At 41.9% G+C, this 57,671-nt stretch carries 44 protein-coding genes (1 of these 44 cut by a window edge); 24 read left to right on the top strand and 20 right to left on the bottom strand.

Going from position 1 to position 57,671, the window contains the following annotated elements; translation table 11 throughout:
* The first annotated feature begins 27 nt into the window (after positions 1 to 27).
* The 5 genes from I6E84_RS14155 to I6E84_RS02170 all read left to right on the top strand — a co-directional run bounded on the left by I6E84_RS14155 (position 28) and on the right by I6E84_RS02170 (position 5,946).
* Complete coding sequence (locus I6E84_RS14155; RefSeq protein WP_197099794.1) at positions 28 to 807, top strand: ribonuclease domain-containing protein; 780 nt, start codon at positions 28 to 30, stop codon at positions 805 to 807.
* 1 nt (position 808) lies between these two features.
* The gene (locus tag I6E84_RS02185; RefSeq protein WP_110921795.1) at positions 809 to 1,165 is read left to right on the top strand and encodes a barstar family protein; all 357 of its coding nucleotides are present in this window, start codon (positions 809 to 811) and stop codon (positions 1,163 to 1,165) included.
* Between the two features lie 90 nt (positions 1,166 to 1,255).
* A complete protein-coding gene (locus I6E84_RS02180) occupies positions 1,256 to 2,530 on the top strand; it encodes a sodium/glutamate symporter (RefSeq protein ID WP_197215820.1) in 1,275 nt (424 codons plus the stop codon).
* 309 nt (positions 2,531 to 2,839) lie between these two features.
* A complete protein-coding gene (locus I6E84_RS02175) occupies positions 2,840 to 4,888 on the top strand; it encodes a WG repeat-containing protein (protein WP_197215818.1) in 2,049 nt (682 codons plus the stop codon).
* Positions 4,889 to 4,989: 101 nt separating this feature from the next.
* Complete coding sequence (locus tag I6E84_RS02170; RefSeq protein ID WP_197215816.1) at positions 4,990 to 5,946, top strand: WG repeat-containing protein; 957 nt, start codon at positions 4,990 to 4,992, stop codon at positions 5,944 to 5,946.
* Between the two features lie 319 nt (positions 5,947 to 6,265).
* On the opposite strand, the gene I6E84_RS02165 is transcribed toward I6E84_RS02170, so the two are convergent.
* From I6E84_RS02165 to I6E84_RS02145, 5 genes are all read right to left on the bottom strand, one after another.
* The gene (locus I6E84_RS02165) at positions 6,266 to 7,801 is read right to left on the bottom strand and encodes an alanine/glycine:cation symporter family protein (protein WP_197215814.1); all 1,536 of its coding nucleotides are present in this window, start codon (positions 7,799 to 7,801) and stop codon (positions 6,266 to 6,268) included.
* 383 nt (positions 7,802 to 8,184) lie between these two features.
* Positions 8,185 to 8,931, bottom strand: coding sequence for a type 1 glutamine amidotransferase (locus I6E84_RS02160; protein ID WP_197215812.1), 747 nt, complete (start codon positions 8,929 to 8,931; stop codon positions 8,185 to 8,187).
* A 105-nt stretch (positions 8,932 to 9,036) separates the two neighbouring features.
* The gene (gene glyA, locus I6E84_RS02155; protein ID WP_197215810.1) at positions 9,037 to 10,293 is read right to left on the bottom strand and encodes a serine hydroxymethyltransferase; all 1,257 of its coding nucleotides are present in this window, start codon (positions 10,291 to 10,293) and stop codon (positions 9,037 to 9,039) included.
* Positions 10,294 to 10,760: 467 nt separating this feature from the next.
* Positions 10,761 to 11,264, bottom strand: a complete 504-nt coding sequence (locus I6E84_RS02150; protein WP_197215808.1) for a chorismate--pyruvate lyase family protein — start codon at positions 11,262 to 11,264, stop codon at positions 10,761 to 10,763.
* Between the two features lie 43 nt (positions 11,265 to 11,307).
* Complete coding sequence (locus I6E84_RS02145) at positions 11,308 to 12,687, bottom strand: GNAT family N-acetyltransferase (protein WP_197215806.1); 1,380 nt, start codon at positions 12,685 to 12,687, stop codon at positions 11,308 to 11,310.
* Between the two features lie 626 nt (positions 12,688 to 13,313).
* On the opposite strand from I6E84_RS02145, the gene I6E84_RS02140 reads away from it, so the two are divergent.
* The 4 genes from I6E84_RS02140 (at position 13,314) to I6E84_RS02125 (ending at position 18,618) form a co-directional block, all read left to right on the top strand.
* Positions 13,314 to 15,533, top strand: coding sequence for an NADP-dependent isocitrate dehydrogenase (locus I6E84_RS02140; protein ID WP_197215805.1), 2,220 nt, complete (start codon positions 13,314 to 13,316; stop codon positions 15,531 to 15,533).
* 493 nt (positions 15,534 to 16,026) lie between these two features.
* Positions 16,027 to 16,638, top strand: a complete 612-nt coding sequence (locus I6E84_RS02135; RefSeq protein WP_110921804.1) for a pseudouridine synthase — start codon at positions 16,027 to 16,029, stop codon at positions 16,636 to 16,638.
* A 155-nt stretch (positions 16,639 to 16,793) separates the two neighbouring features.
* Positions 16,794 to 17,669 carry a hypothetical protein gene (locus I6E84_RS02130; protein WP_110921805.1) on the top strand — a complete coding sequence of 292 codons (876 nt, stop codon included), beginning with the start codon at positions 16,794 to 16,796 and terminating at the stop codon, positions 17,667 to 17,669.
* Between the two features lie 139 nt (positions 17,670 to 17,808).
* Entirely contained in the window at positions 17,809 to 18,618 is an 810-nt protein-coding gene (locus I6E84_RS02125; protein ID WP_110921806.1) for a DUF305 domain-containing protein, read from the top strand.
* 184 nt (positions 18,619 to 18,802) lie between these two features.
* Here I6E84_RS02125 and I6E84_RS02120 read toward each other — a convergent pair whose 3' ends face one another.
* Positions 18,803 to 20,851 carry a M61 family metallopeptidase gene (locus I6E84_RS02120; protein ID WP_197215804.1) on the bottom strand — a complete coding sequence of 683 codons (2,049 nt, stop codon included), beginning with the start codon at positions 20,849 to 20,851 and terminating at the stop codon, positions 18,803 to 18,805.
* Between the two features lie 334 nt (positions 20,852 to 21,185).
* Between I6E84_RS02120 and I6E84_RS02115 the strand changes: the two genes are divergently transcribed.
* A complete protein-coding gene (locus I6E84_RS02115) occupies positions 21,186 to 21,671 on the top strand; it encodes an FKBP-type peptidyl-prolyl cis-trans isomerase (RefSeq protein WP_194195977.1) in 486 nt (161 codons plus the stop codon).
* Between the two features lie 520 nt (positions 21,672 to 22,191).
* On the opposite strand, the gene I6E84_RS02110 is transcribed toward I6E84_RS02115, so the two are convergent.
* A complete protein-coding gene (locus tag I6E84_RS02110; RefSeq protein ID WP_197215803.1) occupies positions 22,192 to 24,402 on the bottom strand; it encodes a carboxy terminal-processing peptidase in 2,211 nt (736 codons plus the stop codon).
* Positions 24,403 to 24,922: 520 nt separating this feature from the next.
* On the opposite strand from I6E84_RS02110, the gene nagZ reads away from it, so the two are divergent.
* The gene (nagZ, locus tag I6E84_RS02105; protein WP_197215802.1) at positions 24,923 to 26,008 is read left to right on the top strand and encodes a beta-N-acetylhexosaminidase; all 1,086 of its coding nucleotides are present in this window, start codon (positions 24,923 to 24,925) and stop codon (positions 26,006 to 26,008) included.
* Positions 26,009 to 26,105: 97 nt separating this feature from the next.
* Here the strand turns inward: nagZ and I6E84_RS02100 are convergent, their stop codons facing one another.
* Together I6E84_RS02100 and I6E84_RS02095 are read right to left on the bottom strand one after the other, a co-directional pair.
* The gene (locus I6E84_RS02100) at positions 26,106 to 27,677 is read right to left on the bottom strand and encodes an OmpA family protein (protein WP_197215801.1); all 1,572 of its coding nucleotides are present in this window, start codon (positions 27,675 to 27,677) and stop codon (positions 26,106 to 26,108) included.
* 363 nt (positions 27,678 to 28,040) lie between these two features.
* Positions 28,041 to 29,636 (bottom strand): hypothetical protein, encoded by a 1,596-nt coding sequence (locus tag I6E84_RS02095; protein ID WP_197215800.1) that lies wholly within the window; start codon positions 29,634 to 29,636, stop codon positions 28,041 to 28,043.
* A gap of 450 nt (positions 29,637 to 30,086) precedes the next feature.
* On the opposite strand from I6E84_RS02095, the gene I6E84_RS02090 reads away from it, so the two are divergent.
* From I6E84_RS02090 to I6E84_RS02065, 6 genes are all read left to right on the top strand, one after another.
* Positions 30,087 to 30,695: a rhomboid family intramembrane serine protease gene (locus tag I6E84_RS02090; protein WP_110921813.1), complete on the top strand. Its 609-nt coding sequence runs from the start codon at positions 30,087 to 30,089 to the stop codon at positions 30,693 to 30,695.
* Positions 30,696 to 30,899: 204 nt separating this feature from the next.
* The gene (locus I6E84_RS02085) at positions 30,900 to 31,865 is read left to right on the top strand and encodes a metallophosphoesterase (RefSeq protein ID WP_197215798.1); all 966 of its coding nucleotides are present in this window, start codon (positions 30,900 to 30,902) and stop codon (positions 31,863 to 31,865) included.
* A gap of 99 nt (positions 31,866 to 31,964) precedes the next feature.
* Positions 31,965 to 32,525 (top strand): 5-(carboxyamino)imidazole ribonucleotide mutase, encoded by a 561-nt coding sequence (purE, locus tag I6E84_RS02080; RefSeq protein ID WP_110921815.1) that lies wholly within the window; start codon positions 31,965 to 31,967, stop codon positions 32,523 to 32,525.
* A gap of 193 nt (positions 32,526 to 32,718) precedes the next feature.
* Complete coding sequence (locus I6E84_RS02075; RefSeq protein ID WP_197215796.1) at positions 32,719 to 34,071, top strand: 5-(carboxyamino)imidazole ribonucleotide synthase; 1,353 nt, start codon at positions 32,719 to 32,721, stop codon at positions 34,069 to 34,071.
* Positions 34,071 to 34,520, top strand: a complete 450-nt coding sequence (locus tag I6E84_RS02070; RefSeq protein WP_197099776.1) for a YaiI/YqxD family protein — start codon at positions 34,071 to 34,073, stop codon at positions 34,518 to 34,520. The genes I6E84_RS02075 and I6E84_RS02070 overlap by 1 nt, the downstream gene beginning before the upstream one ends.
* A 216-nt stretch (positions 34,521 to 34,736) precedes the next feature.
* Positions 34,737 to 35,369 carry an NAD(P)H-binding protein gene (locus I6E84_RS02065; RefSeq protein ID WP_197215794.1) on the top strand — a complete coding sequence of 211 codons (633 nt, stop codon included), beginning with the start codon at positions 34,737 to 34,739 and terminating at the stop codon, positions 35,367 to 35,369.
* A gap of 109 nt (positions 35,370 to 35,478) precedes the next feature.
* On the opposite strand, the gene epmA is transcribed toward I6E84_RS02065, so the two are convergent.
* The 3 genes from epmA to I6E84_RS02050 all read right to left on the bottom strand — a co-directional run bounded on the left by epmA (position 35,479) and on the right by I6E84_RS02050 (position 38,897).
* Positions 35,479 to 36,534 (bottom strand): EF-P lysine aminoacylase EpmA, encoded by a 1,056-nt coding sequence (gene epmA, locus I6E84_RS02060; RefSeq protein ID WP_197215792.1) that lies wholly within the window; start codon positions 36,532 to 36,534, stop codon positions 35,479 to 35,481.
* A 56-nt stretch (positions 36,535 to 36,590) separates the two neighbouring features.
* Positions 36,591 to 37,694, bottom strand: coding sequence for a 4-phosphoerythronate dehydrogenase (locus I6E84_RS02055; protein ID WP_197215985.1), 1,104 nt, complete (start codon positions 37,692 to 37,694; stop codon positions 36,591 to 36,593).
* Between the two features lie 75 nt (positions 37,695 to 37,769).
* A complete protein-coding gene (locus I6E84_RS02050; protein ID WP_197215790.1) occupies positions 37,770 to 38,897 on the bottom strand; it encodes an AI-2E family transporter in 1,128 nt (375 codons plus the stop codon).
* An 854-nt stretch (positions 38,898 to 39,751) separates the two neighbouring features.
* Between I6E84_RS02050 and I6E84_RS02045 the strand changes: the two genes are divergently transcribed.
* Positions 39,752 to 41,443 carry an NAD+ synthase gene (locus I6E84_RS02045; protein ID WP_197215788.1) on the top strand — a complete coding sequence of 564 codons (1,692 nt, stop codon included), beginning with the start codon at positions 39,752 to 39,754 and terminating at the stop codon, positions 41,441 to 41,443.
* 257 nt (positions 41,444 to 41,700) lie between these two features.
* Entirely contained in the window at positions 41,701 to 42,975 is a 1,275-nt protein-coding gene (locus I6E84_RS02040; RefSeq protein WP_197215786.1) for a hemolysin family protein, read from the top strand.
* Between the two features lie 129 nt (positions 42,976 to 43,104).
* Here I6E84_RS02040 and I6E84_RS02035 read toward each other — a convergent pair whose 3' ends face one another.
* Positions 43,105 to 43,821, bottom strand: a complete 717-nt coding sequence (locus I6E84_RS02035) for a YggS family pyridoxal phosphate-dependent enzyme (RefSeq protein ID WP_197215784.1) — start codon at positions 43,819 to 43,821, stop codon at positions 43,105 to 43,107.
* A 477-nt stretch (positions 43,822 to 44,298) separates the two neighbouring features.
* Between I6E84_RS02035 and I6E84_RS02030 the strand changes: the two genes are divergently transcribed.
* Positions 44,299 to 45,354: a type IV pilus twitching motility protein PilT gene (locus I6E84_RS02030; protein ID WP_110921823.1), complete on the top strand. Its 1,056-nt coding sequence runs from the start codon at positions 44,299 to 44,301 to the stop codon at positions 45,352 to 45,354.
* A gap of 87 nt (positions 45,355 to 45,441) precedes the next feature.
* A complete protein-coding gene (locus tag I6E84_RS02025; protein ID WP_110921824.1) occupies positions 45,442 to 46,563 on the top strand; it encodes a PilT/PilU family type 4a pilus ATPase in 1,122 nt (373 codons plus the stop codon).
* Between the two features lie 166 nt (positions 46,564 to 46,729).
* On the opposite strand, the gene fur is transcribed toward I6E84_RS02025, so the two are convergent.
* Positions 46,730 to 47,164 (bottom strand): ferric iron uptake transcriptional regulator, encoded by a 435-nt coding sequence (gene fur, locus I6E84_RS02020; RefSeq protein WP_110921825.1) that lies wholly within the window; start codon positions 47,162 to 47,164, stop codon positions 46,730 to 46,732.
* 326 nt (positions 47,165 to 47,490) lie between these two features.
* Between fur and I6E84_RS02015 the strand changes: the two genes are divergently transcribed.
* Positions 47,491 to 47,910, top strand: coding sequence for an outer membrane protein assembly factor BamE (locus tag I6E84_RS02015; protein WP_194195994.1), 420 nt, complete (start codon positions 47,491 to 47,493; stop codon positions 47,908 to 47,910).
* 11 nt (positions 47,911 to 47,921) lie between these two features.
* On the opposite strand, the gene I6E84_RS02010 is transcribed toward I6E84_RS02015, so the two are convergent.
* From I6E84_RS02010 to I6E84_RS01995, 4 genes are all read right to left on the bottom strand, one after another.
* Positions 47,922 to 48,305: an RnfH family protein gene (locus I6E84_RS02010; protein ID WP_320158617.1), complete on the bottom strand. Its 384-nt coding sequence runs from the start codon at positions 48,303 to 48,305 to the stop codon at positions 47,922 to 47,924.
* Positions 48,293 to 49,435, bottom strand: a complete 1,143-nt coding sequence (locus I6E84_RS02005; protein ID WP_197215782.1) for a hypothetical protein — start codon at positions 49,433 to 49,435, stop codon at positions 48,293 to 48,295. Before I6E84_RS02005 ends, I6E84_RS02010 begins: the two co-directional genes overlap by 13 nt.
* A 330-nt stretch (positions 49,436 to 49,765) precedes the next feature.
* Positions 49,766 to 50,434, bottom strand: coding sequence for a c-type cytochrome (locus I6E84_RS02000; RefSeq protein WP_110921827.1), 669 nt, complete (start codon positions 50,432 to 50,434; stop codon positions 49,766 to 49,768).
* A gap of 321 nt (positions 50,435 to 50,755) precedes the next feature.
* A complete protein-coding gene (locus I6E84_RS01995; protein ID WP_197099768.1) occupies positions 50,756 to 51,091 on the bottom strand; it encodes a c-type cytochrome in 336 nt (111 codons plus the stop codon).
* A gap of 381 nt (positions 51,092 to 51,472) precedes the next feature.
* On the opposite strand from I6E84_RS01995, the gene yihA reads away from it, so the two are divergent.
* Positions 51,473 to 52,228: a ribosome biogenesis GTP-binding protein YihA/YsxC gene (yihA, locus tag I6E84_RS01990; RefSeq protein ID WP_197215780.1), complete on the top strand. Its 756-nt coding sequence runs from the start codon at positions 51,473 to 51,475 to the stop codon at positions 52,226 to 52,228.
* Between the two features lie 117 nt (positions 52,229 to 52,345).
* On the opposite strand, the gene I6E84_RS01985 is transcribed toward yihA, so the two are convergent.
* Positions 52,346 to 53,059, bottom strand: coding sequence for an HAD family hydrolase (locus I6E84_RS01985; protein WP_197215778.1), 714 nt, complete (start codon positions 53,057 to 53,059; stop codon positions 52,346 to 52,348).
* A 127-nt stretch (positions 53,060 to 53,186) separates the two neighbouring features.
* Positions 53,187 to 54,197, bottom strand: a complete 1,011-nt coding sequence (locus I6E84_RS01980) for an RluA family pseudouridine synthase (protein WP_197099765.1) — start codon at positions 54,195 to 54,197, stop codon at positions 53,187 to 53,189.
* A gap of 1,160 nt (positions 54,198 to 55,357) precedes the next feature.
* Here I6E84_RS01980 and I6E84_RS01975 point away from each other — a divergent pair.
* Positions 55,358 to 57,671: the 5' portion of an Rne/Rng family ribonuclease gene (locus tag I6E84_RS01975; protein ID WP_197215776.1), read on the top strand. It continues 1,952 nt past the right edge of the window; the window shows 2,314 of its 4,266 coding nt (coding positions 1-2,314); the start codon lies at positions 55,358 to 55,360; the stop codon falls past the right edge of the window.

Raw genomic sequence — 57,671 nt, 5'->3', positions numbered from 1 at the left:
ACAAACATGCGATAGGAAAGTAGGCTCATGCAAAGTGGTGAAATCAAACACTGGAATTCAGATAAAGGCTATGGCTTTATTGATGTCGATGATCAAAGTGAAGACGTATTTTTTCATATTAGCAAAGCGCGAATGCCACAGCCGATAACGGTCGGACAAAGAGTCTACTTCAATAGTGCACGTAATGACAAAAATCAGTTGAGAGCAACCGAAGTAACCCCTGCTTCGCTCAGTATTCAAGAAAGTGGAAATACAGATACCGCTAAAAGCACGTCATACAATGCTAATCAGAACGATTCTAGGCAGAACAACTCCAATAATAACAATGCTAGCCGAAAAAACACTGGTCGCAATACTAGAAACCAGTATCAAAATAAAAAAAGCCCCCTGTCTACGCTATTCAGTCTCATCGCCATTATCGCGGTCGCCTTTTACTTCTTTGATGATCTACAGTCCACCTTTTTTGCTAGTAGCACAGAACCTACAACGATACCTCAAACGTACTCTGACAACTCAGATCCAGTATCTAACTCTGCGGTAACAGGCGATGCGCAAATAGATCAGACCATCATGCTGATCAAGCAAGGTGGACCATTCCCTTATCCTCATAAAGATGGCACGACGTTCTATAACCGTGAGGGACAGCTACCAACACAGTCGAAAGGCTACTATCGTGAATATACCGTGCCAACCCCTGGCATATCGCATCGCGGTGCAAGACGTATCGTCACGGGTGGCAATCCGCCAACTGTCTATTATTTAACCGTTGACCACTATGATAGCTTTCGCAGACTGGACGTAAAATAATATGAGCCAAGCCATACATTATATAGACAAGAATAGTAACCAAAACGCTACAGCACTAAGTGCTGGCATCCCGACACAGGCTGTTACCATAGCAGCGGACGAAGTACTAAATAAAAATACGTTATTAACAAATTTAGCCAATGCCTGTGATTTTCCCAGTTATTTTTCACACAATTGGGATAGTGCGTGGGATTGCTTAACAGATAGCGACGTGACACACCTAATGTTAGATCTCACATCGGTGAAAAAAATAGACACGGAAGATTTTAATGTCTTCAAAAGCATCATAGAAGATGCCTACACAGATTTTGGCAAGCCGCAATTGTGGGTGATCATGCCGTCTACGGATGACGCCTAGCCGATAAATCATCAAACAAGCCTGAATTCGAGATAAAGCCATATTTATCCCAAATTCAGGTTAATTTAGTTTTATAGAAAGGATTAACCTATGGAAATTACTTTAAATGGCTATTACACCCTAATCTTTGCCACCTTGGTACTATTGCTTGGACGATTTTTGGTCAAAAAAGTCAAGTTTTTAGAAGATTTTAATATTCCAGAACCAGTAGCAGGTGGTTTGATTGCTGCGGTCATTGTGTATGCTCTTAACTTTATTTGGGGCTACAGTTTTAATTTTCATCAAGGGTTACAAACAGCCACTATGCTGATGTTTTTTGCCTCTATCGGTCTGAGTGCTGATTTTGGTCGATTGAAAGCAGGTGGTACACCGTTACTGATTTTCACTATCGTGGTGTCGGTATTTATTATATTGCAAGACGTGGTTGGCGTGACAATGGCAAGCGCTCTAGGGCTGGATCCATTGCTCGGACTCGTCACAGGCTCTATCGCACTGACGGGCGGTCACGGTACGGCAGGTGCATGGGGCGCTGTATTAGAGCAAGAGTATGGTGTGGTTGGTGCAACGACCCTCGGCATTGCCGTGGCTACTTATGGATTGGTAGCAGGTGGTATCGTTGGTGGTCCTGTGGCACGTCGATTGATTAATAAACTTGGCTTAAAACCGACACCAGCCAATGCAAACCCAAGCGACGTTGAAAAAGTGGCAGGTGCACAGTCCTTATACAGTACCAAACACAGCGAAAACGATGATGATGGTACGCAGGAAATGTTTGAAAAGCCCGATAACATTCGCCTGATTACCGCATCATCAACCATTGAAACCTTGGCGCTATTTGCGGGTGCATTGGCATTTGCTGATTTGATGACGATAGTTGCTGAAGGTACCTCATTTGAGCTACCTACCTTTGTATGGGCACTGGCAGGCGGTGTGATTCTGCGTAATTCATTAACGATGATTTTTAACTTTGATATGTTTGACCGTGCCATTGATGTGATTGGTAATGCGTCATTGAGCCTATTTTTAGCCATGGCGTTGCTATCATTAAAGCTATGGGAATTAACAGATTTGGCAGGCCCTGTACTGATTATATTGCTGGTACAGACGTTTGTGATGATTCTATACGTTTACTTCGTTACCTTTAAAGTGATGGGTAAAAACTACGACGCAGCTGTACTATCGGCAGGTCATTGCGGTTTTGGTATGGGTGCAACGCCAACTGCGATTGCCAATATGCAGGCCGTCACTGATCGCTATCTGCCCTCGCCTAAGGCATTTTTGATTGTACCGATGGTTGGTGCTTTCTTTGTCGATATCGTTAATGCGACGGTATTGCAGATATTTACGAAGTTGCCATTTATGTAGGCTACTTGGTAAAACATTAGACTGAGTTGATGTGAATAAGCCCCGATTATATTTTTATAATCGGGGCTTTTACTTTCTGTATTTTGACGTTACTTATTGGAGCCAATACCAAGCCCAAATTTTTAACCTTTCCTCAATACCAAAATCCCCCTACAAAAATTAATCTAGATGGCATCTCTTCATTTAAAAATGGTGATAAGTTGTAGTAAAGCCAAACATGCAACTGACTTAGATACGCCTATATATTTCTCTGGACTTAATTTAGTCGTCCACTTATTATCAAACTAATGACGACTATTGCAGATTCTTATGAATTCAAACCTTATTCTATCTAAATTACCTATCGTCCTCGCTCTAGCGACAGTGTTCTGCGCAGTGCCAACGTGGGCAGATGACTCATCTATAGGGATATGTCAGAAACCTCCTGTAGCAGGCTACGATAGTGTTGATTGCTTAAGCGAAGGACTTGCTGTCGTTATACGCTCTACCTTTGAACATCCATATTTTTATCACAAACATGGTTATATTGATACCTCAGGTCAAATCGTGGTGCCACTACAATATGATAAGGCTAGATCTTTTCAAGAAGGACTCGCAGCTGTTGCGACGTCTCGTCCATTGACAAATATAGCCATGCTATATAAATGGGGGTTTATCAATAAAAATGGTGAACTTATTGCTCCACTACAATATGAAAATGTTAAATCTTTTTCTGAAGGTTTAGCCATGGTTGAGAAAAACAGTAGTAGCGGGTTTATCAATAAAACTGGAGAGGAAGTCATCTCACTACAATATAGTCAAGCTAGCTCTTTTTCTGAAGGCGTGGCAAGCGTTCAAAAAGGTGATAAATGGGGTTTTATTAATAGAGCTGGAGAGATTGTTATCCCTATCCAGTATGACTATGCAAACTCTTTTTCTGAAGAATTAGCCCTCGTCGAAAAAGACGGCAAGTATGGTTTTATCAATAGGCAGGGTGATGAAGTTATCCCTCTACAATATGGCTATGCAACCTCTTTTAATGAGGGTTTAGCCAGCGTATCAATGACAGAATACTATCCATCATCAGAGTATAATTATGGATTTATTGATAAGAAAGGAGATTTTGTCATTCCAGAGCAGTATGATCATGCTTATGCCTTTGATAACGGTGTAGCTCGGGTGGTCAAAGGAGACAAATGGAGTCTAATCGACCCAAGTGGCAATAGAGTCACTTCTACAAAATATAGTGCTATTGAAAATTTTAATGAAGGGCTAGCACGCGTTGAGAAGGATGATAGATTTGGCTTTATTAATAGATCAGGATATGAGGTTATACCTACAGAATACGATTATATGGAGAGCTTCGATCAAGGATTAGTCATCGTCACTAGAGAAGAAAAAGAAGGTGTTATAAATAATGTAGGAAAAGTCATTGTGCCCGTGCAGTTTGACCATATCTCCTACACTGCCGACGGTATCATACATGTCTCTCAAGCAGATAAACATGGATTCATCGATAGATCAGGTACTGTTATTTCACCCCTACAGTACGATGAGGCCAGTGTCTTTATTGATGGTTTAGCACGGGTTAAAAAAGACGGCAAATATGGCTTTATTGATAGAACTGGCAACGCTGTTATTCCTTTGCAATACGAGGCTGCCTTAGACTTTAATGAAGGCCTTGCTGCAGTTACCAAAAACGGTAAATCAGGTTTTATAGATAATACAGGAGCTATCATAATCCCTCTACAGTACGATGATGCTTGGCATTTTGATAAAGGCTTATTGGCAGTTGATACAGAAGATATGATGGGAATCATCGACAAAACTGGACAAGTCGTCATTCCCTTAGAATACGATAACATTGATACATTCAAAGAAGGTTTAGCTTCGGCCCAAAAAGAAGGATTATGGGGCTTTATTGATACTGAAAATAAAACCGTTGTTCCCTTCAAATACGATAAGGTCGAGCCTTTTGTTAGTGATATGGCTCTCGTTACCAAGAGCAATAAGGTAGGTTTAGTAAATAAGTCAGGCCAAGAGATAGTGCCAGTACAATTTAATGATCTTAAGTTTTTAGATTTAACGTATATTAATTTTTTGGATGAAGCTCTGAAAGGTGCTACGACCTTTGAATTAGAAGATGAGCAAGGTAACCCTATAGCTGTAGCAGACAACAAAACGCATTTTTCAGAAGATAGTCTATGGTACTTTGAAGGAGACATCACTAGTGTGAAACAAGACGCGCAGTTAGGATATCTCGATAATGATATCGCCATTATTCCGCAGAACCAAGGCGCTATAAAGCCTTTCAATAAAGGCATCATACTTGTCAAAAAAGAAGGTAGTATATTTTATATCAAAGCAGAAGTGAGCTGATTAAAGCGTAAGATGTTTAGGCTTTGTTCGATAACTCTGGTACTAACATCGATTCAATAACTAAATAAGCTCTCTTCTTTCTCGAAATAAATGGGATACCAATGACTAGATCTCTCTCACTTTTTAAGTTAAGCATAATTTTTGTATTACTTACCACTCTATTCGCCAATAGTGCTTGGTCAGATGAACTGTGTGAAAAACCACAAAATAAAAGTTACGAATATACGCAATGCTTGAATGAAGGTTTAGCCATTGTCAGTAAAGATGGTAAGTACGGTTTTATAGACAACACAGGCTCAACTATTATTGAAATGCATTACGATGATGTATCGTCATTTAATGATGGTTTGGCTCAAGTAACGAAGGGCAATAAAAGTGGATTCATCAATAAAAAAGGAAATATTATAATTCCTCTTGAATATAATTATGCCGACTCTTTCAAGGAGGGCTTAGCAAGTGTCAGTAACAGCACTAAATATGGTTTCATTAATAAAAATGGCAAAGTCATCATTCCATTTGAATATGACCAAGCATGGTCGTTTAACAATGGTTTAGCTCGAGTTAAGAGCAATAATAAATATGGTTTTTTAGATACCAGCGGAAAAGAAGTGATACCAGTTCAATACCTCGAAACATATTATTTTGAACAAGGTTTAGTACTGCTTAGAAAAGGTGATAAACGAGGTTTTGCTAATAAAAATGGAGATATTATCGTCCCATTAAAGTATGACTATGCAGAGTCATTTACTAAAGAAGGTTTAGCTGTCGTGCAAGAAGAAGATAAAAGTGGTTTTATCGATACAATGGGGCATGTAGTTATACCATTAAAATACGATGATGCCTCATCTTTTCGAGATGGACTAGCGCTTGTTAGAAGTGGTAAGAAATATGGCTTTATCGATAATGTTGGCACAATGGTCATTCCTTTTCAATATAATGCTGCACAATCATTTAATAAAGGATTCGCGTTTGTAGCAATAGACGATGAATGGATTGAAATCGATAAATCAGGTAAAACTATAAGAAATGTTATTTTTATAGGGTGTTGTACTAAATAAGTTATAAGTATAAAAATAATATACAAACGTATGGCTGTCATAGCTAAAAAACTAAACCAGACAACCACAAAAAAAACTGCCTAGCACAAGCTAAGCGATTTTTCGTTTAACCAGCACTTAATCAGAGCTAACCAAATCAGTACAGGGTTAAGCTTACTGGTTTTTTTCGTAAACTGGCAATTCTGCGTAAATCGCCTCTACCTAAAGTCTAATAGCTATCTAGCAAATAACAAATACTAGCCATCGAAAAGCCCGCCAAGACTAATCTTGGCGGGCTTTTTTAATTATCAAGTTATAATAAAGTGTTCAATCAAACTCATTATTTATACTTTTTAATTTCACCACTTTTCACACGAGCTATGAAAGAATTAACCTCTTTTTTCACAATTGGCATCAAGAAGTATAGACCGATGATGTTAAAGATCGCCATAGCGAACAGAGCCGCATCTGAGAAGTCGATAACAAAGCTAAACTGTACGATGGTACCGATAACAACGAAGACTAAGAAGATAAGTTTGTATATCATCTCGCCGCCTTTACCTTCACCAAAGAGGTAAGTCCAAGCTTTTAGACCATAATATGACCATGAAATCATCGTTGAAAAAGCAAACAATAATACCGCGACAGCTAGGAAATACTGGAAGATAGGCGCCGTTTCCATAAAGGCAGCACGGGTTAGATCCACACCAGTGAGCGCTTGGGTTTGCAAGTTTGCGACAGTGTTCACCCCAGAGATAGTAATAACGAGCGCCGTCATAGTACAGATAACAACCGTATCAATGAAAGGCTCTAACAGCGCTACTAAACCTTCAGTAGCAGGCTCTTTGGTTTTTACCGCTGAGTGAGCAATAGCAGCTGAACCAACACCTGCTTCGTTAGAGAAAGTCGCACGTTTTAAACCTTGAATTAACGCGCCAATAAAGCCACCAGCCACGCCAGCACCAGTGAAGGCACCCGTGAAAATCTCGCCAAATGCGGCGCCGATATGATTAAAGTTTGCAACCAGTACGATGACACTCATTGTGATATACAATAAAGCCATAAAGGGTACGACTTTTTCGGTAACGGTTGCAATGCGCGGCATACCACCAATGATAACCATACCGACCAAAAACGCTAAACCAATACCAAAGAATATACTGTAATCCGTTGGAATGCTAAAAGTAGAGCTCATGACTGCAAAGGCTTGGTTACCCTGAAACATGTTACCAGCACCAAAAGTGGCCAATATACACATAAGGGCAAAACCGACGGCTAACACCTTACCAAATCCACCCATACCACGTTCAGCCATACCGCGGCTTAGGTAATACATAGGTCCACCTGATACGGCACCAGAAGGCAGGATCGTACGGTATTTAACACCTAACGTACACTCTACAAACTTGGTCGCCATACCGAACAGACCAACCATGATCATCCAAAAGGTAGCACCAGGTCCACCAATGGCGAGTGCTGCACCGACACCAGCAATATTACCAAGACCAACTGTACCTGACAAAGCAGTAGCTAGTGCTTGAAAATGGCTAACCTCGCCTTCTTCTTTGACAGCAGGGTTTGGATCAGTATATTTGCCTCTGACAATATCTAAAGACAGGCCTATATGGCGAAACTGAATAAAGCCAAAATAAAAGGTAAAGACTAATGCGGCAACTAACAACCAGCCTACAATTAGCGGAAAGCTTACTTCACCAAGAGGTACTGAAAAGAAAATAAGATCAACGAACCAGCCAAATATATTGGCCATAAAGCCATCGAGGCCAGCACCAAATGCTGCTAAACCTGATTGTTCTTCTGCTTGCGCAATAGTAGTACTAAGTAATAGGATCGTTGCGACTAAATATTGTTTTTTCATATAAATTCCTTTAGTGAAAATAATATTCATATAATCATTTACAGCGATACTGATACAAAGTGTAATTATTTATTATACTTTGTATCAGTATTATTACTAAATGTTCAATGTCGACTATATACTAATAATTTTATATAAACAAAAACATTTGCATATTTTTCTCAATTAAACATCAACTTAGCGCTTTAAAGCTGACAGCCATGATCAATCAAACTCACTATAATTATCGAAAAATGTCGGTAGCTATTCTTAGTATAAACAACAGACCTAAATATCATTGAAAGGGCGACATGACAATCTCAACACAGATTTGCATTACATGATCTAATTTTCTGAAATTTTAATCCTTTCATTTATAGCGGACTTTTATCGTCTACAAACCCTTAACCATACTTTACTAGGTTATCCAGCATTATAGAAAGCCATGCATTGTTATCTGCAATATACGTGTCCCCTAGCTCTAGGATTTCATCACCCGCTTGAACTGTGTGAGGATAGTCAGTCATGGCGTCTTGTATATAATCCTGCCCATGCATCACCATATCCACCATACTATTTTTAGTCACTTCGAAATGACATTGCCAACCAAGCACCCACGTACCTAACTCTTTATGTTTTGGCGTTTGATAGATAAAACCTTGATTGTCCCAAGCGTTTGATTTTGCAATTGCAGTCGCACCTTGAGGACACTCAAAACCATCGCCATGCCAATGAAAAACCGTAAACTCTTGCTTTGGTAAATCTTTTAGTAACTGATGCTCTAAGCCTTTTTTGGTTAATTGAATTGGCATCCAACCAACCTCTTTTATACCTGACGGAGCAACTTTTGCCCCCAAAATATCCGCTATTAACTGCGCCCCTAAGCAAACACCAACTACTGTTTTTCCTTCTTTGATACTTTGCTGAATAAAGGCCTTCTCATCCGCTAGCCATTGAAAGTCAGCTTCATCATGAATGCTCATTGGCCCGCCCATAATAACCAACCAATCAAAACTGTCTTGAGAAGGCAATGAGTCATTTTCGTAAAAACGAGTGACAGTAATGCTATGACCTTGATTATCTGCCCACTGTTTAATATAGCTGAGTTCTTCAAAATCAACATGGTATAGAGCATGAATACGTAGCGTCATTGAATTATCCTTTTATTAAAAAAGAAAAACCGCCTAGCAAAAGCTAAGCGGTTTTTTATTGTACAACTCTGAATCAGAGCTGGCTAAATCAGTATAGATTTGAGCTTACTGGTTTTTTTCGTAAACTGGCAATTCTGCACAAATCGCTTCTACTTTACCGCGTACTTCAGTAGCGACCGCTTCGTCACCACGGCTGTCTAGTACGTCACAGATCCAACCTGCCAACTCGCCCGCTTGTGCTTCGTTGAAGCCGCGAGTAGTAATGGCTGGTGTACCGATACGGATACCAGACGTTACGAACGGAGATTTTGGATCGTTTGGTACAGCGTTTTTGTTCACAGTGATGTGAGCTTCGCCAAGCCATTTGTCCGCTTCTTTACCCGTCATTTCTTGCTTAACTAGGCTGATCAGCATTAGATGGTTTTCAGTACCGCCAGAGATGACTTCATAGCCGCGCTCTTGAACGACTTTTGCCATCGCTTGTGCATTTTTAACCACTTGCTGCTGATACGTAGAGAAGCTGTCTTCTAACGCTTCTTTGAAGCAAACCGCTTTAGCAGCGATAACATGCATCAACGGGCCACCTTGGTTGCCTGGGAATACAGCAGAGTTTAGCTTCTTCGCAAGCACTTCGTCACGAGACAAAATCATACCTGAGCGTGGGCCACGTAGGGTTTTGTGCGTAGTAGTAGTGACCACATCAGCGAATGGTACTGGGCTTGGATAAACGCCACCAGCCACTAGGCCTGCAACGTGAGCCATATCTACTAACAGATAAGCGCCTACTTCGTCCGCGATGTCACGGAAACGCTGCCAATCGACTACTTGTGAGTATGCTGAAAAACCAGCAATAATCATTTTAGGCTTGTGCTCACGTGCTAGAGCATCTACTTGGTCATAATCGATAAGACCAGTACCATCTACCAAACCATACTGTACGGCATTGTAGTTCAAGCCTGAAAAGTTGATGTGCGCGCCATGCGTCAAGTGACCACCAGCGTCTAGGCTCATGCCCAATACCGTGTCATTGGCTTCTAGCAATGCTAAAAATACCGCTGAGTTTGCTTGGCTACCAGAATGTGGTTGAACGTTCACATACTCTGCACCGAACAACTCTTTAGCACGGTCAATGGCCAATTGCTCTACGACGTCTACATGCTCACAACCACCGTAATAACGCTTACCAGGATAGCCTTCAGCGTATTTGTTGGTTAGGTCAGTACCTTGTGCTTCCATCACTGCTTGTGAGCAGTAGTTTTCAGAAGCGATAAGCTCGATGTGGTTTTCTTGACGAACGCTTTCTGCGGCCATCGCTTCAGCAAGTACTGGATCAAAACTTTGAAGAGAGATATTTTTAAACATATTTAATGTCCTAAGTAGTGACTGTCATTGAAAAAATGTCGTTTAAAAGAAGCTTATAGCCTGCCCACAATAAAACAACTACTGCATCAACGTCGCTAGAAGTACGCGTGATACCTCTGCACTTTTTTTCAGCAATCTATTGTTTTTCGGCAATCTGTTTTATGGTATGACCATTATTGTGAATGGGGTCTATTAGCAGAGATTAAAACAAGAATAAATGCAAGCGAGTGGCCCGCCATGAAGTTGTCCAATTCGGCAATAAATTCGATACACGTATGTACCGATATCATCGCTAAAGATTAAGTGTAACATGAAAATTTGTGCTGCGAACGCAAAAAAACCTCACCTTAAGATGAGGGAATTAAATGACCATATAACACAGATAAATAGCCAATAAAATAAAGGATTTACCTGCTATGAATTCTTGGCGATATGCTGTTTTACACGTATATAGGCATAAAATATTTTTAAGCGTGGCTAGATAAAAATGCAGGGAGGAACGTTTCACTGATCATTAGCGTGCGGCCATACCAATCATAACGGGTTTGCCGTTGCCAACCTGTGGCAGTTTGCTGAATAAATCGCTGATTAGGTAGTGTTCGGCTGCGCTTGAATAGCACATAACCGATGGGTGTGCCTTTGAGCTGTTGTAGACGGCGGGCGCGGCCTTTTAGGCTTGATAGCGGAAAGATACTTTGTGCATCTACCCATGGTAATTCATCATTGCCATAAAGCTGCACCTCACGCACCCAAGCCAACATCGGACGATTAAGCGCAGCACCCTGCAGACCCAATTGCTGCTTTTGTATCAGAGACAGCTGCCGATAGCCCTCAAAACTGCGCTCTACACGCAATGGCTGCCCTGCTTTTACTTCCAACATGGCAGTGAGAGAGCCTTTAGCATTGAGCCACGGTAGTAGCTCACTAGGAGGTGACAGATTATTAAAACAGGACGTTTGAGTACTGGACATAGTTAACGGCTAATTGTGAAGTATTAAATAGGAAAGGCTGATACTAATGGTTCGTATCAAACTCTGGCATATTGTCCGCATTAAATGGCAAGGCCTCAAATGCCTGCTGACGATATTGCGCCATATGCTCACGGTCTTTGCGACAAAAATCTGCAATCGCGGGTACAAAACGTGGATCATAGATACGGTGCAGCGAGTGCGTCGTGGTCGGAATAAAACCACGAATCAGTTTATGCTCCCCTTGCGTACCTGGGTCAAAATACGTCAGACCTTGCTCAATGGCAAACTCGATACCCTGATAGTAGCACAGCTCAAAATGCAAACTGTCGTACTCGCCCAGCGCACCCCAATAGCGCCCATATAAGGTCGCATTATTATCAACATCACCATCAACCTTGTCGCTATCAGGTTTATCGTATAAGAACAGACTGCTAGCAATAATTTCGCCATTATCATTGAGTGCTTGGGCGAGCATCAGATGCTCAGGCATGCTCTGTGCTAATGCCATAAAAAAATCTATCGTCAGATAAGGCTGTTGACCACGCACTGCATACGTCATCACATAGCAGTGATAAAACGCTTTCCAATCAGCATCGGTAATATCCGCCCCACACTTACGCTGACAGCTGATATTTTGCTCAGCAACTTTGCGACGCTCAGCACGGATGGTTTTACGTTTTTTGGCTTTTAGTGTCATTAGAAATGCATCAAAATCTGCGAACGGCTGACTCTCTTGCAGCAAGTCTTTATTTTGCCACAAGAATTGACACCCTTGACGCTCCAATATGGGCATCTCAATAGCAGTTGGCTCTAGGCCATTATCTTGGGCAGCTAATGCCTGCTCTACATCGATATCGGTCGGCAGTACTGCGGTCGCGACAGAGGCGAGCTCAGGCGTGACATACAATCCATGCCAGCTGGATGCGCCTACTTGTTGAGCAATATCATCAACACCTGCGATAGCCGTCTTTATTACTTCTTCACTTAAGGTTTCGCCTGTGGCCAACCACAAGCGCTGACCCGTAATCGGTGTATAAGGAACGCTGCTGACCAATCGCGGATAATAATCAATGCCATAGCGTGCATAGGCTTCTGCCCATGCATGATCAAACACGAACTCACCGCGATGATGACCCTTTATGAATACGGGTAATACCGCAACAGGATGCAATGCACTTCCTTCTACACCGTCTATTGCATTGCCATTGCTGTCTTTTTTGTCGTTGCTGTCGCCACTATCAGCATAATCGGCGACACGGTGCACCAAAATAAATATTGGCAACCAACCTGCCTGCTCACCTATCGCACCCGTGTCTGCCAGCGCCTGCCAAAAGGCAAATGACATAAAAGGCGTATCTGGTGTTTGCCAGTCTGCTTGGCTCTGCCAACTGGTATCATTAATCAGCGCATACTCTAAACTCATACTGTTTGTCATTATTATAGTCGCTATATATTTATCGATAACCGATTGGTTAGTGGCCTAGCCTAGCAAATTTTTGATAGTTTGCTGTCACAATTTGCAAAAATTCATCTATATGCAATAAAAAACCACCTACTATAATAGAGGTGGCTGTGTTTTATAATGATGCTTATATCCTACTCTCCATCTCGTTATAAATGCCAATGAAAAGACAGTAGTTGCATGGAAAAGATGATATCGAAGCTGATGACTGGTAGAATAAGGTTGTTATTAGCTTAATATAATTCAGATACATAGGATATGAGCGAAAACAGTATACTTAGTTCATTATACAAGATTGACATCATAGCCGATTTATAGTGGATTAACTATAATATGAAGTCAGCAGTTCACCTTCAAGCCCTTTTGTATAGGCAGTCAAAGCATCGTACTGTTTTAAGAGGCCTGTTTGATGAACGCTAATAGACGTGCGTAAAAGAAAAATTTAAATGGTCTCCAATATTTCTGAGACCACATATGATGTACTTGATCTAACCACATAGTTCGTTGTTGCATAGTATCATCCGACGATATTCGAATTTATGTGTACGTATTATTTTTAACGACAACTAAAGGGATACCCGATTACAATGTCAAAAATTATCTATACAAAAACTGATGAGGCCCCTGCTCTAGCAACCCTTTCATTCTTGCCTATTGTTGAAGCGTTTACCAAAACGGCAGGGATTGCTGTTGAGACAACTGATATTTCTGTTGCAGCGCGAGTATTGGCTGAATTCCCAGAATATTTGACGGAAGAGCAACGCGTACCAAACAATTTGGCTGAGCTTGGTCGTCTGACACAAGATCCAAACACCAATATCATTAAACTGCCAAACATCAGTGCTTCTGTGCAGCAGCTTAAAGCCTGTATCAAAGAGTTGCAAAGCAAAGGCTTTGCATTACCTGATTTCCCAGAAGATCCAAAAACTGACGAAGAAATAGAACTTCGTAAGCGCTATGGCAAAAGCTTAGGCAGCTCGGTTAACCCTGTATTGCGTGAAGGCAACTCAGATCGCCGCGCCCCTAAAGCCGTTAAAAACTATGCTCGCAAGCATCCGCACTCTATGGGTGAGTGGAAGCAGTGGTCAAGCACGCACGTGTCACACATGCATGGTGGTGATTTTTATGATGGCGAGCAATCTATCACTTTAGACAAAGCTCGTACCGTACGTATGGAGTTGTTACTTGATGACGGTACCAATAAAGTCTTGAAACCTAAGATTGCTTTGCTCGATAAAGAAGTGATTGACTTAATGGTTATGAGCAAACAGGCATTGCTAGACTTTTATGAGCGTGAAATGGAAGATTGCCGCGAAGCCGGTATTCTATTCTCACTACACGTAAAAGCCACGATGATGAAGGTGTCACACCCTATCGTATTTGGTCACGCGGTTCGTATCTACTACAAAGAAGCCTTTGCAAAACATGGCGCGACGTTTGACGAGCTAGGCATTAACGTCAATAACGGCATGGCTGATTTGTTTGACAAAATTGCAACTTTGCCAGCCTCAAAGCGCGAAGAGATTGAGCAAGACTTGCATGCTTGTCAAGAGCATCGCCCACGTCTGGCCATGGTTGATTCTTCAAAAGGCATCACCAACTTCCATTCTCCAAGCGATATTATCGTAGATGCATCAATGCCTGCTATGATTCGTAATGGCGGTAAAATGTGGGGTGCTGATGGCAAACTATATGATTGCAAAGCCGTTATGCCTGAGTCCACCTTTGCCCGTATTTATCAAGAAATGATCAATTTCTGCAAATGGCATGGTAACTTTGATCCAACGACAATGGGTACGGTTCCTAACGTTGGCTTGATGGCGCAAAAAGCAGAAGAGTACGGCTCACACGACAAGACTTTTGAGTCGAGCAACGCTGGTATTGCACGTATTGTTGACGTAGATACTGATGAAGTATTACTCGAAAAACGTGTTGAAAAAGGCGATATCTGGCGCATGTGTCAGGTTAAAGATGATCCTATCCAAGATTGGGTGAAACTGGCTGTTCGCCGTGCGCGCGAATCAGACACGCCTGTTATTTTCTGGTTAGACCCATATCGTCCACATGAGAATGAGCTGATCAAAAAAGTTCAGACATACTTGAAGGATCATGACACTACAGGTCTACACATTGAAATCATGTCACAAGTTCGTGCCATGCGTTATACCCTAGAGCGCGTTGCTCGTGGTCTGGATACCATCTCTGCTACTGGTAACATCTTGCGTGATTACCTAACTGACTTGTTCCCAATTCTAGAGCTAGGCACCAGTGCCAAGATGCTATCAGTCGTACCACTAATGAAAGGTGGTGGTCTGTTCGAAACAGGTGCAGGTGGTTCAGCGCCGAAACACGTTGAGCAGCTCGTAGAAGAAAACCATTTACGTTGGGATTCATTGGGTGAGTTTTTAGCCTTGACCGTATCTTTGGAGCATTTAGCCGAGAACGATAATAATGCTAAAGCCAAAATATTGGCTGACACGCTAGATACAGCGACCGAAAAACTGCTGTTAAATGACAAATCACCATCACGCAAAACAGGTGAATTAGACAACCGTGGTAGTCACTTCTATCTGGCCATGTACTGGGCTGAAGAGCTGGCAGCGCAAGACCAAGATAGCGAGCTAAAAGCACAATTTACACCATTTGCGAAAAAGCTTAAAGACAGCGAAGATGCTATCATCAAAGAGCTTAACCAAGCTCAAGGCAAGCCTGTGGACATCAAAGGCTACTACTATGCCGATGAAGAATTGGCTAAGAAAGCCATGCGTCCAAGTGCTTTGTTTAACGAAACACTGGCATCGCTATAATTTTAAGCGATTGCACTTAGACCATTAAGCTTAATCGCTGTTGGGGTTTATATCCAAAAGCGATTAAGCAAGTTTAAGTCTTAGTAAATCAAACACCTCAACCGTCTTAGGGCGTTGAGGTGTTTTTTATGGTCTTTCACAGCATATCCAAGTTGTATTGGAACGATTATATTGTAGAGCCTTTTTCTGGGTGCCGTCGTACAGCCGATGCCCTCTTATCATCTCAGCAAAAAACATGAGTGGCCCTGTGAACAATAGAAAAACCCTTTATAATAGACGCTTATCTTAATTAGAAAAATATATAGTATCCAAAAAACATGACAAGCCTATCAAAATACGGATGAAATGGAAGCTCCTAGCTCGTACCGTCTTATTTTTTAGCAGGACACGTTATACTCAGGGTGTGTGCTCATTTTTATTTTGAATGTTAGGGTGTATCATCATTTGGATAGTAAGTAATACTGACTCATTTATATTTAGGAAATAGCTGTTTATGTCGACCTCTAGTCTCGTACTATTCAATAAGCCTTATGGCGTGCAAAGTCAGTTCAGAGATGACAGTAATAACAACCACACCACGCTATCGGAGTATTTTACGGACAAATCATTGCGCGTGGCTGGCAGACTTGATGCGACCTCAGAAGGTTTGCTGATTCTGACTGATGATGGTCGAGTAAATAAAGCAATTACCCATCCACCCAAAGCCAATGCTGGGCGGAAACAAGGCAAGACGTATTTAGTACAAGTTGAAGGTATCCCTACGCCTGAGCAGCTTAGTAAGCTCCAAAAAGGTGTGATTCTCAAAGATGGCAAAACCCTGCCTGCTGAGATTAAGCATGTCAGTGAAGATGAATTGCCAATGCCACTCTGGCAACGTGACCCACCGATACGTGAGCGTAAAAGTGTGCCAGACTCATGGTTGATGTTGACTATTTATGAAGGTAAAAATCGCCAAGTAAGGCGCATGACTGCACATGTGGGGCTGCCTTGCTTACGTTTGATACGTTGGTCAGTTGCAGGTTTTGAGCTGGGCGAATTAGCGGTTGGCGAGTCTATACGAGTTCATTTGGATAGTGAGCGCTGTAAGCAGTTGAGTATTACTTGATAGCTGGTTTGCTAGATTACTATTTATTAAAATCATAATTGTCAGAAGTAAATAGCTTAACTACTTATTGTTTGATCTGAATATAGTCAATCTTTGGATTTTAGAAAAATATACATGCTCGCTATCAAAATTTTAAAATTAATGAGGATTTTATTTTGGAAGAAATATTGAACCACCTACAGCTAGGGGTTAATGCTTTTGCATTATTGGTTGCAGGTTGGATATATAGTGCCTATATCAAAAAATTGAAATCAACCATTACCTCAAAAGATGAGCAAATTAAAACTGTAGAAAAAAATATTTTTTTCTTAAAGGATAAAAACTCTGAACTTGAGAAGAAAAGCCCAGAGAACATAGAGAAGATTCTTAACGAAAGGATAAAGATCAGAGAGGAAGAGGTTTTAAGGCTGAATCATGACAAGCAAAAGCATACTGACGAACTAAAATTGAAAACTCAAGAGATAAACCGATTGAGAAGTGAAGTCGAAAAATCTAGAGATATTCGAAAAACAATGGAGCTTCTAGATCTTGACCTCGAAGAAGAAGATGTTGAGTTTAGATTATTTTCATCTGACGCTAAATATGAAATTGAAGAAATGGGAGTTGTTGCAGTTGATAGTGGTCAGTTGATGATAACAGATCCATGCTATATCGATTCAGAATGGCAAGATACTCAATTCGAGGATATCCGCTTGCTAAAGGACAAGGAAACTGCTTCCATTTATCAATTCAGAAAAGATTTCTCTAATTATGAAGACAAAATTGATGGTTTTAGCGAAACGGTTAATGAGCTCATAGCTTCTGGAAGGTTAGAGGAAATAGAGATTGACTACTCTGATAGAGTTGACTTCTCATATGCAGGCGCTTGTTACTCAACGCTATCAGAAAAAGGTTATGGCGCATTGCCTTTCAAACTAGGACATGAAGGTGCAGGAATAGCTGTAAAAACAGTCTTAGGAGATGGTATGTATCCCGTTTATGCAGAGAAATATGATGGAAAAATTATCAGAGTTTACTTTAACCTGATATAAAATCTCCTAGATATATTACGACCTATTAAACATAGCGTCTCGAACGGGTAAGGTTTATCTGCTAAGCTTCGAAACATGAGTGGTTGTCTGCAATAGGTTTCATTCATTTATTATTAAATTTTTATTCTAGGAATACATCATGATTGCTTCTCATCGTTTTTTATTGTTGGCCACCAGTATTTCTGCTGCGCTCATACTGAGTGCCTGTCAGCCGACAACAGAAAACAATGAAGCGACCACTGACGAAGAAGTCACCACGCCAGTGACTGATATAGCAGAGACTCAAGATAAAGCCGAAGCTAATGATTTAGCGGAAAATGAAGACATCATTGACGAAAGCCAAATGACTGATGTGCTCAAAGACTATACAAAATCAATGACTAGAATGCATGATGAAATGATGATCGGCATGGGTTACAACGACCCTGACACTGCCTTCGCTAAAAGCATGCTTGGGCACCACCGTGGCGCGATAGATATGGCAAAAATTCAGCTGAAATATGGTACTGATGAAAAAGTACGTCAGCTTGCCCAAGAGATTATTGACGCTCAACAAGTTGAAATCGATATTTTGAATAAATGGCTTGCCAGCCACCCTGATACAGCCAAACCTAAACCCAATACCGAAGCTATGCAACAAGCCTATGCTAGAAGTATGGATGTCTTGAATGGTGAGATGGTATTAGGTATTGCCGATCCTGTCCCTGACATGGCATTCACGCGCGGCATGCTACCGCATCATCTGGGCGCAGTAGAAATGGCCACTATCCAGCTGAAATATGGTACTGACGAAGAGATGCGTCAACTGGCACAAGATATCATCGACACTCAGCAACCCGAAATCAAACGGATGCAAAATTGGATTGCAGACTCTCAAACAGATGAAAGTACAGAAGATAAGCTTGATGAAGGTGAAGTAGACGCAAAAACTGAAACACCTGACTCTTAGAGACTGAGTTACTTCTGATGTTTTAAGAAAACCCCAAAATATACCGATAGCGTATAACGCAAAACCCCTGTCAAATATGATCATTTAACAGGGGTTTTTATTTTGTATGAATATCCAAACAGAATACTTAGGCAAAGTGACTAAAATAAATAATACTTAAATTAATGCACTCAACTCAATGCCCTTAATTATGATAACGCTCTATCGCATTAAGCCATGGTTGCCAGCCCGCATTACCTGAAGAATTCTCATCACTGGCTCTTGACGCTATATCCTCTTTTGCTAAGTGCAGACTTACTTTATGCGGGAATGCCGTTTCATTAACATCATTCGTACTACCATTAGCACTGGCTGACTGTTGTAATTCCATAGCTGCTTTCGGCAGTACATTGACACATATTAACTCATCGCGGCGAAACAAGTAACATTCAACATTATGTGCTGCATTGCTAAGCGAAGCCAACTGTTTACTATCCGCTTTAATGCCGTCAATCGCCATAATGACATCATGTGCTGAAATCCCAGATCTGGCAGCCGCACTATCACGCTGTACTCGATTAACCTTTAGTCCGGCAGGCGTTTCAGTACAACGCATACCCCACGGCACATGCTTATCAGCGGTCTCTTTGGTATTGGTACGCATGTTAGTACCATTGGCAGCCAACAGCGCCTCAATTGGTAATTCTTCAACACCGTTGACATAACGATGCTCAAAATCTTCCCAATCCTCTAATGGTATAAACTGCCCAATGACCGCACCCATATCAGCACTGCTGATGCCGACACGTTTGTTATCGTTTTGCTTGGCTTGAGTATAAAAGGCCTTGACCACATCAAACAGACGATAGCGACCAGCGCTCTTTTGTAGCAGCGTCAAATCCAAACATAACGCAACCAGCGCCCCTTTATTGTAATAGCTAATACCCGCATTACCCGTATTTTCGTCATTGCGGTATAACTTAATCCAAGCATCAAAGCTCGACTCTGCGACACTTTGATACGCACGCCCAGCGGTTTGATAGTAGCGATTTATTTGCTCAGCCAATAGTTTTAGATAGCTTGATTTGTCAATCACACCTGACGCTTGCAACATAAAGTCATCGATATAAGACGTAAAACCCTCAAACACCCAAAGTAATGGCGTAAAAGCCTCACGGCGCAAATCAACCTCTAGCATGACATCAGGGCGTACTGTTTTGACCCACCATGAATGAAAATACTCATGGCTGCATAAACCTAAAAACCGCTGATAATCTGTGCTTGGTATTTTTGGTTCATCAACACTTGGCAAGTCACGGCGCGGGGTAATCAAGCTGGTAGAATTGATATGCTCAAGGCCACCGTAGTCTTGACCACTGGCAAACGTCATAAACGTGTAATCATGGAAAGGTGCATCACCTAGCCAGCCTAAATACGTCTGGCAAATCTGAGTAATATCCTGCTGCAATCTGCCCATATTGGCATTGTGCTTACCAGCGAGGTAAAAACTATGGTGTAGCGTTTGATGTTCGTTATCTTGAATAATAAAATCAAATTTATCTTGTTCTGCGATTTCAAAAGGATAATCAATCAGCTCGTGATAGCTATCTGCTTGTAGTCCGTAAGCATGCTGACCATCGAGTTTCAAATGGGTAGATTTTAAACCAGATGCCAGAACAACACGCGCTTCTTCTTTGTCTGTAAAAAACGCGGCCGGAATGATTAAGCTCACATTGACAGATGTATGCTCTTGCCCCTCAACCGCTAAGGCAAGCGAGGTGAAATTCCCATATAAGCGTTGCTGATCCACGTAAGCAGTACGCACAGATAGGTCATAACAGTACACTTCATAGTGAACCTCTACTGTCTGCCCTGTCTCTACTTGAGGTAGCTGCCAAGTATGTTTGTCTATTTTCTGCGCACGATAAGTCTCAAGTGGTGTACCACTATCCGTTGTTTGGCTAGTTGTTTTGCTATCTGTTGCTTGACTATCTAACACCTGATAGTGCACGGCGGTGATGTTGCGGGCAAACTCACGCATCAGATAACTACCCGGTATCCATGCTGGCAACCAAAGCTGAGGAGAACTGGCCGTTGCCGTAAAGCTCAGCGACACATCGATCAAATGCTCAAAGAAACGATCAAAATTGAAACGATAACTGATATCAGCGATTACGTTGGCATCGTTAGCACTATCATTGTTGGTATTGCTATCTATGAGTTTATTATTCGCAGTATTGGTAGCGGAAGTCATTGTCTTTTTCATCCTTGTTTTTATCATTATGTTAGAAGCCCTTACTCAAAAACGCAACCGCCAAACCACGAATACCCAATAGCTCACCCTAAACTGCTTAAAACAGCGTTTATTTCGATAAAATGTGATATTTATTAAGATTAAATGGCATTTTTTCTTGTTTTTACCTTGAAAGTTATATGCGCCATCTCAATTAAAGATGCTAACTGCTAAAGTTACTTTAATAAACTGATGATAATTGACTCATGACGTGGCTATTTGGCCTGCTAATTGGATTTTTTAGGTTTATTGCAACCGTATTTAATTTTTTACACAGATATATTTAGGATAATTTATGACTACTATCGCAAAAGATACCGCCGTCAAATTCAATTACACACTAAAAGACGACGAAGGCAACATTCTTGACCAATCACCAGAAGGTCAACCACTTGCTTATTTGCATGGCCATAGCAACATCATCCCAGGCCTAGAGCAACAGCTAGAAGGTAAATCTGCTGGCGAACAAGTCAATGCAGTTGTTGAACCTGCTGATGGCTACGGCGAGTATCAAGAGCAAGCAGTACAACACGTACCACGTGACAACTTCCAAGGCGTTGAAGACATCCAACCTGGTATGCAGTTTCAGTCAGAAGCTGGTGGCCAAGTAATGCTAGTTACCGTTACTGCTGTAAACGATGAAGAAGTAACCGTTGATGCAAACCATCCATTGGCTGGTAAGCGTTTGACGTTTGACGTTGAAATCCAAGAAGTACGTGCAGCAACTGAAGACGAGCTAAACCATGGCCATGTACATGGTGCTGGTGGCGTTGAGCACTAATCTCTTCTAGAGAATAGTAAGAAAGGATGAGGCGGTAAGTCACCAATGTGGCTGTCTTTTCATCTAAAAAGGGTCAGTAGCCATCGCTACTGACCCTTTTTTGCGCCTACAGTTTATAAAAAATACTGCTGAGACGATATTGCGTCAGATAAGCTTGCAGCCAAAAAATCTATCAATTGCAGTGGCTTTCCTTCAGACGTAACAAAGCCGCATAACGACAAGCGTTATGCGGCTTTTATCACTAACCATCCATGTCATCGCTATAAGATACCTAATCCCGGGGCATCTTATAACTATTCGGGCATCCAGCCCTATCATCCCTAACCAGCAAACCACCTATCCTTGATGCGACCTGTAAGATACCAATCCCTAGTACCAATGAACCTTTTCGTTCAGCCGTGCCGTACAGTTATAATCGCAGATTGCCCCATGGTTAGTAAGAGGTATAAACGTCAATCCATGTAAGCATATGCTTACATGGATTTGAATAATACATTTTTGCTATTCACAGCACTGTTGCTTATAGCTTCTCTTGAGGACTAAGCAACGCTTTCGGTTCAGCGCTCAGCATGACATAAGCGGCTTCATTGATGAAGGCTTCGTCTTCAGGTAACTCTGGACGTTCACTAGCCTTCATGCGACTGCGTTCTTCAAATTTTGCATCCATTGCCGCTTGATAAGTATTCCAGTTGGCATAAGGACGCTCACCAGTTGCGATAAGACGTTTGTTCTCAGCTTCCAACGAACGTTTTTCAATCAGTTGCATTTTGGCTCGGCGACTATTGATATCGAGTTGGATAGGTTTTTTCTCATCTTCCATATCACGAATATCATTTAGCGCTGATAAATAGACAAACTGTGGATTTTGCTCTTGACGGATTTTGGATTGCTGATTGAGTGTCGCTAATGTATCGTTAGTAAACTTGCCTTCAGGCTTATAAGGGGCTGTTTTGATGGTATCCCACGGTAAGGCTTTTTTCTGTGCACGCTCACCAAAGGTAGCATCATCATAGATATTGACCAGTTCAACATCAGGCACCACGCCTTTATTCTGCGTACTACCGCCAGTAATACGATAGAATTTACGCTGCGTTAAAGTGGCTGAGCCTAGCGCTAAACTATCCAATTGAATTTGGGCAGAGCCTTTACCTGTCGTCGTACTACCGACGACCAGACCGCGACCATAATCTTGAATAGCAGCCGCAAATATCTCACTGGCTGACGCAGATGCTAAGTTGGTAATGACCGTCATGTTGCCACTATAAAGTTGCTCGCCGCCATCATCATCACGGTAGACTTGAATATTGCCACGATTGTCACGAATTTGCACCATCGGCCCGCTCTTAATAAAGAAGCCAAGCATTCTGGCGACTTCATCTAACGAGCCACCTGGGTTATTACGTAGATCGACAACCAAACCATCAATGTTTTCTTTATTGAGCTCTTTTAGTGCTTTTTCGGTATCGATACTGACGCTACGGTAGTCTTCACCGTTGCGGCGGGCTTGATAATTCAGATAAAAACTTGGAATCTCAAGAACACCGATACGTTTTGGTGTTTTATCAATATTAGGACGCTGTACTTCTACAACACGATGGGTAACACCTGATTCTTCTTGTTTAATAATATCACGGACGACCGTGACGTTACGGGCGCTAGCATCAGGAGTATTAGGCTGACGTACTTTGATGGTCACTGAGGTTCCGCGCTTACCACGAATCAAACTCACAATCTCACGCGTTGACCAGCCAACCACATCGGTCATGGTTTCACCGTCTTTTGCGATACCAACGATCAAATCATTTGGCTTGATTTGTCCAGATTTAGCCGCTGGACCACCATCTACTAAAGTGACAATTCGAGTATAATCTGGGTTTTTACGGTCTGGACGGATAGAAACGCCAATCCCTTCTAGTTGTAGACTAGATTGAATTTGCAGCTCAGTCGCCTGAATCGGTGCATAGTAATTGCTGTGTGGATCGTAAGTCAGCATTGCTGTATTTAGGACCGTTTCCATGATCTCATCATTGGTAAGGCGTTTTGACTGCTCTTGCTGACGCGATAAACGGTTTTGTAAAATCTCGCTCGGGGTACGCTGATCATTGCGAACCAAATCTTGTCCACGCGTAATATCTGGATTACTTAAAAACACTTCTTCTTTAGCTTTTTCGTCTTCTTGACCCAGTGTGATACTCATTAAACTAAATTTTAACTGACGCGCCCAATAATCACGCTGCTCTTTTTTGGTTTTGAAATGATTGAGTTTTTCACGGTCGAGTACGATGGTGTCTTTGCCAGTCAAATCGATCTTCGTTTTTAGCATTTTACTTGCCATCGCAAAATACTCATTTGAACGTTTGCGATATCGCTCGAAAACATATACGCCTGCAGATAAATCACCCTGTTTGAGACGAGCACCGAAGTCATCGGCATATTTTTTCTTAAACTCATCGACATCGGACTGCAAAAACAAAGTATGGTTTGGATCAAGGCTATCAATATACATAGACAGAATCTCGCTACCCGTTTTGCTGTCGAGCGGCTGATTCAGATAATGACTACGGTCCAGCAATGCCGCTACTTGGCGAGTGGTAACTTTTTGTTCGGGAGTTTGCACGAAGCTTTCAGTGTTGGTATCGGCGACTGCCGTTCCATAGCTCTGGGTAAGAATAATACCGGCGATGCCCACTGACGCTGCACTGAGTAACCACTGTGCTGGTTGTTTTTTCATCATATATCCCTAGTTATTTTGCGTTAATAATATTATTTGTTTTATAAAGATCAAAAGTGCTTAAATATCTCGCTACCTATAAATTTCATTTCTTCTGTACGTTTAAATATTTGTTGCTGATCGTGTTTGTCACTAATAATGCCTGTTGGATATTTTTCGATTACAGCGTCCTAATAATAGCCTCTAAATTTCGTTAAAAACTGCCAATATAATGTTCAAATAGTGTTCAAAATCAATCAATATTATCATGAGCATTATGGTTCGACTGTCTCAAACTGTATAAGCAATATTACACGCTACACCTGCACATACCAAACTTTCTATGATATTTGTTTTGCATCATTATTTGGACATGTTGGTGCTGCTCTAATGGCTATCCAAAAATTGATTTGAGTCGATACCTGTGCCACATTATGCTCAGTTAATAATAGCTGTCATAATAAGACAGTTCTGATTCATCACTTGCTACTTTTAGCGCTACCCATCATATAACAATATATAACACCATAAGGATTACGCAATGTACGGCGTCTTAATGATTGATATCGATAGTACCGCACTGACTGCTGAAGATGTTAGTTTACTCAAACAGGCACAAGTTGGCGGGGTAATTTTATTTGCTAGAAATGTAGCAGATGCTGCGCAAGTGCGAGCCTTGTGCGATGACATACGCTATCACAACCCTGATATATTAATCGGCGTCGACCAAGAAGGCGGTCGGGTCGCGCGTCTGCGCAATGGCTTCACCCCTTTGCCAGCGATGGGCAAGCTCGGTGAATTATTCAACCAAGACCCTAGCCTTGCGCTGAGCCTTGCTTATGATTGTGGCTATCTAATGGCGACAGAAGTATTGGCCGTGGGTATTGACCTCAGTTTTGCACCAGTGCTTGATAGAGACGGCATCAGTCAAGTCATTGGTGATCGCAGCTTTCATAATGAACCACAGGCGATCACTGCCCTAGCGACACAGTTTATGCGCGGCATGAAAACGGCAGGCATGGCAACCACAGGCAAGCATTTCCCAGGACACGGTGCAGTTGCGCCTGATTCACATGTGGCTGAAGCCATCGATACACGTAGTTTTGATGAGATTATGAATAGCGATATGCAGCCGTTTGCGCAAACGCTCACATCGCTTGATGCGTTAATGCCTGCCCATGTTATCTTTTCGCAAGTCGATGATAAGCCAGCAGGATTTTCTAAAATTTGGCTAAAAGACATTATTCGTAATCAGCTTGATTTTGATGGTGTCTTATTTTCTGATGACCTATGCATGGCAGGTGCCAAAGCAGCGGGCGATGTCAGCGCACGTGTAAAAGCGGCGATTGAGGCAGGGTGTGACATTGCACTGGTTTGTAATGATCGAGTCGCCGCACATGAAGCGGCTCAGGCAGCGCAAGACCTCCCTTATCCCAATCAAAATCGCATCAAAACGATGTGTGGCGACATACCAGTATGGCAAGGGGATCTGGAATCTACTTGCCAGCAGTTTGAGTATTGGCAACAGGCCAAGCAAAATGTGACTCAGGCCTTTTTTAGTCCTCAAGCTGATGGGCAAACACCTAATAGTACCAATGAGTCAAAAGACCCTACTGACTATAAATAGCCCTGTATCATTTATAAATAACAAATTAAAAAACCGCATCTTAATCAAGGTGCGGTTTTTTAATTTATTAATAGTACTTCAATCGAAATGATAACGATTAATTGGCTGGATCTACTGCCGTACTCTGAGTTGCATCATCACCATCAGGTAATACATCATCGTTATCACTGTCCAGTGGGTTCAAGTCTGGGTCAAGCGCATCATTACCAATAATCATTCCATCGTTTGCACCAGTGGGCTGATCGTCAACGACAAACTCAATACGGCGGTTATGGAAACGACCCTGTTCGGTTGAGTTATCAGCGATAGGCTCTGATTCGCCCATGCCTTTCACCGTCAGTTTATTGGCTTCAACACCTTTAGAAACCAAGTACTGTTTGACAGATTCAGCACGCTCAAGAGACAACTTGTTATTATATTCGTCCGATGCTTGACCATCTGTATGACCTACAATCATCAGTTTTATATCCGGTGCTTCGCTAATAATTTTTGCAGCACGGTCAAGCAACTCTTTATTGACCTCAGGAAGTGTCGCATCATCTACAGTAAAATTGATAACCTGAATACTTAGCGCGCGAGCCACATCACTTGGATCAGGATTGTCACCAAGATTTTTCATAGCATTGTTTGCAGCGAATAGACTACTCTCTATCTCATTTTTTAAGTCTAACGGTCTTTCCGCTTGTACCTTCATGGCTGGAGCAGCGGCTTTTAAGTCAGCGATTAGCTGGTCCAGTGCTAGTACATCAGACGTATTAACGGTGATAGTATCGCCTTCGATCAGCATACTCGCATTTGGTACATTTTTGAGAATAGGCAAAATGGTCGTCAGCTGAGCTGTGGCCGGCATATCTATCGCAAATTTATCATCGACATCAGCACGGCATTTATTGGCTTCATCACCAAATGCAGCCGTGAGTGCATTCATCATGTTGGTCTGCAACGTCTCATCACCCACGCTCATCCGGCAAGCGTACAATTCGCTGTTTTCATCAGTAGCAATACGCAATGAAGCAAGCTCTACATTGCTGACACCAGCAACTTGCTGCGCCATCGCTGGTGTAGCGACAGGCTCGGGGTTTTCTTGGCAACCACGTAGTAAGGCCCAAGCCAATGCACCCAAAATAATCAAGCCAATAATTGGTAGTAGCGCTTTCAAAAAGCTGTCTTTTGGCTCGTCTTCACGTGGCAATGGTTCTGTAGTCGCTGTCTGAGAAATAGGCACTTCAGTTGCAGGCTCAGCTGCTAAGGTACTGACTGGTAAGACAGCGCTTGCCCATGTAGGAATGTGGTGCTGATAGCTGTCTAGATTATCATGTAAAAATTGTGGTACAGGCGTTGTACCTGCCAAGCTTTTTATTTCATGAAAGGCAAGTGGCGCGGCCATAGCAATGAGTCCGCGAGAGGCTGTTGCATCGACATTGTGCTTACCTGCTAGCTCACGAGCGATTTGATCACGTTGCGAGCTGTCTGTCCACACACGATCATAGAACTCTTGATCATCACGAGTAATATTCTCATTGGCAAAACGGTCATAGGTAGCACTATCCGCTAGGCGGGCAGCAAAAATAGCGTAGAACTGCTCAAGTAGATTTTTTTTAGCTGGGCTACGATCATCCTCCAATACTGCTGGACTTACTGTTCGGGTCAAATGACTGGTAATATCCATAATATAACTCCCTATTTATTAATACCTGATTATAGGCTTAAAATACTTAAAAATATTGTTAGATAAGATTTTGATGACAGATAAAAGCTATAACGGTCGGTGTCATTATTGCTGTATTCAGTTTTTTATTATTATAAAAGTATTAAATCAGCTTTAACAATCAACACGTTGTTGTGCGAATGATACGTTAGGTAATGTCGCCACTGTCACATATAAACCTATCACACACAATATCCTATATCACACAGCACCTTAAATAAAAAAGTGGCGGTACGAGAAACTCATACCACCACCCCATACTGCTTATCTATCTGAATAGTTAATCCTAAAGTAAAAACAATCAAACAACTCTTATCAAACCCGTTAGTTTCTGACTTGGGCAGGCTCAGCTATAAAAGAGGTACCCGCCAAATCATCTAATTCTGATTCTGAAATAGGGCCTGATGGGCGGTTATTCGTCGGTGCATTGTTGGGAATATTGCGAGTATTATTAACAGGCTCGTTCATAGCATTATTGTTCATGCCATTATTAGGGGCTGGCACCATACGATCGCCTGTGTTGTCATCTGCTGCTTGGAACTCTCCAGACCCACCGTTGCTATCACCGTTACCATACTGGTTATTTAAAGCAGCCTCATCGTTTGCAAACTGACCGCCCATCTCATTCATTCCTGACATACCGTTCACATTATCATTGTTGCCATTATTGCTATTGTCAGGTAATGGCAGTGGCTCTTTGCTATCTACTATCATCGCTGGCGCCAACATACGGATATCCGTGACCAGTCGTTGCAATAAATTACTATCTGGCGCTGCTAACGTGAGACGATCATTCTGCAATTCTAGACGTGCAAATGGCACCGCTCTAAGCATGTTTAAAATATTAGGCAACACCTCTGTCGGTAGATTTACCATACTATTGGCGACGCCTGCCCGCACTGTCAACTCACAAGTGCTTGATTGCTGACCAAAACTGGTATTGAACGCTTGTTGCAATGCACTCTGTAGCGCTTCATCACCCACGACAGCGCTACAGCTAGTGAGTCCTCCGCTGTTATCCATTCCCACGATGAGCTCGACTGGCGTCAATACTTCTACAGGTGGCGTAGGCGCAACGACAACAGGTACTGTCGCAATGGGCTCCACAGGTGGTACATTGTTTGGCTTGATTAGTAGCGCCCAAGCAGCCAGTGCCATAGCAGCAATCGCGAGGACTAATAAAAACACCTTTACCAATAAATCATTGCGTTGATTACGAGTGCGTACTTTTGCTCGCTTGATGCTACTGTTTTCTGACAGATGATGTGCTGATGGGTTGACATGAATGGCATCCAAGTTGGGACTCAGGTCATCGCTTTCTTTTTCTGTCTCAGCGCTATCTATATCAGCTGCTACCATTGCACTGATTACGCTTGTCTCTACATTGGGCTTATCAAGTTTACCTAAAACGTTATCAGTCTCTAATACAGGACTTACTTCCGCTATGGTTTTTGAACCTAACTCATTGTGCAAACCTGAATTGGCAGCAATAATAGGTGCTGACCATATCGGTAAGTACTGACGCAGCGCCGCCTGTTCACCCTGCAAAAATGCTGGCAAAAACTGACCATTGGCCAATATTTTTAGCTCACGATAAGCGAGTGGTGATGAATTGATAAGTAACTCTGCTGTCATTGATTCATCAATATGATGCGTAGCGGCAAGCTCTTGGATGATAGTCTGCTGCATTTCATTATCTTGCCATAGCTGCTTGAACAATGTCGTTTCTGTGCCATTGTTGGTCGCCAGCAATTGATCAGTGCGAAGTAGTTGCGAGTAAACCTGAGGCAATGCTAGGCGTGCGGCTAAAATGGCATAAAACTGCTCAAGTAGACTGACATGCGCCACGCTATCTTTGCTATCACTCTGACCTAATACAGCTGGGGTAACGGTTTTTTCTAACTGGTCGATAATACTCATAGATTATTGCCTCTTTCGGCCTTCGCTTTATACGTGTAAAAGAATTGAGTGTTGGTTTTAATTTTAATTTTGTCTACTAATGACGTATTCTTAGCATATTTCTATCATTGATGAGACTGTTACCATCAGCTCTACTTACTATCAATCATCATTACTATTAGCACTAGTTACTGTCATTATACGAAGCATTACTTATTCTGCCTGATACATTGTTATATTATTCACTATAACAGCCTGAAAATGCATTGTTTTGTCACACAATAAGTTTTCGTATCATCATAACTACTGTTAGTATGACTTCATTATTAATATTCGACATTTAATCATTAATTATTGGTCATATGTAGGTTTTTACTCAGCCGTAACGCTTAGGCTTTGAACACTGCCAGCATTTATAATACTGCCATTTATAACATTGTCATACATCAGGCGCGGCCTAAGGATTTTCCTTTGTTCAATCATACGACCCTTATCATTATAATCACCGTTATTATTAGCTTATTAGCGTGGCAAAATAAAGCGTTATTCAATCGACTTATTTTTTATCCACCAGCGGTAAATAATGGTCAATGGGATCGTTTTGTGACGCATGGTTTTATTCATGCCGATAGCATGCACCTGCTCTTCAACATGTTTACCTTGTACTTTTTTGGTCGCGCGATTGAAGGATTATATCAGTCATTCTTATTCGGTTATGGTTTTGTGGTGTTCTACGTACTGGCCATTATCATTGCGATGATTCCAAGCTACCTTAAGAATAAGAAAAATGCCAGCTACTTAAGCCTTGGTGCTTCGGGCGGTGTATCAGCAGTATTGTTCGCCTTTATTTTGCTAGCACCGTGGGAAAAAATCTATCTATTTGCGGTCATTCCTATCCCTGCGATCTTATTTGCAGTCGCTTATGTCGCTTATAGTATATATGCGGACAAACGTGGTGGCTCCAATATCAATCACATGGCACACATGTGGGGTGGTGCCTTCGGAGTCATAGCGACGATTGTGCTAGAGCCACGGGTATTATCACACTTTATCAATGCGTTATTATCTCCTAGCTTCTAAATAGACAGCTTTTGGATTAGAAATAATAAAATAGCAATGATACAAGGCTACTCTTAACGACCATCGCTTTTAACGATAGTGGCTTTTAACAATAATAGCTCTTAACGATAGTAGCCTTCTGAAATCATTGCAGAGAGTCGTTATCCTAGCCTTATCAGTTTCGTAGTCTTCGACTTTATATACATTAAGATTTGATAGTTTATTATGATTATAGATGTTATCGGTGATATTCACGGCTATGCAGACAAACTGGTCGGCCTGCTGCTACAGTTAGGGTATGTTCACAATGGTGAGTGCTTTATACCGCCAGCAGGTCATCGAGCGCTATTCATTGGTGATTTAATCGACCGTGGCTCACAGCAGGTGGCGACATTAGAAATTGTCTTTGCGATGCTAGATGCTGATGTGGCTGATGCAGTGATGGGCAACCATGAATACAATGCGCTGGCTTTTGCCACACTTGATCCTGATAGTCCTACCCAATATCTACGCTCACACCATGATGTGCATACACGCCAACATGAAGCATTTTTAGCCGAACTACCATTTGGCTCAGAGAGCCATCAATATTGGCTACAGCGGTTATCTGAAATTCCATTATGGATTGAAACTGACTATGCTTGCTTTGTGCATGCCTGCTGGGATGTCGATAGTATGGCAGTGCTAAAACCTTTATTAACTGATAATAATTGCCTAACTCCATACGGCTTAATCGCCACTGCTAAAGAAGATACCACACAGTTCGACGCCTTAGAACGGGTATTAAAAGGCGTGGAAACACCACTGCCTGACGGTCTGGTCATGGTCGATAAAGAAGGTACTGAACGCTCACGCGTGCGGGTACGTTGGTGGCTTGATGAATTAGAGTCGCGCACACTGCATGAGATTTCACGTGCGCCTTCATCAGCAATGGCTCAAATACCGAAAGATGCAATGGCTGAAAACATCGATTTTGCATTAAAGACGCACAAACCTGTATTTGTTGGTCATTATTGGCTAACCGGCTTGCCCGAGCCACTGAGCAATCAGGTCGCTTGTACCGATTATTCAGCGGCAGTAGACAGTGGTTATCTTACCTGCTATCAGCTCGATACCGAGCAGCCTTTACCGCTGGCAACCGAGCGTTTTGTGCAGCATTATCACGATAAAAAAGTGGACATAAGCCAGTAATATCAACATTGTTAGCACCATACCAGTATTAAAAGTCAAACTTGGCTTTACGAATGTAGCAAAATTTTTGTATGATGGTCTTTTTGAGGATATCAACGCATGAGCACCACATCGGCAACTGTTACTACTGTTGAGCAAAACGGACCTATCACCTCTCCTGCTGGTCAACCTAAAGTTGGCATCATCATGGGCTCACAGTCTGATTGGGCAACCATGAGCGCCGCTGCACAACTACTAGCAGATTTTGATATCGCTTTTGAATGCGAAGTGGTCTCAGCACATCGTACGCCTGATAGATTATTTGATTATGCCAAAAACGCGAAAGGCAACGGCCTACAAGTTATCATCGCTGGTGCAGGCGGCGCGGCGCATCTGCCCGGTATGTGTGCCAGCCAAACACCGCTCCCTGTCTTTGGTGTTCCTGTAAAATCCTCTATGCTCAGCGGTTGGGATAGCCTACTGTCTATCGTACAAATGCCTAAAGGTGTCGCCGTTGGCACATTAGCGATTGGCTCAGCAGGTGCTTACAATGCTGCCCTGCTTGCGATTCAAGTCTTGGCCTTGCATGACGACACGATTGCTACTAAGCTAGATCAGATGCGACAGTCTCAGACTGAAACCATTCTTGCTAGTCCAACGCCAGGTATTATCAATGCCTAAGTAAGTATGGACTGGCTTTTATAGCAGAGTCTTTAGGATTGGTAGCTCAAAAACAAAAGCTATCACGTTGTATTTTTTAAGAAAATCCGATTAGATATAAGGTGCATACAGTGCACCTTTTCCTATTTTCACCCATTGATTTTTAGATTTTAATATACAAAAACCTTATTCACTTTTATTCAAAGAGCCTGCCATGACTACAGCAAACGCTTATCCTGTTACCCAAACCATTCGTACCATCGGTATTTTAGGCGGTGGTCAGCTTGGTATGATGCTTGCCGAAGCAGCCATGCCCCTAGGCTACCAATGTGTATTTTTAGAAGACAGTGTTGACTGCCCTGCCAGCCTATACGGTCGCGTGTTTCATAGCGAGCAATTAGAAGCATTTATCGAAGCCGCTGATGTTTTTACATTAGAATTTGAAAACACGCCGACGGCGACTGTCGAACAGCTTACTGCCTTATCAAAATCTGGTAGCAAGCAAGGCATGTTTCCACCATTGATTGCGCTAGACATCGCTCAAGATCGCTTAAAAGAAAAGCAGATGTTTAACTCGCTTGATATTGCCACCGTACCCTTTATGGCTGTCAATTCTGAAGCTGAGTTGAAGCAAGCTTGTGATGAATTAGGATTGCCTATCGTGCTAAAAACCAGCCGCGGCGGTTATGATGGTAAAGGTCAGTTCGTCATCAAACAAGACAGCGATATTAAAGCCGCTTGGCAAGAACTCAAAGACGCAGTCACTGGAAAAGGCTCACTCACACCGACGCCAGCACCATTAATTGCCGAAGGATTTATTAACTTTAGCCGTGAAGTATCTATGATTGCGGCACGTGCACAAAACGGTCAGGTTCGTTGCTATGACTTGGTCGAAAACCATCATCACCATGGCATTTTAGCTAAAACCCAAGCCCCTGCTGTTGGAACTAGCCATTTGCTTAAGCAAGCAACTGATGCTATTACCACCGTCATGAACCATTTAGACTATGTTGGTGTCATGGCGCTGGAGTTATTTGTGACCAAAGACGAACGCGGTAATGATGCATTACTTGCTAACGAAATTGCGCCGCGCGTACATAACTCTGGACATTGGAGTATTGAAGGGGCTATTACCAGTCAGTTTGAAAACCATATTCGCGCAGTCGTCAATCTACCATTAGGTGATACGGATAATGTACACCCAGCGATTATGCTCAATATCTTGGGTCAATATCCTGATATCAGCGCCGTGCTAGATATCGATGGTGCGCACTATCATAGCTACCACAAAGAAGAACGTGACGATCGTAAGATTGCGCATATTACTTTGATGCCGAATGATGTGGCTGATTTAGAGCCTGCTTTAGCCAAGCTCGTTGCCACTCTACCTAACAAGATGGGGCTTGAGAAAAAACCTTCTCCAATTGATAGTCAGCCGAAAATGGAAGTGAATCTAACCGCGACTGAAACTGACACTGCTATAGAAAATACAGAACTCAGTATTGAAGACAGCCAGTCAGATAAAGCTATCAATGCTAAGTCGAAAACAGAAAAGGCTAAGAAATAATGCAGATTTGGGTGGATGCGGATTCAGTACCATTGATAGCCAAAGACTTGATTATCAAAACGGCTGAACGCACACAAACCATGGCGATATTCGTCGCCAATCAGTCGATTAAACTGCGCAAGTCACCACTGCTCACTATGACAGTGGTACCGTCAGGGTTTGATAAGGCCGATGATTATATCGTTGAGCAAATACAGCCAGGCGATCTGGCCATTACTAGCGACATACCGTTAGCCAATGATATTTTGGACAAAGGTGGCATGGTTTTGACCACTCGCGGTGTGATCTACGATAAAAATAATATCAAGCAAAAGCTCAATATGCGTGATTTTATGGATACCATGCGTGGCACTGGCGTCTTGGAGCTACAAGAGATGAGCGGACAGAAGCCTTACGGTGACCGCGATAAAAAAGCGTTTGCTGATGGATTAAATAAACTGGTGCGCTAACTTCTAACATTAACCAGACATTTTTCATTTGGTTTTTTACCATGCTAACGTCCATTATTAGCAATACCTATTTTATTTCTCCCCTTGCAAACCCTATACACTATATAACCAAACACTATGCAAACGGCACGCTTCATAACGAAGCGTGCTGCCTATTCTTGTTACGCTGTGTTCAGTTTTTAAATAAAGATAACGTAAATAAAAATAGGAATGACGATGAAAATTTTAGTAATTGGCGCAAGTGGTCGAGTAGGTACTGATTTGGTTAAGCAGTTATTGGCTGACGACCATCAAGTGATTGGTACTACCCGTCAGGAAGAAAAACTATTTAAAGACGATAATTATAGCCAGTTAGATTTAGACATTACGGCTGAAAAAGACTCCATTCAAAAGCAAATCGATCAAGATATTGATGCTGTTTATTTTGTTGCAGGGTCAGGCGGCAAAGATGTCTTAGAAGTAGACTTACATGGTGCGGTTAAGACCATTCAAGCGACGCAAGACAAAGGCATCAAACGCTATATTATGCTCAGCACAGTATTCTCGTTAGATACCAGTAAATGGGATAAAATTGCCGACTTAAAAGAATACTATATCTGTAAACACTATGCTGACCAATGGTTAATCAACAACAGCACTTTGGACTACACCATCGTACAGGCAGGCGCACTAAAAGAGCGTGAAGCCACTGGCAAAATTACTGTCAATAATGACAGCTCAGGCGAAAATTCGATTGAAGATGTCGCTGCTACTTTGGCAGCTGTATTAAAGGCAAACAATACTATAAAAACCGTCTTTAGCATGCAAAATGGTGAGGCAGCCATTGATGAAGCTATCGCAAAGCTATAATCATTGAAGCAAAAAAGCGAGTAAACCGAAAGGTTTACTCGCTTTTCTATGGCTGTCGTTTGAGAATGGATTATTAAGTGAGCAATAATAGCTACTTTCTGTAGAAAAACTATGCCAAACCGCTTGGAAACGGAATCACTTTCTCTAGACTGCTAGATCCTGTGATAACCATTAGTAGCCTATCTACGCCGACAGCAATACCACTACAAGGTATCAAATCATCAGACGCCGCTAGTAAATGCTCATCGATTGGCATTTGTGGCAGGTTATGACGCTGACGCAATTGGTTATCTTGCTCAAAACGCTCTTTTAACGCTTGCCCATCTGCCAACTCATCATAAGCATTGGCAATCTCGATACCATTAATATATAGCTCAAAACGTTTGGCAATTTTATTACCGTCTTTGTCCAAAGCTGTTTTTGCCAATGCGGCGGTCGCTGGCGGATACTCTATAATTAACGTTGGTAGATCATGGCCTAAATTTGGCTCAACCGCATGGCTGAATAACAAATCTAACCAGCTCTGGCGACGGTCTTCTTCCGTATTTACTTCACTGCTCAACTCACTGTTAAAGTCAAAACCTGTTAAGCCTTTATCTTCTGCTACTGCTTGTAGGGTAGCGAGGCTAGCAGTTAACGGATGAATACCAACAAAATCCATAAAAGCATCAACATAACGATAATGGCTCATTACGACCGCATTACCATAAAGCGCTTCTAATAGCTCACCCAGTTCAGTCGCTATATCATCTAGGCTATAGTTTGGCTGATACCATTCGAGCATGGTGAATTCGATATTGTGTCGTACCCCTATTTCATTGTCTCGAAAAACAGGACAAATCTGATAAATAGGTACTTGCCAACTGGCCAATAAACGCTTCATAGCGAACTCAGGTGACGTATGCAAATAATAGGTCTGAGGTTTGTCTTGATAAGTGACCTGCGCCGCAACTGACTGCAAAAAAGTATCGGTATTACCCGCTTGTGACAGTAGTGGTGTCTGCACCTCTAACACTTGTCGCTTAGCAAAAAACTGACGGATATTACTCATAAACTGCGCACGCTGCTGCGCCATCGCCAATGTCATGGTCGGTGCATAGCTAAGCTTAGAACTAATGGACTTAGAAGTAATAGGCTGCGAAGAAATGTTATTTGCTTGAGTCATTTGAGATCTACTGCGATTGATAAATAATCGGTTTGGTAATTGGGTGTTTGAATTTTTTAAAACTGCCACTCACGACGTAGATGATAATCGCGTCTCAAACCATCAAAGTCAGCACCATTTATCTGCCCATTAGCTTCTTTGCTTCTCAATGAGGCATCATCTTGCTGAATATCATAGAACTTTATCAGTCTATCGGGATGTGCCTTTAATTCAGACCATAGAAATAAGTTAAGCGGTAATAGCGCGTGCATCGTTTGGGTAGGTATAACGGCCAGTTTCTCACATAGCACATCATAAATGATTTGCGTACCACGCAGCTTACCTTCTACCGTGTAGCCAGCGATATGAGGAGTGGCGAAGGCAAGCTTGGATAATAATTGCTCAGCAATCTGAGGCTCGTGCTCAAACACATCAAGCACTACTTGTCGTCCAGTACGCTCAATATCTGCTACCAGCGCATCTGCCTCAATCACAGGCCCACGCGCGCTATTAATCAGTATTGTATCAGCAGGTATCATAGCCAATGTATCTGCATCAATGAGATGCCGTGTTGGATACTCGCTGCCTCTAGAATGTGCATCACTCTTCTTGTCTGTCAAAGGTACATGCAGACTGACCACATCGCTTTGGCTCAGCACCTGCTCTAAACTGGCATTATTTATCTTGGATTTTGGTAATAATGGATCATAGCCTAATACTTGCCAGCCCAAATCATTGGCATACTGCACAAGCGTACTACCAATATTGCCCAGACCGATAATACCGAGAGTAACTGATTGCTGCCAATACTGCGGACGCAACGTCAATGCTGCTGTCAGTACGTACTGTGCGACAGAATGCTTACTACAACCAGCAGCATTGGCAAAAGTGATATGGCGCTGCATTAAATAATCTTGATCGACATGATCCGTACCGATGGTTGCAGAACCCACAAACTGAACACTGTCGTTATTCGCTAACAATGCCTCATTTACTTGCGTCACAGAACGTATCAGCAGAATATCAGGTTGCAGTTCTGCAAGTAATGACGCGTTGATATCTCGTCCAGCAACGGTGATGATATCTACAGCCTGCTCCGATGCTTGGCCAAGTGTAGAGGCGTTAAAAAACTTGTCCAAACTGGCGATATTGCTATCAGCCAAAATAGTAATATGCTTAATAGTATTCACCCTACCCTTCATCGTTTTTATAACATAGTCAAATAATAGTGGTTCTAGTAGTAGAATCGCTGTTATTTATTGCGACTCATTCACTGGTGGCAATGCGTCGTCATCAGACAATTCTATCTCTTGTGGCGAAAATATCTCATTTTTATGCTGCGATATCCATTCACGCCAAACGGCAAGTCCTATGGCCAATACCACAGGCCCAATAAACAGACCAACAAAACCGAAAGCCGTTAAACCACCTAGCACACCAATAAAAATAATAATAAAAGGAATTTTGGTCGCACCACTAATCACAATAGGACGGATTAAGTTATCAACCCAGCTGATAACCAATACACCCCATAGTGCCAAACCAATACCTTCTGTCGTATGACCTTGACTCATTAACCAAATAGAGACAGCGCCCCAAGCGAATGGTGTCCCAAACGGAATCAATGCGATAATAAAGGTTACAATAGTCAATAAAATCGGACTTGGCGCACTGGCGAAGTAATAACCGACACCTGCAAGCAGTGCCTGTGCCAATGCCGTCAAACCAATACCATAAACCACTGCACGCGTGGTCGTGCCCACAGAGTCAATATAACCATCAATACGATTGCCGATGATATTACGCAGTGCTTGACGGATCTGGCGAACCAAGCTGGTACCATCACGATAAAAGAAAAACAACGTCATCAGTGCCATACCCAACTTGGCAAGACCACTAAACACCACATCAAAGGCGACTTTGCCATAATATAAATGTGACTGTACCCAAAGGCGAAACGTCTCTAACGTCCCTTCAGGGTTTTTATTGATTCTCCACAGTACATCTTTGACTTGCTGACCGACGATAGGTAAATCTTTAACAGAGTCTGGCACATCTAAATAGCCGACTTTTATACGATAGATCAAATTACTGATTAAACTGAGCGCCTCTTGCTGTAGGATAAACACACCAATGACAAGTGGCACACCTATCATTAACGAGATACTCATCGTCATGATGGCAGCGCTGACATTAGGGCTTAGCTTTACTTTTTCATAAAAAAAGTTATAAACAGGAAAAGTTACATACGCTAAAATCGCTGCCCACAGTGCTGGCACGATAAAAAACTGTATCACCTGAAAACACAGTACAAACAGCACGACCAATAAGGTAATGGCCAGTAAACGCTGAATAATAAACTCTTTTGTCCAATTTTCAATCATAGCGTATAAACCAAGTACACACAGCAAAGACCTATTATGACTCTGCTGACGAGTTTATAAATGTGAGATGAACCGCAATTTACAGACCGCGTCCATAAACTGCATCCATTAGCGAGGGTTGTCAATCACCAACATAAATATATGGGTAAAAATCTAATTCAAGAGCGTTAGATCATAGGATACCGTAACATAGATATTGGCTATAATTTTGACTAAAGTGAGATAAAAAACAAAGCGATTATCAGCGCTTATTATGCAACAAAATACGATGACTATTATAACGCTATGTTGTAATCTTTACTTACAACTTTCTATGCGTAAGCTTACTAGATGATGACACGAATAGATAGAAGCCAATACATGGGTTTAGTATGTAAAAACAATACATTGATAACTGATTCTACATTCACACTTTAAAGCAATACCTTGAAAGGTAATTCACTGGCGCGTTCTATTTGTCGCGACAATTGATGTTATACTAAAGTCATTATTTTAAGCTTTTCAATATAGTTAAGTTTGTTTGGCCTTATTTATTTTGACCGTTATACAAACACAGTATTTTTCAAACTATATGCCACAACCCTCTTTTATCGCCCTTCTATAGACTATCATAAGATCTAACCTTTAGAGCGGCGTCATAATTTTGGATATTATGCGTAAGCGTTCGTCAGCACTGTAGTTTGCCAACGTCATATAAAAGCCTACGCGTAATTTAAGCTCATCATATAGGTTCAATATTAGAACTCGATATGAAAAAGTGCTATTTTTAGTTAATTTCGGACTTACTTTGATTTTATTTTAAATCAATACTGACCCATCAAATTTTAAATAATATATCGATAGGAACAATAAAAATGTCAAAAGACACTGATAATCCCAATATAACCCCCTCAACCGAGGCAAACAAGACTAAGAAACCACAAGACACCGTTACTTTTGCTTTGGCCCAATCACATTTTTTGGTTGGTGATATCACTGCCAATGCCGAAAAAATGCGTACATTAGCATTAGAAGCACGCAAGCAAGGTGCAGATGTCATTATCTTCCCAGAGCTAGCACTACTTGGCTATCCTCCACAAGATTTATTACTGCGTCCAAGCTTATCGGGTCGTGTCAAAAGCGCTTTATCTAGCTTAAGTGATATCAACGATATCGTGATGATTGTTGGCTACCCACATGTCGATCATCATGGCACGTTTAACTCTGCTGCTATCCTACATAATGGCCATCAAAAAGGCTTTTATCATAAGCAAATCTTACCAAATTATGGCGTTTTTGATGAGCGTCGTTACTTTGATAAAGGTCGCAATCAAGTCTTGTTTGATTATAAAGGCATCACCATTGGCCTACTCATTTGTGAAGACTTATGGGAAAAAGGCCCGATTGCTGAGCTTAAAAAGCAAGGAGCCGATCTGGTTGTTAGCTTAAATGCGTCACCTTTCGAGATCGAAAAACAAGAAAACCGTAAGACCATGCTTGCCAAACGCAGCCGTGAAAACAACTTACCTATCGTTTATGTCAATGCCGTTGGTGGTCAAGATGATTTAGTATTTGACGGTGGCTCCATGGCCGTACAAGCTGATGGTAGCGTCGCACACGAAGCACCGCGCTTTATGAATCAGTTACTGCTAGCTACTTTAGATGTCAAGACTGCTAAGTTTGATAGCCAAGTCAAAGCACCTTTGACCTTGAGCCGTGAATCAGAGATGTACCAAGCATTGGTCGTCGGCTTACGTGACTATGTGAACCACTCAGGATTCTCTGGCATTATCGTTGGTCTATCAGGTGGTATTGATTCAGCATTGACGCTATGTATCGCCGTTGACGCTTTGGGCGCTGACAAGGTATACGCGGTAATGATGCCTTACGAATATACATCGCAAATCAGTTTAGAAGATGCACAAGCACAAGCACGTCGTTTGAATGTGTCTTATACCGTTTGTCCTATCTTTGATGCTGTCGAAGGTATCCGTCATACCCTAGCGCCTCTATTTAACAAGTCACCGGCAGATACTACCGAAGAAAACATTCAAGCACGTGCGCGTGGTGTGGTTCTGATGGCATTGTCTAATAAATTTGGTCACTTGGTCATCACTACTGGTAATAAGTCTGAGTTGGCAGTTGGCTACTCGACGTTATACGGTGATATGGCAGGCGGCTTTGACGTACTAAAAGATGTTTATAAGTCACAGGTCTATAAGCTAGCCAGCTATCGCAATCGCTTAGAAGATACCCCAGTCATTCCCGAGCGTGTCATTACTCGTCCACCATCTGCTGAATTGCGTCCAGATCAAAAAGATCAAGACAGCTTACCTGACTACGATATCTTAGATGGCATTCTTATGTCATATATCGATGAAGACATGGGCTATCAAGATATTATTGATAAAGGCTTTGATGCTGAGATGGTCGCAAAAGTCATTCAAATGGTAGACAATAGCGAGTACAAGCGTCTGCAATCACCGATTGGCACTAAAATCAGCCACAAAGCTTTCGGGCGCGAACGCCGTTATCCTCTAGTAAATAAATGGTCAATCAAAGGCTAAGTAACATAAGGTTAAATAACATTCAGCGTCTCTATTTGCCTGACTTCTATTACCTAGGGGTTTAGGCGGCGCTTATAGCCTCATTTTTTGCCAAAAACTAAAATACTTTATGACTAGCTGGGTGCTTGCCCAGCTTTTTTAGGTTCTATAAACCGAATTTCTATCAATAATACCTACCTTTTAACCCTAGCCGCTTATTTTTTACATTCAACCAATTACCTTTCTTGTTAATCCTTATCCTTTTTACCGAGTATCTCATGAGTTTGCTAACTGCTAGTGTCTTTCTTATTTTACTACTGGCTCTCAGTGCCTTTGTCTCTGCAGCTGAGATTGCTATCGCAGCGGGTCGCAAAATTAAGCTGCAAATCATGGCAAAAGAAGGGGATGTTCGCGCATTTGACGTCCTTAAAATGCAGGAGAACCCTGGCAGCTTTATTACTGTTGTACAAGTCGTTTTAAACGCTGTCGCGATTTCAGCTGGTGCAGTAGGTGAGTCAGCCATCAGCCCTTACTTGCGGGTTTTGGTGAACAATGAAGCGGTGTCATCCGTTATATCCTTTGTACTGATTACCAGTTTATTTTCTCTGCTCGCCGACTTAATGCCCAGACGATTGGCAATGTCAAACACAGAGAATATAGCCGTGCGACTCGTACGACCAATGATGCTTTTGATTTTTGTTTTGAAACCAGTAATTTGGATATTTGATGGTGCGGCAAACGTTCTCTTTGAAGTACTAGGTATCTCCACCACACGCCAAGACGATATGACGCCAGAAGATATTTATGCCGTGATGGATGCTGGTGCTGAAGCTGGGGTACTCAAAAAGCAGGAACACCATCTGATAGAAAACATCTTTGATATGCAAGAACGTACGGTGACTTCAGTAATGAATCCGCGCGAAAACATCGTTTATTTTGATACCAAGACAAGTACTGAAAAAGTGGTCGAAGTGATGATCGATCAACCGCACAACAAATTCTTGGTTTGTCATGATGATGATTTAGAGCACATTGTGGGCTATGTGGAATCACGTAGCTTTCTCGCGTTAGTGCTCAACCAGCAAGAAGTCAGCTTAACGAGCAAAGAACTATTAATGCCTGCCCTTTTCGTCCCTGATACTTTGTCTTTATTTGAAGTGTTGGAGATGTTCAAATCTACGGGCGCTGACTTTGCCGTAATCGTCAATGAGTATGGATTAGTAGTAGGAGTCATCACGCTCAAAGATGTGATGAGCATAGTCATGGGTGAGCTTGTGACGCTAGAGGAGCAGCCTATTGTGCAACGGACGGATAACTCGTGGTTAATCGATGGAATGACGCCTATTGAAGATGTGGTTCGTGCGTTAGATATTGTTAATCTGCCCCGCAGTCAAAACTACGAGACACTCAGTGGTTTTATGATGTATATGTTACGAAAAATCCCAAAGAAAACAGACACGGTCGAGTATGCCAATTATCGATTTGAGATTATCGCGACCGACAATCTCAAAATAACTCAAATGCTGGTGACCAAAATCGATGAGATTGTTTAATAAATAGCACCTGATAAATAGCACCTAATGAATCTAGGATAATGTCATCAATCAAAACATTCTTATTTTCGTCCTGATGATCTCATTGATGACATACCCTACCGATTACCTAGCATTAGCAAATTAAGATTAAGCTCGTGCACCAAATATGCCAGTGCCGACACGCACCATCGTCGAGCCATTGGCTATGGCTTCCGTCATATCGCCACTCATACCCATACTCAGTGTATCCCAACCATTCAGCTCTGGATGCTTTTCTTTAACCTCCTCAAATAGTTGCTTAGTACGAGCAAATGCACCAGTATCTGACTTGGCAGGAATAATCATCAAACCACGTAACTGTAGTCTCTCATATGCTTTGATAGTGGTTACCAATTCCAGTAGCTGATCTGGCAGACAACCTGATTTACTTTCTTCATTGTCGATATTTAATTGAATTAGTACGTTCAATGGTGGCAGTTCAGCTGGACGTTGATCATTTAAACGTTTGGCAATAATGTCGCGCTCAACCGTTTGCACCCAATCAAAACTCTCAGCAATATCGCGGGTCTTGTTACGTTGGATACTGCCAATATAGTGCCAAACTATTCCTTGACCTTCGGGTTGAGACTTTAAAGTATTAATTTTTTCGAGAGCTTCTTGTAGATAATTTTCACCAAAATGACGCTGCCCCTTCTGAGCCAAAGCAGAAATCATATCGGCTGGCTTGGTTTTGGAAACAGCTAACAATATAACGCTACCAGATTGTCTTCTAGCATTATCACATGCTTGTTTTACCTGTTGACTGACTTGTTGCCAGTTTTCAATAAGGTTTGAATTATCCATATTATTCTCAGTTTTATTCATGTATCACTCGCAAGGGTAATTTAATCCGTTTTTAAATCCGTGATTTTTAATTTTTGTACCGATATCTACTATTAGTCATGGTGGCATTTTTTACAGTCATAACTCCATGTATAGTCAAATACATATAAATTCGCTACATTTTCATCCTCGCTGACTATACTAATGTATAACCTGCACTCGGTTTCCTTGTATCGAAATTATTTGAATTTAACTATTAATGAACTCGACATCTATAAATTACAGGGTTCAATGGCTAATTTACATTTTCTTAGCGTAGTAGATGGTTAAATGTCAGCAGTCTTGTTATTATATTGTTACATGGTTTAACATATGCTACTGAATGTAATAGTAATGGTAAAAGCACTAAATTATGTTTTATTCGTATAGTGAACCTAAGATAGGTCTTTTGTTGATTATCAACCACGCCCTTTTATGCTCGTTTGTTCTACCCTTATTGATTGATAGGAATACCTGATTATGGCTGAAAAAAACAACTTAAGCATCGAAGATTTGCTGCGCTTTACCGTCAAGCATAAAGCATCGGATTTACATATTTCAGCCGGCATGCCTGCCATGATTCGTGTCGATGGTGAAATGACGCGTATTAATATGCCAGACATGACTCACCAAGTCGTACATCAGCTTATCTATGACATTATGAACGATAAGCAACGTGCAGACTTTGAGGAATTCTTTGAGACGGATTTCTCTTTTGAGATTCCTAATCTAGCACGCTTTCGGGTAAATGCCTTTAATCAAAATCGCGGTGCTGGTGCTGTCTTTCGTACCATTCCTTCCAAGGTATTGACCATGGAAGATCTAGGTATGGGCGAAGTATTCAAGCGCATATCAGACTTAAAGCGTGGTGTGGTACTGGTCACTGGTCCAACAGGTTCTGGTAAATCAACAACACTAGCGGCCATGATTGATTATATCAATGAAAGCCGTAAAGAGCATATCTTAACCATCGAAGACCCTATCGAATTTGTCCACGAATCTAAAAAAAGTCTGATCAACCAGCGTGAAGTTCACCGTGACACTCTAGGCTTCGAGCCTGCTCTACGCTCTGCATTACGTGAAGATCCGGATATTATTCTGGTTGGTGAGCTACGTGACCTTGAGACCATTCGTTTGGCATTGACTGCGGCAGAAACCGGTCACTTAGTATTTGGTACTCTGCACACCAGCTCGGCGGCAAAAACAATTGACCGTGTCATCGATGTATTTCCTGCAGCAGAAAAGGATATGATTCGTGCCATGTTATCAGAATCACTCCAAGCCGTGATATCGCAAACGCTGCTACGCCGTCAGGCAGGTGGACGTGTTGCAGCACACGAGATTATGCTAGGTACTCCTGCTATTCGTAACTTAATACGTGAAAATAAAATCGCTCAGATGTATTCTGCTATCCAAACAGGTGCAGGCGATGGAATGATCACACTCGATCAGACACTTAAAAATCTAGTGTCAAAAGGTACAATCAGTAAAGACGTTGCCCGTCCTTATGCTAAACAGCCTGATGCATTTTTGTAGCATTATTTTTATTATTTACCATTAGCGATCTTTCAATTATGATTTCAGACATTTTCTTAATCGAGTTACATCGAATGCAGGTACGATATGGACATTGATAAACTATTACAGTTAATGATCAATAAGAACGGCTCTGACCTTTTTATTACCGCGGATGTAGCACCTTCCATGAAGGTAAATGGGAAAATTCTACCTGTCGGTAAAACACCCTTAAGCTCAGAGCAAACCATGCGATTGGTTAAAGGTGTCATGACACCAGGCCAGATAAAAGAATTTGATGAAACTAACGAATGTCAGTTTGCTATTGCAGATGAAGCACAACAAGCCCGTTTCCGTGTCAGTGCCTTTATACAGCGTGATATGGCAGGAATGGTTTTGCGAAAAATTGAAAATAAGATTCCAACGGTTGAAGAGCTACGTTTACCCCCTGCGCTAAAAGAGCTGGCGATGAAAAAGCGCGGTATCATTCTACTTGTGGGTGCAACAGGTACTGGTAAATCCACCACTCTTGCCTCCATGATAGGACACCGCAACCAAAACTCTCATGGTCATATCATCACTATCGAAGACCCTATTGAGTTTGTCCATCAACATCGTGGATGTATCATCACCCAGCGCGAAGTTGGTATTGATACTCACTCATTTGAAGCAGGTCTAAAAAACACCTTGCGCCAAGCACCAGATGTTATCTTGATTGGTGAGATTCGTAACCTTGAAGTCATGAGCTACGCCATTCAATATGCAGAAACTGGGCATTTGGTTTTTGCAACCTTGCACGCTAACAATGCCAACCAAGCAATTGACCGTATCATTCACTTCTTTGAAGCAAATCGCCACAATCAGCTATTCATGGATTTATCACTTAACTTGCAAGCCATCATCGCGCAGCAGCTCATTCCAACACCTGATGGTAAAGGACGCCGCGCTGCTATTGAGATTCTATTGAACTCACAGCTCATTAGTGATTATATCCGTAAAGGCGAGGTTCATGAGATTAAGGATGTAATGAAACGCTCACGTGACAGCGGTATGCAGACTTTTGATCAGGCACTTTTTGACTTATATGAGCAAGGAGAGATTACATATAAAGAAGCCATTCTCCATGCGGACTCTCCTAACGATTTACGCCTTCAAATTAAGCTGAATAGCAAAAATGGTACAGGCAATCTAGATGAAGGTGCTGACAGTTTATCTTTAAATATCACTTAAATACTGCTGTCTGTTTGAAGCGGTCATATAGTCTTTGCTAGAACACTTGTGCTATTTGCCACAGAAAAGCCCTCATTACTGATAATGAGGGCTTTTGCTATTTCAAACACGGTTTACAGTCTCTAAGAAACCATATGTCTTGAGAATAGTAAAAAATCAAAGATGGTTATTTGATACTATCCTGACATTCCTGTTCATCGCAGATACCATATAGCACCAATGAATGACCTGACAGCTTAAAGCCATGTTTTTCTGCAACCTTTAGCTGCTCTTCCTCGATTACCTCATTGTGGAACTCTACAATCTTTCCACATACATCACAAACCAAATGGTCGTGATGACCTTCTTGGGTAATTTCAAACACTGACAAATTGTTTTCAAAGTTGTGACGTTCAACGATGCCTGCTTGCTCGAATTGCGTAAGCACTCGATAAACAGTGGCTAGGCCAACATCTTCGCCTTGTTCAATCAACGCTTTATAAACCTCTTCTGCACTCATATGATGCAGCGCTGCACTTTCCAGCAGCTCTAAAATTTTGATACGAGGTAACGTCACCTTTAATCCGGCTTTACGTAAATCTTGATTGGTAAAAGAAGCCATAATATCCCTTCTGACTGTGACAGTCTTAGCAAATAAAGAACCAAAAATATGAGATAAATAATCATTAGTGATTATTTTTTATAATATATGAAGCATTTTAAGAACAGTAAACTTACTTATTCTGAGTGAATTATTAGTCTATTATTTTTCAATAAATATTTATGCAAGTATATGAATTTAAAATATAAATGATAACACCACTCAGGTAGTGTTTGGTAAATAATGTCGTAAGTGGTAGGAAATTGCAAGTAAATGACGTATCATTTGTCCAAGATTGTCGGTCAGACTAGCACCAACCAGCTTTGGCCGCGCCTAATTCATTTCTTGTGAGTCATCTTACCATGATAAAGACATTAACTTTTCGTCCGTTGAGCCGTACAAGCACATTACGCAAGATTGTCATCACCAGTATGCTTAGCGCTACTGTCGCTATGTCTGGCTGCTCATTATTGAGTGTTTATAAGATTGATTTGCCACAAGGCACTGCTATTACTCAGGCGCAAGCGCAAAATCTACAAGTAGGCATGAATCAAAACCAAGTACTTTATATTCTCGGTAGCCCAGCCATTAGAGACACTCTAGAACCTAAGCGTTGGGATTATATTTATGACTATAAAGCAGGGACAGAAGGCAGCCGTAAAGGTATTGCTGATGTCAAAAATGCTAGCCAACATTTAGTTATTTATTTTGATGATAACGGTTTGGTCAGTCGTATCGAAGGTATAGAAAGCCTTCCTGCTTCGTAATAATGACAGGCTTAACTGCGAGATTTACTTTTGCGCTGAGACATAGGATCAGCGCTTAAGCTGCGATATACCTCAATACGGTCAAAAGGCTGTAAGCGATAGCTAAGCGGTTGCTTCTGTGCGTAGATACCTACATGCCAACGCTTAGCAGTCGGAGTCACAATATCAGCAACCTCATCACACCATATTGCTAAATCCGGAAACTCTACCAACCAGCCTGCTTGCTTTAGTGCATCATACAGACTGGTATCACGGCTAACTTGTAACGCTGAGTAATGCTGACGCTTTTCATCTTCGGCATAGGCCAAATATACGGTCATTAACTTCGTCTGCTCTGACGGCAACACATCACTATTATCAACACCGCTATTTTGATCAGCTGTTAGCTTATCCACTGCATCACCCAACCTATCAAGGCCAATAACAGTGCAACTGGTACGACCAAACGTATCGCTATCCGCCATAAGTTATACAGCGCCTCATTGCCAAAGTTCAACGACTTACGCAAATGACTGATTTTCATCTGCCAACCTGCGAATATCGATAACAGCAACACTGCCACACTACTAATGATGACCAAAATACCGACCAACCACGTGGTTGGAATGGAAATGACTAACACCAGTGCTAGCACCAACGTCAGTCCCAAACTGACCAACAGCCCGAACTTGTGTGCCAACTGTTGCGTACTATAATGTAGCAGATAACTCGCGACAAACAACACCCCTACCCAATATAACAGCTGTCCAATTGGTGGTAATGACACACCGCTAATTAATAGTGCAACTACACCAACGATTAACTGCAATATCCAAATAGGTAGTACCAATTTGGTTGCACGATACTCAGCTGTCACTCGACTGTGAGCAGGCGTTTGCGCATTATAATTGTCTGTGTCTACTGCTGTTGCCGTCTGTTTGGTTATTAAATTTTGACCGAACCAGTACAAGCCTGTTCCTGCACCAACACTCACTAGCGCTAACGCTACTGCACGTGCCCATTCATTTAAGCTAATGTCAGTCATCGCAAAGTCGATACTAGGTAGACCATTCGCCACACCTAGTACCAAACCGACAACCATCAACCCGAGTCCAATCGCTAAAGGAGCAACGCCCACCAAACTCAATAATAGAGCGATGACCATCAAGCCCGCAGCGACTGCAAAGCTTGGCACATCAGGTGCGCTATTCAGTTCAGTCAATGCACCTAATATGCCAGAGCTTGCACCAGATACAACCAATGCTGCGATGATGATAGACACCAATGCTGCCAACCAACCAAAACTACGCCAGATTGGACTGGCATCTGCTTCACGAGTCAGCTTTTGCATCCCTGCTAATGGTGCCTCAACACTACGATAGGCCAACGCTATTTCAGCATAAATGACCGGCAATGATACCAGTACCATTGCTAGTAACCAAAGTAGCCAGAAATCAATCTCGCCAATAGATGCAGGTGCAAACCAACGAAACAAGAGTAACGGTAGCAGGGCTGCGATAAAGTAAGAGGCATAACGGATCATCATAATCTAAATCCAAACGAGCTAATATCATTCACAAAAATTAGAGTAGCAAGAAAAATGAGTGCAAGCGCTATACAATGTAGGCTAAATGACTTTGACACGGCTAATCATACTTTTTGAGTTTGATGTAAAGTGAATAACGATAATTTATAATTATACGGTACAAGGAAGAGCACCTGTATATATACTGCCCCTATAATATAAGGGATGAATAGTTATAAAAAAACCCCGAAATCGGGGTTTAATAATAAAACAATGACGGCTATACGGTCTAGAGATCAGTAGCGGCACTTACGAAGCATCTACTACGTACTCGTAAACAGTATTAATAAATTAGTGAACAGCACTTACGTAGTCTGACAAGATACGAATATCATGATCTGACAGTTTCGACGCAACTGTCTGCATCATACCCATATCGCCTTCTTTCGCTGCATCGTTGACTCGCTTTTGGTCATCACTGTCGATATCATCGACACGGCCAGCGGCACGGAAGAGTTTTAGCTGAGTAGATATGTATTCTGCGTGCTGACCGCCTAGCTTTGGAAATGCCGCCCAAGTGTTACCAGCAGCATCTGGCCCATGACAACCCGCACAGCCGATAACGCCGCGTGATTTGTCACCACCTAAGAATAACTTAGAGGCTGCTTGATTGGTCGCAGGGTTACCAAAGCCAACACCCCAAGGCGCTTGACTAGCATAGTAACCAGCCACGTTGGCCAAGTCTTGCTGCGATAAGTTCGCAACTTGCGATTGCATGATGCCATTCTTGCGGTAACCCGCTTTAAAATTGACCAGCTGTTTATAAAGATATTTGACGTTTTGGCCACCTAAGTTAGGCTGCGCAGGGACAACACTAACACCAGTAGCACCATGACAGGCAGCACATACGGTTTCTGCGATTTGCTTACCAGCATTGACGTCGTGTTCAGGAACAATAATAGCAGCTTGTACGCTGAAACTTGCAACGCATAAGCTGGCAGCAGCGATTAACTTTTTCATTGATACAAATCCTACTAACTCGGTGTAAGTATTATTGAGAATGAGTGTACTAATAAGACACCTGATACAAACTGCCTTATAATTAGCGAGGCAAGTATATGATTTAAGGTCTTGGCCACAAACAATCTGAAAGTACTTACTAACATCAGGGTTTATTTTCGATTATTATAGCAAGACTTTGTAGCATTTGCCTACTTAATCGTCACATCAGTCAGTTTTTCTAACAAAGCACGCTAGGATACTCACAAAAAATAAAAAGCGCATAAGAGTCGTAAAACCCAGCGCTTTGTTTAGTATGACTTTGTCTTATTCCCGCATCTATTACTTGCTCATATATTCAATAAGCTTACGATAGTCATCATCACTGCAAGCGTCACAAAGACCGCCAGCAGGCATTTGAATCATACCGCTTTTGACTGAATTGATCAGCGTAGGCATGCTTTTTTGCTTTATGAGCTGCTGCCATTTCGCACTATCACCTTTTTTAATCGCATTTAGCGCCCCACTATCGTGGCAAGCTGCACATGAGTTATTATAGGTCGTGGCGGTATCAGCAGAGTTTGCGTTGGTCATAAAGACGGTGCTTAGTACTAATGTCGAAACACTAGCTATTAGAATACGGCGAGCTTGGCTAAAAAGCGTGGTGATTGAAATCATATAACACCCCTTTTGCTATCTTATTCGTTTAATCACTCTTCCATTTATTGTATCTTATTGAATATTGTAACAATATATGTCATCTAAATATAGATAAATCGAGTTTCACTTTGGTAATGCATTTGGTATAGCGATAACCAGTACCCATGACTTTAATGTTATGTTGCTATTTATATGATGCTAATCGCAGTTATTTCAATAAGTAAGACCACTAATAGTATAGAATGGTCAGTAATTTGAAACGACTGCTTTTACGACCCATGAACACTGGAAATTGCAACGCACAACGTTGCTCAGTCTTTTGTCGAATGCACCGCTTTCTCAACCAGCTAAATCAAATTTTATAACCGTATCCAATTTTTTAAGATTAATGAGCCATTTATGAATACCCCGTTTACAGATGTCGCCGCCGAACATGCGGTGTTCAACACCAAATCCCGTCAAAAGATTCAGCAAACTGAATTTATGATGTCAGCACCTACTTTTCGCCTTTGCCCACCTGACATGGGGCTAGAAGTTGCTTTTGCCGGACGTTCAAACGCAGGCAAATCGTCGGCTATTAATGCCTTGACCAATCAGCGCCAATTGGCACGTTCGTCTAAGACACCTGGACGTACGCAGATGATTAACTTTTTTAGTATCGGTGATGCTGATAGACGCTTAGTTGATTTACCTGGTTATGGCTATGCAGCGGTGCCACTTGAGATGAAAAAAGAGTGGCAAGTTGAGCTAGAAGAGTACTTGGTATCACGCTCAAGCCTTGCCGGTTTGGTACTGATGACTGACATTCGTCATCCATTGAAATTCTTTGATGAGCAAATGCTACGTTGGGCAAATGATGGCGAACTGCCAGTACATATCTTGCTAACCAAAGCAGACAAACTGAAATATGGCGCATCCAAGAATGCTCTACTGAATACTCGTAAAAGGCTAAAAGAGCTGGGGTTGAATTGCACCATTCAGCTATTTTCAGCTTTGAGAAAGGAAGGCTTAGATGAGTTGGCTGGGATAATGGGCAACTGGTATGAGTACCAGCTTGATGCAGACAAAATTATTGAGTCCTCTTTTGCATTGCTAGAAGGCGAAGAGCTAGAAGACGCCATTGAAAAAGAAGGCGCTCAAAACGAGAGCAAATAGCTATTATGGTTTGCTATAAAAAAAGGGTTTATCGTTATTATCGATAAACCCTTTTTTATTGTCACAAAAATCATATTGTAGCGACACTATTAAATAGCTAAGCCACTCAAATTGAACTTATCCACATAAAATTTTAGCCAGTGCTTCTGGTGTATCGACCTGATAAGTAGGCTGCTGCGCGGCAAGCTCAGCATTAGATGCTGTACCATAATCCACCGCTATGCTAGTCATGCCTAGCTGAGTTGCCATTTGAATATCGTAGATACTATCACCGATAAATACGGCATCGGCGATTTGCTGCTGTGTATACTCTAAAATATCGATAAGCATCTGTGGATCAGGTTTTGAGCCTGCTTCATCGGCACAGCGCGTCATCACAAAGTAATGATGACTCTCTGAAGCATCTAGCACACGCTCCAAGCCTTTTCGCTTTTTACCCGTTGCGACCGCTAGTTTTTTACCCTGCTGCTGTAAAGTCTGCAACATACCTTCTATAGGCGTAAAAAGCGGCGTACTGTGGCTGTTGGCAATATAGTACTCTGCATAGCTTTGTTGAATAGCCAGCTTCTGCGACTCATCTGCTTGCGGATACAAAATCTCAATGCCGTTCATCAAGCTAAGGCCAATGATGTCCTGCACGGCTTTATCAGTCGTCTGAAACCCATGTGCCTGTCCTGCCACATGCATCGACTCAACGATTAAACCAATTGAGTCCATCAATGTACCATCCCAATCAAAAATAATCAGCGTCTTATCTGCTAACTGATGATTGACTAGTAACGAAGCGCTTTCGGTAGAAGTTGTAGTACTGGCTACAGTTTGTTCACTCATGAATAGGCCTTAGCGAATAGCGATAATAAAGTGTAGATACGAAAACGTCACGGCGACTTATTAAGAGAAATAAGAGTTCGTGACGTTTAGGATGGATACTTAATAGGTAAAGCGTTGACTATGCTACTTATTCAGGCAATGTAATTTGCTCTGGTAGCCAATCTGCCATGTCATCTGGTAGCGGTGCGGTAATGGTTTCATAACCTGGAATATCTAAGCGCCATGCATGTAAGCACAGGCGATGAACACCTGACTTGTCATGTACGTTATATTTATCATCACCCAAGATAGCATGACCAATATGAGCCAAATGCACACGAATTTGATGCGTGCGCCCAGTCAATGGTTTGGCTTCGATCAAGCTCACTGGCTGATCAGCAATCATAAAACGACCATGAACGACAATATCTGTCTGGCTTTCTTTAGATTGTGGGTCTTGCTTATCTACTTTGACGCGGCGTTCACCACTAGCGACTGTATAGCGTAGTAATGACGCATCGATACGTTGCTCGTTTAGCGCTGGTTGGCCTTTTGCGATACACAAGTAGTGCTTCTGGATGGTTTTGTCTACTAGATGCTGTTGCAATGCTTTTAGTGCTGAGCGTTTTTTAGAAATCATCAACAGACCTGACGTATCTTTATCAATACGATGTATCAGCTCGAGGTATTTTTTACCCGTGACTTCACGCATGGCTTCGATAACGCCAAAGTCTAAACCACTACCACCATGAACAGCGATGCCAGAAGGCTTATTCAGCACTAGCATCCCTTCATCTTCATAAACCACGCGTGCTAATAGACTCTTAGCAAACTCAGTGCTAATGATTGGTTTTTCACGGGTAGCGAGTACCACAGGCGCAATACGTACCACGTCTTCACGCTGTACTCTATCGTGCGCTTTGCAGCGTTTGTTATTGACACGTATTTCATCAGAGCGAATCATTTTATAGATATGCGGTTTTGGTAAACCTTTTAAGCGGTTCAACAAAAAATTATCCAAGCGTTGATCGTGCTGATGGCGTGTTACTTCAAGATAATTAACCTTACCAAAGTTGCTGATTTCATCGTCAGCGCTTTGCGGGCGTGTTTTGCTATTAAAGATAGCAGGAGCTTCGTGGGTAGGTGCGTCTTCAGTCATTTTTGAGTTCGTCATTTTTAGTTAGGTATTTACACAAAGATTTGCTATAGTTTAGCATGTTGAGCGACAATTAAGCAGAGGCTGCGGCAATAATCATTGTTGTTTCAGATAGCTGGCCACCATTTTTGCTACTTGCTAGCAACAAGGTATAAGCTGTATACCCTGCCAATATTGTACGTTTCATCTAATTTTAAGGTGTACTATCTGTTTAAAAAAATATCCATTACCGATATTTGTAGATATTAGCCCATAAATTGAAAGAACAGCACTGACTTTTATGCAGTGCCATAACATTAAATAGTGACACTAAATACCTTTGTGTTAATAAATTCAGCATTAATAAATTTGGCAAAATGCCTATTTATCAATCGCTAATAACACTACATTGACTCACAACCTGCATAACAATGACATTTTTTGATAGTCCTTTATGCGAGCGTAGCTGAGCAAGTATGGGTGATTTAGCATTAGGATCGAAAAGTATATCGATAGCTGCCTAAGTATTGGTGGTCAAACAGATGACGATAACAATGTAAATACAGCACCACGCCGATAGCCTGGTCATTTATTCTGTTTGCCAAGTACGCCCCGCTAATAACCAAAGCCGCGATGCCTAACCTTAAAACACCCAAGATATTATTGACGTTATACTAGAAAGAACGATAAATAAAGAATGACCAATTGCTTTACCTAGAGAGATAATTGCTGAATAACTATTTTATATAATAGTACTCATAACAGCGATATTATTGCTAGACTTTGATGGATTGACTGCAGCAGCGATATATCTTTTCAATATTTTTAAGCCAGTAACTGACCGTCGATTGCTCTTACAAAGCGTGCTGACATCACTACCAACAGAACTTACTGATAATGAAAATTTAATAGTATGCTGATGCATGAACATTTAAACCAAGCCTATCAATAATAAGATATGAATAGATAGCCTTACACCCTATACGATTTATATTTACGTTAGCACTGCTCACCTGCTTTAGGTAAAAATAAGCCATTAAAAAAGCCCAAGCGCTTTATTAAATACATCATTTACGTTCTACCGTTGACTAACGTCTACCAATGCTAATAACACATTAGCCATACTTGCCATCACGCCCTAAAGCCCGTCTCGTCGTTGTTATGCGTACTCATAGGATACAAATATGAAACGCATTTTGATCAACGCTACTCAAAACGAAGAAATTCGTGTCGCCTTATGTAAAGGCAATCATCTGTACGATTTCGACTTAGAAAACCGTACCCGTGAACAAAAAAAATCTAACATCTATAAAGGTCATGTGACCCGTGTCGAGCCGTCTCTAGAAGCCGTGTTCGTTGAATATGGTTCACAGCGTCAAGGGTTTTTACCGATTCGTGAAATCTCTGCTGAATATCTAAGCGGTAACCCACGTGACGAAAATATCAAAAAACTGATCAAAGAAGGCGATGAATTAATCGTCCAAGTTGAGAAAGAAGAGCGTGGCAATAAAGGCGCTGCCTTATCGACTTACGTCTCATTAGCAGGTCGCTATCTGGTATTGATGCCAAACAACCCTCGCGGCGGTGGTATCTCACGTCAAATCTCGGGTAAACTTCGCGAAGACATGAAGCGTATGCTGAGCAATCTTGATTTGCCAAAAGGTATGAGTGTCATCATTCGTACTGCTGGTATTGGTAAAACTCAAGAAGACTTGCAACACGATTTGAACCACCTTCTCAATATCTGGCAGGCCATCCAAGAACAAAACCAAAAATATCCTTCGCCGCGCTTGGTTCACCAAGAAGCGGGCGTTGTCACACGTGCCGTTCGTGATTATCTACGTGATGACATCGCTGAAATTTGGATCGATAATGAAAACGCTTATATTGAAGCGGCAGGCTTTATCGATGCAGTGATGCCAAAACAAGCTGAAAAATTGCGTAAATATACTGATTATGAGCCGATGTTTTCGCGCTTTAATATCGAAAAACAAATCGAAACAGCCTATCAGCGTGAAGTTCGTTTGCCTTCAGGTGGCTCAATCGTTATTGACCAAACGGAAGCACTGGTCTCTATCGATATCAACTCAGCCAAATCGACCAAAGGTTCAGATGTCGCTGAAACTGCCTACCATACTAACTTAGAAGCCGCTGATGAGATTGCTCGTCAGCTACGTTTGCGTGATATGGGTGGTTTGATTGTCATTGATTTCATCGATATGAATGACAATAAGCATCAAAAAGAAGTGGAAAAACGTCTGATTGATGCCACTAAATATGACCGTGCACGCGTTCAATTCGGTGATATTTCTAAATTTGGTCTCATGGAAATGAGCCGTCAGCGTCTACGTCCTTCACTAGAAGAATCAACTGGCTATATCTGCCCACGTTGCCACGGTAACGGCATGATTCGTGACTTGCGCTCATTGTCACTATCTATCATGCGTCAGATTGAGCAAATCGCTCTAAAAGAACGTCAAGGTGAAGTACAAGCAGAAGTACCAACTGATATCGCAGCATTCTTGTTAAATGAAAAACGCGACAGCTTGGTATATCTTGAGCAAGACAGCGGCACTCGTATCACGATATTACCGCACGCACATTTGGAATCACCAAACTTTAAGCTGCACTTCAATCGTGATGGTTTTGCTCCATCAAGCTATGAGCGTATTACGGATACCGCCCAAGAACATAGCGATTTGGGCTATGAAGTTGACTGGCAAACGGCTGAAAAAGAACGTCCAGAACAACAGCCTACTCGTCAGCCACGTCAAGCAGTAGATAATAAGGCTGCTAATAATAAGCCAAGCAATACCGTTGAGCATAGCAACGATCATCGCAACAATAAAAGTGCTGCTAACGTTTCATCTGCGCGTGCACCGCAAGCCAGTAAAAGCCAAAGTGTTGCAGCACCTGTCGCTCCAGTAGCGGCTCAAGCACCAGCTCCTGCACATGTTGAGACGGCTGCACAGCCACAAGCCGTAGCATGGTTGTCAAATCTATTTGCTCAAGCACCACAAGCATCGACAACCCCTAGCGTGAGCAGCCGTGATGCAGCAGAAGCTATTGAAGCACTCGTAAACACTGGCGCACAAAGCTTAGGCTCATTTGGACAAACTGATAACAGTGCGTTGACTACTGCAGCTAACCCTGCGCAAGCAACTCAGCAGCACAGTAATCAGAAGAATGAGGCTCAGCAGTCAAATAACGACACCAATCGTCAGCAAGATCGTCGTGCCTCTGACAGCGACACTGATGATAGTAATAATGAAGACAGAAGAAGACGTAAACCGCGTAAATCTAGATCTTCTAAGCCGCGTCAAAGAAAAGATCAAACAGATGAGACTAGCAATAATGTAAGTAGCGATGCTGATAGCAACACGTCAGAGAATGCTGCAAATAATGTCGCAAATAATGCTGATGACAAACAGTCAAGCAATCAGGACAAACGTCAGCATGACAATAGACGTACGAATGATCGTAATCGCAACAATCGTC

This window comes from Psychrobacter sp. SCQQ22 (assembly GCF_015864605.1).
Lineage (GTDB): Bacteria > Pseudomonadota > Gammaproteobacteria > Pseudomonadales > Moraxellaceae > Psychrobacter > Psychrobacter fozii.
Note: the sequence above shows the minus strand (reverse complement) of the source record. Positions and strands in the feature narration are given on the sequence as shown.

Coding starts and splice junctions, on each gene's coding strand:
- I6E84_RS02050 (WP_197215790.1), bottom strand. CDS start 38,897: ATGATTGAAAATTGGACAAAAGAGTTTATTATTCAGCGTTTACTGGCC.
- I6E84_RS02120 (WP_197215804.1), bottom strand. CDS start 20,851: ATGACTTCCGCTACCAATACTGCGAATAATAAACTCATAGATAGCAAT.
- epmA (WP_197215792.1), bottom strand. CDS start 36,534: ATGACTCAAGCAAATAACATTTCTTCGCAGCCTATTACTTCTAAGTCC.
- I6E84_RS02115 (WP_194195977.1), top strand. CDS start 21,186: ATGACTACTATCGCAAAAGATACCGCCGTCAAATTCAATTACACACTA.
- yihA (WP_197215780.1), top strand. CDS start 51,473: ATGAATACCCCGTTTACAGATGTCGCCGCCGAACATGCGGTGTTCAAC.
- I6E84_RS02065 (WP_197215794.1), top strand. CDS start 34,737: ATGAAAATTTTAGTAATTGGCGCAAGTGGTCGAGTAGGTACTGATTTG.
- I6E84_RS02145 (WP_197215806.1), bottom strand. CDS start 12,687: ATGAGTTTAGAGTATGCGCTGATTAATGATACCAGTTGGCAGAGCCAA.
- I6E84_RS02045 (WP_197215788.1), top strand. CDS start 39,752: ATGTCAAAAGACACTGATAATCCCAATATAACCCCCTCAACCGAGGCA.
- I6E84_RS02180 (WP_197215820.1), top strand. CDS start 1,256: ATGGAAATTACTTTAAATGGCTATTACACCCTAATCTTTGCCACCTTG.
- I6E84_RS02135 (WP_110921804.1), top strand. CDS start 16,027: ATGTCGACCTCTAGTCTCGTACTATTCAATAAGCCTTATGGCGTGCAA.
- I6E84_RS02070 (WP_197099776.1), top strand. CDS start 34,071: ATGCAGATTTGGGTGGATGCGGATTCAGTACCATTGATAGCCAAAGAC.
- I6E84_RS02030 (WP_110921823.1), top strand. CDS start 44,299: ATGGCTGAAAAAAACAACTTAAGCATCGAAGATTTGCTGCGCTTTACC.
- I6E84_RS02035 (WP_197215784.1), bottom strand. CDS start 43,821: ATGAATAAAACTGAGAATAATATGGATAATTCAAACCTTATTGAAAAC.
- I6E84_RS01980 (WP_197099765.1), bottom strand. CDS start 54,197: ATGACTGAAGACGCACCTACCCACGAAGCTCCTGCTATCTTTAATAGC.
- I6E84_RS02005 (WP_197215782.1), bottom strand. CDS start 49,435: ATGATGATCCGTTATGCCTCTTACTTTATCGCAGCCCTGCTACCGTTA.
- I6E84_RS02160 (WP_197215812.1), bottom strand. CDS start 8,931: ATGACGCTACGTATTCATGCTCTATACCATGTTGATTTTGAAGAACTC.
- I6E84_RS02100 (WP_197215801.1), bottom strand. CDS start 27,677: ATGGATATTACCAGTCATTTGACCCGAACAGTAAGTCCAGCAGTATTG.
- fur (WP_110921825.1), bottom strand. CDS start 47,164: ATGGCTTCTTTTACCAATCAAGATTTACGTAAAGCCGGATTAAAGGTG.
- I6E84_RS02000 (WP_110921827.1), bottom strand. CDS start 50,434: ATGAAAAAGTTAATCGCTGCTGCCAGCTTATGCGTTGCAAGTTTCAGC.
- I6E84_RS02140 (WP_197215805.1), top strand. CDS start 13,314: ATGTCAAAAATTATCTATACAAAAACTGATGAGGCCCCTGCTCTAGCA.
- glyA (WP_197215810.1), bottom strand. CDS start 10,293: ATGTTTAAAAATATCTCTCTTCAAAGTTTTGATCCAGTACTTGCTGAA.
- I6E84_RS02025 (WP_110921824.1), top strand. CDS start 45,442: ATGGACATTGATAAACTATTACAGTTAATGATCAATAAGAACGGCTCT.
- I6E84_RS02085 (WP_197215798.1), top strand. CDS start 30,900: ATGATTATAGATGTTATCGGTGATATTCACGGCTATGCAGACAAACTG.
- I6E84_RS02175 (WP_197215818.1), top strand. CDS start 2,840: ATGAATTCAAACCTTATTCTATCTAAATTACCTATCGTCCTCGCTCTA.
- I6E84_RS02165 (WP_197215814.1), bottom strand. CDS start 7,801: ATGAAAAAACAATATTTAGTCGCAACGATCCTATTACTTAGTACTACT.
- I6E84_RS02125 (WP_110921806.1), top strand. CDS start 17,809: ATGATTGCTTCTCATCGTTTTTTATTGTTGGCCACCAGTATTTCTGCT.
- I6E84_RS14155 (WP_197099794.1), top strand. CDS start 28: ATGCAAAGTGGTGAAATCAAACACTGGAATTCAGATAAAGGCTATGGC.
- I6E84_RS02040 (WP_197215786.1), top strand. CDS start 41,701: ATGAGTTTGCTAACTGCTAGTGTCTTTCTTATTTTACTACTGGCTCTC.
- I6E84_RS02075 (WP_197215796.1), top strand. CDS start 32,719: ATGACTACAGCAAACGCTTATCCTGTTACCCAAACCATTCGTACCATC.
- nagZ (WP_197215802.1), top strand. CDS start 24,923: ATGTACGGCGTCTTAATGATTGATATCGATAGTACCGCACTGACTGCT.
- purE (WP_110921815.1), top strand. CDS start 31,965: ATGAGCACCACATCGGCAACTGTTACTACTGTTGAGCAAAACGGACCT.
- I6E84_RS02110 (WP_197215803.1), bottom strand. CDS start 24,402: ATGAAAAAACAACCAGCACAGTGGTTACTCAGTGCAGCGTCAGTGGGC.
- I6E84_RS01995 (WP_197099768.1), bottom strand. CDS start 51,091: ATGATTTCAATCACCACGCTTTTTAGCCAAGCTCGCCGTATTCTAATA.
- I6E84_RS02185 (WP_110921795.1), top strand. CDS start 809: ATGAGCCAAGCCATACATTATATAGACAAGAATAGTAACCAAAACGCT.
- I6E84_RS02150 (WP_197215808.1), bottom strand. CDS start 11,264: ATGTCCAGTACTCAAACGTCCTGTTTTAATAATCTGTCACCTCCTAGT.
- I6E84_RS01985 (WP_197215778.1), bottom strand. CDS start 53,059: ATGAGTGAACAAACTGTAGCCAGTACTACAACTTCTACCGAAAGCGCT.
- I6E84_RS02170 (WP_197215816.1), top strand. CDS start 4,990: ATGACTAGATCTCTCTCACTTTTTAAGTTAAGCATAATTTTTGTATTA.
- I6E84_RS02095 (WP_197215800.1), bottom strand. CDS start 29,636: ATGAGTATTATCGACCAGTTAGAAAAAACCGTTACCCCAGCTGTATTA.